This window comes from Amycolatopsis vastitatis (assembly GCF_002234595.1).
Taxonomy (GTDB): Bacteria; Actinomycetota; Actinomycetes; order Mycobacteriales; family Pseudonocardiaceae; genus Amycolatopsis; species Amycolatopsis vastitatis.
This window is the reverse complement of the sequence record NZ_NMUL01000038.1, coordinates 1-57,477: the sequence shown is the minus strand read 5'-3', so window position 1 is coordinate 57,477 and position 57,477 is coordinate 1. Positions and strand designations below refer to the sequence as shown.

At 71.0% G+C, this 57,477-nt stretch carries 52 protein-coding genes, 1 tRNA gene and 5 pseudogenes (1 of these 58 only partly in view); 41 read left to right on the top strand and 17 right to left on the bottom strand.

From position 1 onward, the window contains the following. The 13 genes from era to CF165_RS31580 all read left to right on the top strand — a co-directional run. Window positions 1-835 carry the 3' portion of a GTPase Era gene (gene era / locus CF165_RS31640; protein ID WP_093951246.1) on the top strand. 62 nt of this gene lie to the left of the window's left edge, so 835 of the gene's 897 nt are visible here — the last part of the coding sequence; the start codon falls outside the window, past its left edge; the stop codon is at window positions 833-835. A gap of 178 nt (window positions 836-1,013) precedes the next feature. Beyond that, complete coding sequence (locus CF165_RS31635; RefSeq protein ID WP_093951245.1) at window positions 1,014-1,379, top strand: CD225/dispanin family protein; 366 nt, start codon at window positions 1,014-1,016, stop codon at window positions 1,377-1,379. A gap of 26 nt (window positions 1,380-1,405) precedes the next feature. Continuing rightward, entirely contained in the window at window positions 1,406-1,750 is a 345-nt protein-coding gene (locus CF165_RS31630) for a CD225/dispanin family protein (protein WP_093951244.1), read from the top strand. Then, window positions 1,747-2,202, top strand: coding sequence for a DUF2752 domain-containing protein (locus tag CF165_RS31625; protein ID WP_093951243.1), 456 nt, complete (start codon window positions 1,747-1,749; stop codon window positions 2,200-2,202). The genes CF165_RS31630 and CF165_RS31625 overlap by 4 nt, the downstream gene beginning before the upstream one ends. Window positions 2,203-2,372: 170 nt before the next feature. Beyond that, window positions 2,373-3,467 carry an RDD family protein gene (locus tag CF165_RS31620; protein ID WP_093951242.1) on the top strand — a complete coding sequence of 365 codons (1,095 nt, stop codon included), beginning with the start codon at window positions 2,373-2,375 and terminating at the stop codon, window positions 3,465-3,467. Between the two features lie 65 nt (window positions 3,468-3,532). After that, on the top strand, window positions 3,533-3,994 hold the full coding sequence (locus CF165_RS31615; protein WP_093951241.1) for a CD225/dispanin family protein: 462 nt from the start codon (window positions 3,533-3,535) through the stop codon (window positions 3,992-3,994). Window positions 3,995-4,043: 49 nt separating this feature from the next. Then, on the top strand, window positions 4,044-4,850 hold the full coding sequence (gene recO / locus CF165_RS31610; protein ID WP_093951240.1) for a DNA repair protein RecO: 807 nt from the start codon (window positions 4,044-4,046) through the stop codon (window positions 4,848-4,850). 59 nt (window positions 4,851-4,909) lie between these two features. Beyond that, window positions 4,910-5,725, top strand: coding sequence for an isoprenyl transferase (locus CF165_RS31605; protein WP_093951239.1), 816 nt, complete (start codon window positions 4,910-4,912; stop codon window positions 5,723-5,725). Next, window positions 5,722-6,144, top strand: coding sequence for a YbjN domain-containing protein (locus CF165_RS31600; RefSeq protein WP_093951238.1), 423 nt, complete (start codon window positions 5,722-5,724; stop codon window positions 6,142-6,144). Before CF165_RS31605 ends, CF165_RS31600 begins: the two co-directional genes overlap by 4 nt. A gap of 200 nt (window positions 6,145-6,344) precedes the next feature. Continuing rightward, entirely contained in the window at window positions 6,345-7,361 is a 1,017-nt protein-coding gene (locus CF165_RS31595; protein ID WP_167441616.1) for a permease, read from the top strand. Next, window positions 7,358-8,104 (top strand): TIGR03943 family putative permease subunit, encoded by a 747-nt coding sequence (locus CF165_RS31590; RefSeq protein ID WP_093951236.1) that lies wholly within the window; start codon window positions 7,358-7,360, stop codon window positions 8,102-8,104. Before CF165_RS31595 ends, CF165_RS31590 begins: the two co-directional genes overlap by 4 nt. 148 nt (window positions 8,105-8,252) lie before the next feature. Further along, on the top strand, window positions 8,253-9,083 hold the full coding sequence (locus CF165_RS31585; RefSeq protein WP_093951235.1) for an alpha/beta fold hydrolase: 831 nt from the start codon (window positions 8,253-8,255) through the stop codon (window positions 9,081-9,083). Between the two features lie 9 nt (window positions 9,084-9,092). Beyond that, a complete protein-coding gene (locus tag CF165_RS31580; RefSeq protein WP_240521886.1) occupies window positions 9,093-9,935 on the top strand; it encodes a helix-turn-helix domain-containing protein in 843 nt (280 codons plus the stop codon). A gap of 16 nt (window positions 9,936-9,951) precedes the next feature. Here CF165_RS31580 and CF165_RS31575 read toward each other — a convergent pair whose 3' ends face one another. Both CF165_RS31575 and CF165_RS31570 read right to left on the bottom strand, forming a co-directional pair. Continuing rightward, on the bottom strand, window positions 9,952-10,332 hold the full coding sequence (locus CF165_RS31575; RefSeq protein WP_020645751.1) for a Fur family transcriptional regulator: 381 nt from the start codon (window positions 10,330-10,332) through the stop codon (window positions 9,952-9,954). Between the two features lie 80 nt (window positions 10,333-10,412). Further along, the gene (locus CF165_RS31570; protein WP_093951233.1) at window positions 10,413-10,781 is read right to left on the bottom strand and encodes an ArsR/SmtB family transcription factor; all 369 of its coding nucleotides are present in this window, start codon (window positions 10,779-10,781) and stop codon (window positions 10,413-10,415) included. A 263-nt stretch (window positions 10,782-11,044) separates the two neighbouring features. Between CF165_RS31570 and CF165_RS31565 the strand changes: the two genes are divergently transcribed. From CF165_RS31565 to CF165_RS31510, 12 genes are all read left to right on the top strand, one after another. After that, complete coding sequence (locus CF165_RS31565; RefSeq protein WP_093951232.1) at window positions 11,045-12,130, top strand: hypothetical protein; 1,086 nt, start codon at window positions 11,045-11,047, stop codon at window positions 12,128-12,130. Continuing rightward, on the top strand, window positions 12,131-12,772 hold the full coding sequence (locus CF165_RS31560; RefSeq protein WP_093951231.1) for a class F sortase: 642 nt from the start codon (window positions 12,131-12,133) through the stop codon (window positions 12,770-12,772). Between the two features lie 79 nt (window positions 12,773-12,851). After that, a complete protein-coding gene (locus tag CF165_RS31555; protein ID WP_093951230.1) occupies window positions 12,852-13,505 on the top strand; it encodes a class F sortase in 654 nt (217 codons plus the stop codon). Between the two features lie 87 nt (window positions 13,506-13,592). Continuing rightward, the gene (locus CF165_RS31550; protein ID WP_093951229.1) at window positions 13,593-14,981 is read left to right on the top strand and encodes a glycine--tRNA ligase; all 1,389 of its coding nucleotides are present in this window, start codon (window positions 13,593-13,595) and stop codon (window positions 14,979-14,981) included. Window positions 14,982-15,075: 94 nt separating this feature from the next. Then, window positions 15,076-16,008 carry an ABC transporter ATP-binding protein gene (locus CF165_RS31545; protein ID WP_205661021.1) on the top strand — a complete coding sequence of 311 codons (933 nt, stop codon included), beginning with the start codon at window positions 15,076-15,078 and terminating at the stop codon, window positions 16,006-16,008. Beyond that, on the top strand, window positions 16,005-16,745 hold the full coding sequence (locus tag CF165_RS31540) for an ABC transporter permease (RefSeq protein ID WP_093951227.1): 741 nt from the start codon (window positions 16,005-16,007) through the stop codon (window positions 16,743-16,745). The genes CF165_RS31545 and CF165_RS31540 overlap by 4 nt, the downstream gene beginning before the upstream one ends. Window positions 16,746-16,766: 21 nt before the next feature. Further along, window positions 16,767-17,975 carry a sensor histidine kinase gene (locus CF165_RS31535; RefSeq protein WP_093951226.1) on the top strand — a complete coding sequence of 403 codons (1,209 nt, stop codon included), beginning with the start codon at window positions 16,767-16,769 and terminating at the stop codon, window positions 17,973-17,975. Beyond that, the gene (locus CF165_RS31530) at window positions 17,972-18,577 is read left to right on the top strand and encodes a response regulator transcription factor (RefSeq protein WP_093951225.1); all 606 of its coding nucleotides are present in this window, start codon (window positions 17,972-17,974) and stop codon (window positions 18,575-18,577) included. The genes CF165_RS31535 and CF165_RS31530 overlap by 4 nt, the downstream gene beginning before the upstream one ends. A gap of 24 nt (window positions 18,578-18,601) precedes the next feature. Next, complete coding sequence (locus CF165_RS31525; RefSeq protein WP_093951460.1) at window positions 18,602-19,255, top strand: YdcF family protein; 654 nt, start codon at window positions 18,602-18,604, stop codon at window positions 19,253-19,255. A 31-nt stretch (window positions 19,256-19,286) separates the two neighbouring features. Then, a complete protein-coding gene (locus tag CF165_RS31520) occupies window positions 19,287-20,561 on the top strand; it encodes a deoxyguanosinetriphosphate triphosphohydrolase (RefSeq protein WP_093951224.1) in 1,275 nt (424 codons plus the stop codon). Window positions 20,562-20,809: 248 nt separating this feature from the next. Next, window positions 20,810-21,901 carry a serpin family protein gene (locus CF165_RS31515; RefSeq protein ID WP_093951223.1) on the top strand — a complete coding sequence of 364 codons (1,092 nt, stop codon included), beginning with the start codon at window positions 20,810-20,812 and terminating at the stop codon, window positions 21,899-21,901. After that, entirely contained in the window at window positions 21,898-23,709 is a 1,812-nt protein-coding gene (locus CF165_RS31510) for a glycosyl transferase (protein ID WP_439098530.1), read from the top strand. The genes CF165_RS31515 and CF165_RS31510 overlap by 4 nt, the downstream gene beginning before the upstream one ends. A 4-nt stretch (window positions 23,710-23,713) precedes the next feature. On the opposite strand, the gene CF165_RS31505 is transcribed toward CF165_RS31510, so the two are convergent. Continuing rightward, on the bottom strand, window positions 23,714-24,394 hold the full coding sequence (locus CF165_RS31505) for an alpha/beta fold hydrolase (protein WP_093951222.1): 681 nt from the start codon (window positions 24,392-24,394) through the stop codon (window positions 23,714-23,716). Window positions 24,395-24,443: 49 nt separating this feature from the next. Here CF165_RS31505 and CF165_RS31500 point away from each other — a divergent pair, with 49 nt between their 5' ends. After that, on the top strand, window positions 24,444-24,974 hold the full coding sequence (locus tag CF165_RS31500; RefSeq protein WP_093951221.1) for a DinB family protein: 531 nt from the start codon (window positions 24,444-24,446) through the stop codon (window positions 24,972-24,974). Between the two features lie 26 nt (window positions 24,975-25,000). Here CF165_RS31500 and CF165_RS31495 read toward each other — a convergent pair whose 3' ends face one another. Beyond that, window positions 25,001-25,351, bottom strand: coding sequence for a VOC family protein (locus CF165_RS31495; protein ID WP_205661020.1), 351 nt, complete (start codon window positions 25,349-25,351; stop codon window positions 25,001-25,003). A gap of 41 nt (window positions 25,352-25,392) precedes the next feature. Continuing rightward, window positions 25,393-25,842: a MarR family winged helix-turn-helix transcriptional regulator gene (locus CF165_RS31490; protein WP_093951220.1), complete on the bottom strand. Its 450-nt coding sequence runs from the start codon at window positions 25,840-25,842 to the stop codon at window positions 25,393-25,395. A gap of 24 nt (window positions 25,843-25,866) precedes the next feature. On the opposite strand from CF165_RS31490, the gene CF165_RS31485 reads away from it, so the two are divergent. From CF165_RS31485 to CF165_RS31475, 3 genes are all read left to right on the top strand, one after another. Next, the gene (locus CF165_RS31485) at window positions 25,867-27,225 is read left to right on the top strand and encodes an MFS transporter (protein ID WP_093951219.1); all 1,359 of its coding nucleotides are present in this window, start codon (window positions 25,867-25,869) and stop codon (window positions 27,223-27,225) included. A gap of 23 nt (window positions 27,226-27,248) precedes the next feature. After that, the gene (locus CF165_RS31480; RefSeq protein ID WP_093951218.1) at window positions 27,249-27,815 is read left to right on the top strand and encodes a carboxymuconolactone decarboxylase family protein; all 567 of its coding nucleotides are present in this window, start codon (window positions 27,249-27,251) and stop codon (window positions 27,813-27,815) included. Window positions 27,816-27,878: 63 nt separating this feature from the next. Continuing rightward, window positions 27,879-28,649 (top strand): hypothetical protein, encoded by a 771-nt coding sequence (locus CF165_RS31475; protein WP_093951217.1) that lies wholly within the window; start codon window positions 27,879-27,881, stop codon window positions 28,647-28,649. Here the strand turns inward: CF165_RS31475 and CF165_RS31470 are convergent. Then, window positions 28,621-29,574 carry a sigma-70 family RNA polymerase sigma factor gene (locus CF165_RS31470; RefSeq protein WP_093951216.1) on the bottom strand — a complete coding sequence of 318 codons (954 nt, stop codon included), beginning with the start codon at window positions 29,572-29,574 and terminating at the stop codon, window positions 28,621-28,623. The two genes, CF165_RS31475 and CF165_RS31470, sit on opposite strands and share 29 nt — an antisense overlap. Before the next feature lie 42 nt (window positions 29,575-29,616). Between CF165_RS31470 and dnaG the strand changes: the two genes are divergently transcribed. The 3 genes from dnaG to CF165_RS31455 are packed head-to-tail and all read left to right on the top strand — an operon-like array spanning window position 29,617 to window position 32,856. Continuing rightward, the gene (gene dnaG / locus CF165_RS31465) at window positions 29,617-31,524 is read left to right on the top strand and encodes a DNA primase (RefSeq protein ID WP_439098529.1); all 1,908 of its coding nucleotides are present in this window, start codon (window positions 29,617-29,619) and stop codon (window positions 31,522-31,524) included. Between the two features lies 1 nt (window position 31,525). Then, the gene (locus CF165_RS31460) at window positions 31,526-32,047 is read left to right on the top strand and encodes a hypothetical protein (protein WP_167441615.1); all 522 of its coding nucleotides are present in this window, start codon (window positions 31,526-31,528) and stop codon (window positions 32,045-32,047) included. Between the two features lie 47 nt (window positions 32,048-32,094). After that, window positions 32,095-32,856: a trans-aconitate 2-methyltransferase gene (locus CF165_RS31455; RefSeq protein ID WP_093951214.1), complete on the top strand. Its 762-nt coding sequence runs from the start codon at window positions 32,095-32,097 to the stop codon at window positions 32,854-32,856. Here the strand turns inward: CF165_RS31455 and CF165_RS51815 are convergent. Beyond that, entirely contained in the window at window positions 32,853-33,026 is a 174-nt protein-coding gene (locus CF165_RS51815; protein ID WP_167441614.1) for a hypothetical protein, read from the bottom strand. The genes CF165_RS31455 and CF165_RS51815 overlap by 4 nt on opposite strands. Before the next feature lie 166 nt (window positions 33,027-33,192). Here CF165_RS51815 and CF165_RS31450 point away from each other — a divergent pair. Beyond that, window positions 33,193-33,265, top strand: a tRNA-Asn gene (locus CF165_RS31450). A 155-nt stretch (window positions 33,266-33,420) separates the two neighbouring features. Here the strand turns inward: CF165_RS31450 and CF165_RS31445 are convergent. Beyond that, on the bottom strand, window positions 33,421-33,717 hold the full coding sequence (locus CF165_RS31445; RefSeq protein WP_338023489.1) for a dTMP kinase: 297 nt from the start codon (window positions 33,715-33,717) through the stop codon (window positions 33,421-33,423). A gap of 509 nt (window positions 33,718-34,226) precedes the next feature. Beyond that, window positions 34,227-37,115 (bottom strand): AfsR/SARP family transcriptional regulator, encoded by a 2,889-nt coding sequence (locus tag CF165_RS31435; RefSeq protein ID WP_158226859.1) that lies wholly within the window; start codon window positions 37,113-37,115, stop codon window positions 34,227-34,229. A gap of 230 nt (window positions 37,116-37,345) precedes the next feature. On the opposite strand from CF165_RS31435, the gene CF165_RS31430 reads away from it, so the two are divergent. The 4 genes and pseudogenes from CF165_RS31430 to CF165_RS31415 form a co-directional block, all read left to right on the top strand. Continuing rightward, on the top strand, window positions 37,346-46,552 hold the full coding sequence (locus CF165_RS31430; protein ID WP_158226858.1) for an RHS repeat-associated core domain-containing protein: 9,207 nt from the start codon (window positions 37,346-37,348) through the stop codon (window positions 46,550-46,552). Window positions 46,553-46,586: 34 nt separating this feature from the next. Further along, window positions 46,587-48,839: a DUF8189 domain-containing protein gene (locus CF165_RS51340; RefSeq protein ID WP_158226857.1), complete on the top strand. Its 2,253-nt coding sequence runs from the start codon at window positions 46,587-46,589 to the stop codon at window positions 48,837-48,839. 3 nt (window positions 48,840-48,842) lie between these two features. Continuing rightward, window positions 48,843-49,154: an AfsR/SARP family transcriptional regulator gene (locus tag CF165_RS31420; protein WP_093951211.1), complete on the top strand. Its 312-nt coding sequence runs from the start codon at window positions 48,843-48,845 to the stop codon at window positions 49,152-49,154. 244 nt (window positions 49,155-49,398) lie between these two features. Continuing rightward, a pseudogene (locus CF165_RS31415) lies at window positions 49,399-49,554 on the top strand (transposase); the annotation flags it as partial. Between the two features lie 363 nt (window positions 49,555-49,917). Here the strand turns inward: CF165_RS31415 and CF165_RS31410 are convergent. From CF165_RS31410 to CF165_RS31395, 4 genes and pseudogenes are all read right to left on the bottom strand, one after another. Next, window positions 49,918-51,477 carry a PP2C family protein-serine/threonine phosphatase gene (locus tag CF165_RS31410; protein WP_093951210.1) on the bottom strand — a complete coding sequence of 520 codons (1,560 nt, stop codon included), beginning with the start codon at window positions 51,475-51,477 and terminating at the stop codon, window positions 49,918-49,920. A 52-nt stretch (window positions 51,478-51,529) separates the two neighbouring features. After that, on the bottom strand, window positions 51,530-52,297 hold the full coding sequence (locus CF165_RS31405; protein WP_093951209.1) for a GAF and ANTAR domain-containing protein: 768 nt from the start codon (window positions 52,295-52,297) through the stop codon (window positions 51,530-51,532). A 209-nt stretch (window positions 52,298-52,506) separates the two neighbouring features. After that, a pseudogene (locus CF165_RS31400) lies at window positions 52,507-53,335 on the bottom strand (IS5 family transposase). 88 nt (window positions 53,336-53,423) lie between these two features. Further along, window positions 53,424-53,929 (bottom strand): annotated as a pseudogene (locus CF165_RS31395) (transposase family protein); the annotation flags it as partial. A gap of 18 nt (window positions 53,930-53,947) precedes the next feature. Between CF165_RS31395 and CF165_RS31390 the strand changes: the two are divergent. Both CF165_RS31390 and CF165_RS51335 read left to right on the top strand, forming a co-directional pair. Further along, window positions 53,948-54,172: pseudogene (locus CF165_RS31390) on the top strand (integrase core domain-containing protein); the annotation flags it as partial. 53 nt (window positions 54,173-54,225) lie between these two features. After that, a complete protein-coding gene (locus CF165_RS51335) occupies window positions 54,226-54,396 on the top strand; it encodes a hypothetical protein (protein WP_158226856.1) in 171 nt (56 codons plus the stop codon). 114 nt (window positions 54,397-54,510) lie between these two features. Here the strand turns inward: CF165_RS51335 and CF165_RS31385 are convergent, their stop codons facing one another. After that, window positions 54,511-55,185 (bottom strand): uracil-DNA glycosylase, encoded by a 675-nt coding sequence (locus tag CF165_RS31385; protein ID WP_276209746.1) that lies wholly within the window; start codon window positions 55,183-55,185, stop codon window positions 54,511-54,513. 237 nt (window positions 55,186-55,422) lie between these two features. On the opposite strand from CF165_RS31385, the gene CF165_RS31380 reads away from it, so the two are divergent. Then, entirely contained in the window at window positions 55,423-55,665 is a 243-nt protein-coding gene (locus CF165_RS31380; RefSeq protein ID WP_093951207.1) for a hypothetical protein, read from the top strand. Window positions 55,666-55,668: 3 nt separating this feature from the next. On the opposite strand, the gene CF165_RS31375 is transcribed toward CF165_RS31380, so the two are convergent. From CF165_RS31375 to CF165_RS31365, 3 genes and pseudogenes are all read right to left on the bottom strand, one after another. Further along, entirely contained in the window at window positions 55,669-56,400 is a 732-nt protein-coding gene (locus tag CF165_RS31375; protein WP_093951206.1) for an alpha/beta fold hydrolase, read from the bottom strand. 4 nt (window positions 56,401-56,404) lie between these two features. Continuing rightward, a complete protein-coding gene (locus tag CF165_RS31370) occupies window positions 56,405-56,854 on the bottom strand; it encodes an OsmC family protein (RefSeq protein ID WP_093951205.1) in 450 nt (149 codons plus the stop codon). 13 nt (window positions 56,855-56,867) lie between these two features. Further along, window positions 56,868-57,116: pseudogene (locus CF165_RS31365) on the bottom strand (SDR family oxidoreductase); the annotation flags it as partial. Window positions 57,117-57,342: 226 nt separating this feature from the next. Here CF165_RS31365 and CF165_RS31360 point away from each other — a divergent pair. Then, a partial coding sequence (locus CF165_RS31360) for a manganese catalase family protein (RefSeq protein WP_205660843.1) occupies window positions 57,343-57,477 on the top strand: 135 nt, incomplete at its 3' end.

The window sequence follows — 57,477 nt, the reverse complement described above, 5'->3', positions numbered from 1 at the left end:
GCTCACCAACGCCCTCGTCGGCACCAAGGTCGCGATCACCTCCAGCAAGCCGCAGACCACCCGGCACGCCATCCGCGGCATCGTGCACCGCGAGGACGCCCAGCTCGTCCTCATCGACACGCCCGGCCTGCACCGCCCCCGCACCCTGCTCGGCGAGCGGCTCAACGACATCGTCCACACGACGTGGTCCGAAGTGGACGTCGTCGGCTTCTGCGTGCCGGCGAACGAGAAGATCGGCCCCGGCGACAAGTTCATCGCCGCCGAACTCGCGAAGATCGCCAAGCGAACCCCGGTGATCGGCATCGTCACCAAGACCGACCTCGTCCAGCCCCAGCAGGTCGCCGAGCAGCTGCTCGCCCTGCAGGAGGTGATGGAGTTCGCCGAGCTCGTCCCAGTGTCCGCAGTGGACGGATTCCAGGTCGGCACCCTGGCCGACCTGCTGGTCCAGCGGCTGCCCGAGGGCCCGCAGCTCTACCCCGGCGGCGAGCTCACCGACGAACCCGAGCAGACCCTGGTCGCCGAGCTGATCCGCGAGGCCGCGCTGGAAGGCGTCCGCGACGAGCTGCCGCACTCGATCGCCGTCACCGTCGAGGAGATGCTGCCCCGCGAAGGCCGCGACGACCTGATCGACGTGCACGCGTTCCTCTACGTCGAACGCCCCAGCCAGAAGGGGATCATCCTGGGGCACAAGGGCGAACGGCTGCGCGAGGTCGGCGCGACCGCCCGCAAGCACATCGAGCGGCTGCTCGGCTCGAAGGTCTACCTCGACCTGCACATCAAGGTGGCCAAGGACTGGCAGCGCGACCCCCGCCAGCTCCGCCGGCTCGGCTTCTGACCTGCGAGTTCCCCCGGCGGAAGAATTCCTGATCTCATTTCGGTCGCGGCGGGAGGAAACGCCGGACGCGCGGCCCTCCGGCCCCCTACAGTCGCGGCTTCGACCACACCGCGGCCGGTCGGGGCGGCAGCGGACCCGGTGGTCGTCCAAGGAGCACGACGAAGGGGAACAACCGACCATGACCGACAGCCAGGGCATGCCCAACTACCCCGGCGACCAGCCGAACCAGCCCGGTGGGCAGCCGAACTACCCCGGCGGTCAGCCGGGTGGCTACCAGCCGGGGCCGCCGCCGAGCAACAACCTCGTCTGGGCCATCCTCACCACCCTCTTCTGCTGCCTCCCGTTCGGCGTCGTGTCGATCGTGCAGGCCGCGAAGGTGAACGGGCTTTGGGCGCAGGGCCAGCACGCCGCGGCGCAGGAGACCGCCAACTCCGCGAAGAAGTGGGCGATCATCTCCGCCTGTGTCGGCGTCGCGTGGATCGTCCTGGTGGCCATCCTCTCGTTCGCCGGCGTCTTCACGTTCGGCACCACGCCGCGTTACTGACGTAGCCGAGCAGCAGGAGGACCCCGGTGACCGACCAGTACCCGCCGCCGTACCCGCCCCCGGGCGGGCCGCCTCCCGGCTATGGCTACGGCTACCCGCCCCCGAACTACGGGCCGCCGCCGGACAACAACATGGTGTGGGCGATCCTGACCACCGTGTTGTGCTGCCTGCCCCTGGGTGTCGTCTCGATCGTGAAGTCCAGCCAGGTCAGTTCACTCTGGTTCCAGGGCTACCACGCCGAGGCGCACAAGGCCGCCGCCGACGCCCGCAAGTGGGCGATGTGGTCGGCCATCGCGACGGGGATCCTCCTGCTGCTCTACGTCGTTTTCTTCGTCGTTCTCGTCGGGACGGCGGCGTGGTTGCCGAGATGACCACCGCGACCGTCTACACGGGAATCCCCGCCCGCGGCGCGAAGGCCAGGCTGCGGGCGCTCGCGCCGCCGCTGGCCGTCGTCGCCGGGCTGGGCGTCTGCTGCGCGGTCGTCTGGGCCGGCGACCCGACCACCCCCGGCGGGTTCCTGCCGGTGTGCCCGACCAAGGCACTCTTCGGCATCGACTGCCCGGGCTGTGGCGGCATGCGGATGGCCTACAGCCTGATGCACGGCGACATCCCGGCGGCCCTGCACTACAACGCCGTGTCCTTTGTGGTCGTGCTCCTGTTCGTGTGGAGCATGGTCGCGTGGACCACCGGACGGCTGCGCGGGCGCGCGGTGATCAGCTGGCTGCACTGGCGCTGGACGCCCCTGGTTTTTTCCGTGGTGTTCGTCGTCTGGTTCGTCATCCGCAACCTGCCGTTCGCGCCGTTCACGGCCCTGCACGTCTGATTCGGACGGTCGGGAACCGGCGCGCCGGTTCCCGCGTCGGAGCCACGCGTGCGATTCACCCGGACAGCTGATGCCTGGGCAGCGCGGCCGTACCCGAACGGAGTACGCTCCCGCGGACCGCGCCGTACGCACGGGTGTGCGGCGGAGTTGACCAGCGAGGGGGAGACCCAATGACCGATCCCTACGGCCAGCAGTCCTTCGGGCAGCAGCCCGGCGGCCAGCAGCCGTTCGGACAGCCGCAGCCGGGCCAGGCGCCGTACGGCCAGCCCGGGCCCTACGGGCAGCAGGCACCGTTCGGGCAGCCCGCGCAGTTCGGCCAGCAGGGCAGTCCCTTCGGTCCGCCGCGGAACTACGCGAACTGGGGGCAGCGCGCCGGTGCCTACCTGATCGACATCTCCCCGGTGCTGGTCCTCGACCTCCTGGCGCTCGTGCTGACGGCCAGCGGCGCGCGGACCGTCGGCGGCCTCCTGTACGGCCTCGGCGCGCTCGCGGGCCTGGGCTGGTCCATCTACAACCGGTGGATCCAGCAGGGCAACACCGGCCAGTCCCTCGGCAAGCGCGTCCTCGGGATCAAGCTGGTCTCCGAGCAGACCGGGCAGCCGGTCGGCGTGGGCACGGCCTTCCTCCGCGACCTCGCCCACATCGCCGACGCCCTGCCCTGCTACCTCGGCTTCCTGTGGCCGCTGTGGGACGACAAGACCCAGACGTTCGCGGACAAGATCGTGAGTTCCGTGGTGGTGCAGGCCGACGCGTCGGCCGCTCCCGGCCAGGCCCCGTTCGGCCAGCCGGGCGCACAGCCGTTCGCCGGTGGTTACCCGCCGCCGGGCCAGCAGCCCGGCCAGCCCGGTCAGTTCGGCCAGCCGCAGTCCGGCGGCTTCGGCCAGCCCGCCCCGGGCGGGTTCGGTCAGCCGCCGTCCTCGGGTGGCTTCCCGCAGCAGCCGTCCTCCGGCGGGTTCCCCCAGCAGCCGCCGTCCGGTGGGTTCGGGCAGCCCCCGCAGCAGGGCGCGTTCGGCCAGCCGCCGCAGCCCGGTGGCTTCGGGCAGCAGCCGCCCACCCCGCCGCCGGGTGGCCCGGCCTTCGACGAGCAGGCGGAGCGCACCCAGATGCTCCGCCCGGACGCCGGCGGCGGATCCGCCTTCGACGAGCAGGCCGAGCGCACCCAGATGCTGCGTCCGGAAGGCCAGGGCGGGGCCGGGGAAACCCAGAAGCTCCAGCCGGGCCAGTACGGGCAGCAGCCGCCGACCGACCAGCCGCCGCAGCACTGACAGTCGGTCCCGCACACCGCCGGGGTTGCCCGGGGGAAGTTCACTCATAGTTGGGGTAGAAGTTCATGACCAATCCCTACGGCCAGCAGCAGCCCTACGGTCAGCAGCCGCCGCAGCCCGGTTACGGCCCGCCGTCCGGCGGCATGCCCGCGCCCTACGGCCAGCCCGCGCCGTACGGCCAGCCGCCCACCGGCGGTTTCGGCGCGCCCGGCTACGGTGCCCCCGGCTACGGCGGTCCCGGCCGCGACATCAACGCCATCAAGGAGTACAAGGGCTGGGCGATCGGCTGCATCTTCCTCATGTGGATCCTCGCGATCTTCGCGATCATGAAGTCCAACGAGGTCAAGACGTACAAGATGCAGGGCAACTACGCGATGGCGGAGCAGGCCTCCAACACCACGCGCACGCTCTGCCTGATCGCCACCATCATCGGGGCGCTGGGCTGGATCTTCGCGATCATCATGATCATCGTCTCGATCACGGCGGTCGCGTCCATCCCCTCGTACTGCTCCACCTACTCCTGCTGAACCCGGGTCGGTCCACCCCGGCATCGCCCGACAGTGGGACGATGTCGGGGTGGTGAACCTCTACCGCGACACCGGGGTGGTGTTGCGCACGCACAAGCTGGGTGAGGCCGACCGGATCGTCACCCTGCTCACGCGGCGGCACGGCAAGGTCCGCGCCGTGGCGAAGGGCGTGCGGCGCATCTCGTCGCGCTTCGGGGCCCGGCTGGAGCCGTTCGGCCACGTCGACGTGCAGTTCTACACCGGGCGCACGCTCGACGTCATCACCCAGGTCGAGACCGTGGACGCGTTCCAGCTGCCACTGGTCGCCGACTACCAGAGCTACACCGCGGCCAGCGCGATCGCCGAAACCGCGGACCGGCTCTCGGCCGAAGAGGGCGAGCCGGTGCTCAAGCTGTACCTCCTCGTCGTCGGCGCGTTGCGCGCGCTCGCCGCGGGGGAGCGCGACTCCTCCCTGGTGCTCGACGCCTTCTTCCTCCGCGCGATGTCCTACGCCGGCTGGGCGCCCGCGCTCACCGAGTGCGCCCGCTGCGGCCTGCCGGGCCCGCACACCGCGTTCAGCGTCGCCGCCGGCGGTTCGATGTGCCAGGACTGCCGCGTCCCCGGCTGCGTGCACCCCGCCCCGGAGGTCCTGGACCTGCTCACCGCCCTCCTGCACGGCGAATGGCCGCTGGCCGAGTCGACCCTGCCCGGCACCCGCCGGGACGCGAGCGGCCTGGTCGCGGCGCACCTGCAGTGGCATCTGGAACGCCAGCTCCGGTCCCTTCCCCTGGTCGAGCGACGCCCCCGGCAGGCGGCGGTGATATCTGCGGCTTCGCCCCGAGCCGGGGGCTCCGCCACCCGAACCCCCGAAAGATAGGTGGTGTCCGGGCAGTAGGGTCGGACCCGATCGGTTTCACCCATCCAGGGAGGCTCCCAGTGCTGCGCAGGGGACGCGAGAACAAGGCGTCGCGATCCGAGCTGCGGGCCCCGGATCCGCACCCCTCCGGCGCCAAGCCGCCGGAGATCCCGCGCGAGCTGGTGCCCAAGCACGTCGCGCTGGTCATGGACGGCAACGGCCGCTGGGCCAACCAGCGCGGCCTGCCGCGGATCGAGGGGCACAAGCGCGGCGAAGCGGTGATGATCGACGTCGCGAGCGGCGCGGTGGAGCTGGGCGTCAAGTGGCTCTCGGTGTACGCGTTCTCGACCGAGAACTGGAAGCGCAGCCCCGAAGAGGTGCGGTTCCTGATGGGCTTCAACCGCGACACCATCCGCCGCCAGGTCGACTACCTCGGCTCGATCGGCGTGCGGATCCGCTGGGCCGGGCGGCGGCCGAAGCTGTGGACCTCGGTCATCAAGGAGCTGCAGGCGGCCGAGGAGAAGACCAAGCACAACACGGCGCTGAACATGACGATGTGCGTCAACTACGGCGGCCGCGCGGAGCTCGGCGACGCCATGCGCCGGATCGCCCAGGACGTCGCCGACGGGAAGCTGAACCCGGACAAGGTGAACGAGAAGACGATCGGGAAGTACCTGTACCAGCCGGACATGCCGGACGTGGACCTCTTCCTGCGGCCCTCGGGCGAGCAGCGGACGTCGAACTTCCTGCTGTGGCAGTCGGCCTACGCCGAAATGGTCTACCAGGACACGCTGTTCCCGGACTTCGACCGGACGCACCTGTGGCGCGCCTGCCTGGAGTTCGCGAAGCGCGACAGGCGCTTCGGCGGCGCTGTCGATCAGGCGGCTTCTTCGTGAGCGCAACCGAAGCGGCCGAGACCGCGGAGCTGCTGACACAGGCGAAGGACGCTCTCGAGCGTTACCTCGAGGTCCGCGTCGACGACGACGGGGCGCTGACGTTCTCCCACGGCGGCGTGCCGTGCGTGATCCAGGCGACCCGGCTCGGCGAGGGTCTCACGGTGCTGACGCTGACCTGCGTGGTCGGCTGGGACCTGGCGGACGCGCCCGAACTGTCGATCGCGGTCGCCGAGCGGGCGGGGCAGGGACTGTTCGGGACGCTCGGGGTCGGCCACTCGGACAACGGCGTCGACGTCACGCTGCGGTACGCGTTCCCGGCCGCGGGGCTGGACCCGGCCGCGCTCGGAACGCTGCTGATGCTGGTGGTGTCGACGGCTTCGCAGCTGCGGACCGAATTGCCGGGGATCCTGCCGGAGTAGCCGCCGGCCGTCGGAGGTCAGGAACGACTCGTTCATGACCTCCGACGACAGGAAAGAGTCGTTCATGTCATCGGGAAACCCGCCGGCGTGGCCGAATTTTCGGCGCGAACGGCGAACCAGGGGCCAAAACGGACCGTAATCCGCCGTTCGCGGCCCGTGCGGATGCCGTCCTGCCGGACGGCCCTGGCATCATCGCCGTCGTGGACACTCTTCCCGACACCGCGGCCGAGCCCGGCCGGCGCACCCGTCGCCGGTTCCGGATCAGCTCGGTCGAGGTGCTGTGCGCGATCCTGCTGATCGCGATCCTCGGCCAGGACCGGCTGCAGCAGCTGTTCGACGTGCCGGCGCTGCGCACCGGCTCGACCGTGTTCGTCGCGGTCTGCGTGCAGGCCCTGCCCTTCCTCGTGCTGGGCGTGCTGATCAGCGGGGCCATCGCCGCGTTCGTGCCCGCCCGCGTGCTGGAGAAGGTGCTGCCTCGCCGGGCCGGTGCGGCCGTCGGCGTCGCCGGGCTCGCCGGGGTCGCGCTGCCCGGCTGTGAGTGCGCCTCGGTTCCCGTGGCGCGGCGGCTGATGGGGCAGGGCGTGGCGCCCGCCGCGGCGCTGGCGTTCCTGCTCGCGGCTCCGGCGGTCAACCCGGTGGTGCTGGTGGCCACCGCGGTCGCCTTCCCCGGCAAGCCGGAACTCGTGCTGGCCCGGTTCGCCGGCTCACTCGCCACGGCGATGGTGATGGGCTGGCTGTGGGCCCGCTTCGGCAAGCTCGAATGGATCACCGCCCGCGCCCTGCGCCGGCTCCCCGAGGTGGCGGACGGGCAGCGGTGGCGGGTGTTCGCCGAGACCGCGCGGACCGACCTGGCCGAGGCGGGCGGTTTCCTGGTGCTGGGCGCGCTGATCTCGTCGGCGCTGAACGTGCTGGTGCCGTCGAAGTGGTTCGGCGTGCTGGGCGACCAGATCGTGCTGGGCGTCGTCGTGATGGCGGTGCTCGCGGTCGTGCTGGCGCTGTGCAGCGAGGCGGACGCGTTCGTGGCGGCGTCGCTGACCGCGTTGCCGCTGCTGCCGAAACTGGTGTTCCTGGTCGTCGGCCCGGCGGTCGACGTCAAGCTGTTCGCCCTGCAGGCGGGCACGTTCGGCCGGTCGTTCGCGGTGCGGTTCGCGCCCGCGACGTTCGTGGTGGCGGTGGCCTGCGCGGTCGTGGCCGGGGTGCTGGTGGGGGTCGCGTGAAACGGGAGACTCAGAACATCCTGCTGATCCTGCTCGGCGGGGCGCTGGTCAAGATCGCGGTCAACGGCGACTACCTGCGGTACGTCAAGCCGGCGCAGCAGCCGTGGATCATCACCGGCGGCCTGGTGATGGTGGTGCTGGGCGCCGTCGCGATCGTGCGTGACGTGCTCGCCGCGCGGGCCGCCACGGCCGCGGTCCCGCCGGACGACGGCCACGGCCACGAGGAGGACGGCCACGCGCACTCGGCCCGGCCGGCCTGGCTGCTGCTGGTGCCGGTGCTCGCGGTGTTCCTGATCGCCCCGCCCGCGCTGGGGGCGGACTCGGTGATCCGCACCGAGGCGCGGGTGCCGGCGAGCGCGGCCGCCGCCAACTCCGCGGCGTTCCCGGCGCTGCCGGCGGGGAACGTGGTGACGTTGCCGGTGAACGAGTTCGTCAGCCGCGCGGGCTGGGACAAGGCGGGCACGCTCAACGGCCGTACGGTCTCCCTGACCGGGTTCGTCGTGCACACCGGCGGCAGCACGCTGCTGGCCCGCCTGGTGATCAGCTGCTGCGCGGCGGACGCCTTCCCGGTGACGGTCCGCCTCCGCGGCGGCGAAGCCGACCACCTCGCGAGCGACGCCTGGATCCAGGTGACGGGCCAGGTCGTCCCGGGCACGGCGACGAGGGACAACAGCTACACGCCGGACTTCACCCCGGCCTCGCTGACGACCGTCCCGGCCCCGAAAGACCCCTACGAATACTGAGGATCGGGCCGGCTCGCGTACCTGGACGGCCGGCTCGCGTACCCGGAGGGTCGGATGCCGAGCCGACGGTCCAGGTACGCGAGCCGACCGTCCCGGCGCTGACATTCGTCCAAGACCGGCGGCAGGTGGCGCCCCTACTGTCCGGCGCATGGTCAGTCACGACTTCGCCCACGGGATGCACGTGGTCCGCGAAGGCCCACGCGAGGCACCGCCCCTCGTGCTCATCCACGGATCAGGCGCCTCGGGTGCCTCATGGGACCTGGTGGCGGGGGCCCTCGCCGCCTGCCACCACGTCATCCGGGTCGACCTGCCCGGGTGTGGCCAGTCCCCGCCCGCGCCCTCGTACGAGGTGCCCGCGCAGGCCGGCCGCGTGGCCGCGTTGCTCGACGACCTCGGGCTGCGGCAGGTCGCGGTGGCCGGGCACTCCAGCGGCGGCTACGTAGCCACCTCGCTCGCGGAACAGCGCCCCGGCCTGGTGCGGTCGCTCGCGCTGATCAGCACCGGCCCGAGTCCGGGGGCGCTCCTCCCGCAGCCGCTCGTCCTCCGGGCTCTGCTGGCCCCGCCGCTCGGCCCGCTTCTCTGGGCGAGGCGGTCGGACGCGATGATCCGCAAGGGGATCGTCGCGACGACCGCGCGTCCGGTGGACATTCCGGCCGGGATGATCGCGGACCTCGGGAACATCACCTACCGCACGTTCCGGAAAGTGTTGCGCGGCAACGCCGCGTACGTCGCCGAGCGGAGCGTGCCCGGCCGTCTCGCCGGTCTCGGGCACCCGGTCCTGGTGATCTTCGGCGCGGCCGACCCGCGGTGGGACCCGTCGTCGGCCCATCGGTACGAAGCGGTGCCGGACACGCGAGTCGAGCTGCTGCCCGGCGTCGGGCACCTGCCGATCCTCGAAGCACCCGAGACCACCGGCGAACTCCTGCTGCGCTTCACGGCGACGGCGGGGAACGCCCCGCCGGTGCGTCCCCCGGCCTAGGCTGCTGCTGTGCTTTCGGTCGGCGGATCACCCGCCTGGACGTGGGCGGACGTGGACATCGCCGTGCCGCGTCCGCCGGGCCTGCTGCCGGGGATCGCCATGGCCGGGTTCCGGCAGCGGGTCGCCGGGCCGGTCGAAATCGCCATGGTCGCGCACCCCTCCGTCACCCTGCTCGTCGACCTGAGCGAGGGCGGGGGCGTCGTCCGCGACGCCGGTGGGCGGCGCGAGCGCGGCAGTTTCGCGGCCGGGCTGCTCCCGGGCCGGGTCCGGACCGGCGGGCGCGGTGGCGAGTGCCTGCAGATCCGGTTGTCGCCGGTGGCCGCGGCCGCGGTGCTCGGCGCGTCGGCCGAGCTCACCGGCGGCGTGGTGGCCCTGGACGAGGTCTGGGGCCGCGACGCCGGGCAGCTCGAGGAACGGCTGCGCACCGCCTCTTCGTGGGACGAACGGTTCGCGGTCGCGGCGGACGTCCTCGGCCGGCGTGCCGGGGGCCGCCCGGTCGAGCCGGAGGTCGCCCACGCCTGGCGGCGGACGGTCACCGCCCGGGGGCGCGTCCGGGTCGAGGGCCTGGCGGAGGAGGTCGGGTGGAGCCGCAAGCGCCTGTGGTCCCGGTTCCGGGTCCAGCTCGGGGTGACGCCCAAGAAGGCCGCGCGGCTGGTCCGCTTCGACCACGCGGCGCACCTGCTGGCCGCAGGTCACGCGGCCGCGAGCGTGGCGGCGCGAAGCGGTTACGCCGACCAGTCGCACCTGCACCGCGAGGTCATGGCGATGACGGGAGCCACGCCGGCGGCCGTGGCGGCCGCCCCCTGGCTCGCGATCGACGACGTGGCCTGGCCCGCAGCCCCGCGGACCTGATGCTCCGGCCGGGGCCTCAGTGCTCGGCGCAGGTGCCGGTGATCTCGACCGTGTGGGAGATCTCCGAAAAGCCGTGCTCGGCCGCGATCTTCTCCGCCCAGCGCTCCACCGCCGGTCCCTCGACCTCCACCGTGCGGCCGCACAGCCGGCACACCAGGTGATGGTGGTGGTGGGCCGAGCAACGGCGGTAGATCGCTTCGCCGGAGTCCGTGCGCAGCACATCGATCTCGCCGGCTTCCGACAGCGACTGCAGGGTGCGGTACACCGTCGTCAGCCCGATGCCGTCGCCGCGTTTGCGCAGCTCGTCGTGCAGTTCCTGGGCCGAGCGGAAGTCGTCGACGGTGCTCAGCAGCTCGACGACCGCGGCCCGCTGCTTGGTCGATCGGCGCCCGGGCACCGGCGCCTGGCTGCGTTGTGCGGCAGATTGTGCGGCAGGTTGTGCGGCAGGTTGTGCGGCAGGTTGTGGGGCTACGGCGTTCATCGCTTTCCTTCCTGCACGTGGGCGACGGCGTCGACGACGATGTGCGCCAGGTGGTCGTCGGCGAGCCGGTAGACGACTTCGCGGCCGCGGCGCTCGCCCTGGACCACCCCGGCGGTCTTGAGGACCCGCAGGTGCTGGCTGATCAGCGGCTGCGCGACGTCGAGGGCGTCCACCAGCTCGTGCACGCACCGGTCGGCCACGCGCAGCTGCAGCACGATCGCGATCCGGACCGGCGCCGCCAGGGCGCGCAGCAGGTCGCCCGCGTCGGTCAGGACCGACGGGGACGGGTGCGCCGGCGCCGCTTCGGCCGCCGGCGCGCACTCCGCGAGCCCCGGCTGGGCGCCACTCCCGGTGACCGTCGCCATTCCCGCCTCCACGCTGCTCGTCCGCCGTCCGCGACCATGAATTCCGTAGTCATTGCCGATAACGGTGCCGCCCATCCTAGTGTTCCCCCGTCCGGGAGCCCCGGCCCGGCGCCGAGCTGCGGGGTACGGCTGGTCGTATTACCCCGTTCGGGTGAGTTCGTGGGATATTGGCTCTGCGGCTTCGCATGTCGTGGCCGACGGTGCAAGGTAGTCGCGGAGCGTTTCGTCGCTCGCGGCCGCCCGAAGAAAAGCAGTGGGGAGACATGACGCGTTTCGTGACTAAGGCAGCCGCCCTGACGGCCGTGCTGTTCCCGCTGGTCGGGGCCGGGTTGGCGGGTGCGCAAACCCAGGCGGTCGACGAGAAGACCGGGCCGGTCTCGTTCGCGAACATCGCGTCGGTGCGGATCGGCGACGAAGGCCAGCACGGCGGCGCCCTGATCACCGAAACGCAACGTTCACCGCTGCTGCCCGGCCAGTCGAAGCTCGGCGCGGACCGCGTCTCGGTCCCCAAGGACGACGGCGAGCGGGCCACCTTCGGCGGGCACTACCAGATCGACCTCGGCCGCTACAGCGTGTCACAGGATCCGTACCCGCCGGGCGTCGCGAGCCGGGACCACAACGTCGTCGCCGCGTTGCAGGCCACCACCGTGCCCACCGCCGTCGCGGAGACCAACTACGCGCTGCGTGACAACTGGCAGGGCGGGGCGAAACCGGCCGACAACACCGTGCTCGTGCTGGAAGGCGCCAAGACCGCGGTCGACTGCACCGGGCCCGCCAAGCTCTCCGGCACGTCGTCGGTGACGCGGCTGTGGGTGCGCCAGGGCGGCGCGCTCGGCATCGTCCCGATGCCCGGCGGCACCGCCGGCCTGCAGCTGAAGAACCTGCGGCTCGGCCCGCCCGGCGACATCACCGGCGCCGACAAGGAGACCACCCTTTCGGACCTCAAGCTGACCCGCGTCGCCGGCTTCGACCAGCTGATCCGCCAGGACGGCTGGCGCGGGGGCGACTTCACCGCCGTCGCCGGCTGGCGGGCCGAGATCACCACCCACGTCAAGGACGCCCAGGGCGCCGCGCTGCAGGACGTGCGGACCACGATCGTCCTCGGCGGGGTCAGCTGCTCGGTCCCGAAGGGGTTCGTCGCCAGGGCGGCCGGCCCGGCGGGCGGCACGACCGCCACGCAGGCCGCCGTGCCGACACAGGTGCCCGCCGGCTACCTCGGCGCGGCCGCGCCCGACACCGGCGGTGACGGCTCCCGCGTCCCGCTCGGCATCGGCCTGCTTTTCGGCGGCGTCTTCTTCGCCGCGGTCGCCCTCCTGCTCGGCAGGCGGCGCAAGACCGGGACGGACTAGGTGCTGCGCACCGCGCTGGCCGCCTTGGCGGCGGCGCTGGCCGTGGCCGCCTTCGCGGCCGGGATCGTCGTGCTGACCTGGCTGCCGCCGACCGCCACGCCGACGGCGGCGGCCCCGCCGCCCGGCGCGCTGCCGGGGGAGAACGCGGCCCCGGCCGTGCTGCCCGCCGACAGCGAGTCCGCCGCGCAGCAGCGGCCGGGCACGGTCCGGCTGCCCGGCGGCGCCACCGCCCGGCTGGTCCGCACCGAGCTGACCGACACCGGCGTGCTGCCGATCCCGCGCGGGCTCGGCGACGCCGCCTGGTGGGGCGCCAAGCTGGGGGCCGGGCAGGGCGCCGCCCTGCTGTCGGGGCACGTGAACTGGGAGGGCACGCGCGGGCCGTTCGACGAGCTGTGGCGGATGCGCGACGGCGACGAGGTCAGCGTCGTCGACGCGAGCGGCGGCCGCTGGGTCTACCGCGTGGACGACATCGTCACGGTGCCGAAGGAGACGCTGCCCGCCCAGGCCGCCCGGTGGTTCGGGCAGGACGGCCCGCACCGGCTGGTGCTGGTGACCTGCGGCGGCGACTACGTCGGCGGCACCGAGGGGTACGACGAGAACCGCCTGGTGACGGCCAGGCTGGTGACGCGCCCCGCCGGTTAGCGGGTTCGGTGCAACCTCCTTCGCCCGTCGCGGCATGTGTGCCTGTGAGGTGGCCACGAAAGCGAAGGAGCACAAGCCCATGCAGGAGCAGAGCCCGGCGGAACCGAAGAAGGGCCCCGGCCGCTGGTGGATCGTCGGCGTCGCCGGCGCGTTCGTGGTCGCGGCGATCGTCGCGACCCTGCTCGTGTTCACCGGAAAGGATGAACCCGCGGTCGCGAACGGCACCGGCGGGCCCGTGCCCGCCGCCAACCAGCCGGCCGCCCAGGACGCCAAGGCGGAGACCGGCAAGGCGCCCGCGCGGCTCGCGCTGCCCGGCGGCGGCACCGCGAAGCTGGTCCAGGAGGACCTCGACGCGAACGGCGCCCTGAAGATCCCCGAGGGCCTCGACGAAGCCGCCTGGTGGGGCGCGGAGCTGGGGGCCGACCACGGCGTCGCGCTGCTGTCGGGGCACGTGAACTGGAAGGGCAAGAAGGGGCCGTTCAACGAGCTGTGGCAGGTCAAGCAGGGGCAGGAGGTCAAGCTGACCGACGCCGCGGGCGGCGCGTGGGTCTACCGCGTCGACGCGACCGAGACCATCCACAAGTCGGAGCTGGCCGGGCGCTCGGAGCAGCTGTTCTCCCCGGACGGGCCGCACAAGCTGCTGCTGGTCACCTGCGGAGGCGAGTACGTCGGCGGCAGCGAGGGGTACGAGGACAACCGCGTCGTGACCGCGTCGCTGGTGTCGCGGCCGTAGGCTCACCTGCGCGAAATGCGGTGGGTCCCGGCGGATACCCTGGATGTTCCAAGTCCTGACCGTCCCCGCAAGTTCCCGGAGCGTGGAGTGCCCACGAACACCATCGATACCGTAGTCAGCCTGTGCAAGCGCCGTGGTTTCGTCTTCGCCAGCGGAGAGATCTACGGCGGTACCCGCTCGGCGTGGGACTACGGACCGCTCGGGGTCGAGCTCAAGGACAACATCAAGCGCCAGTGGTGGAAGACCGTGGTGCAGGGCCGCGACGACGTCGTCGGGCTCGACTCCTCCGTGATCCTGCCGCGCCAGGTGTGGGTCGCCTCCGGGCACGTCAACGTGTTCACCGACCCGCTGATCGAGTGCCTCTCGTGCCACAAGCGGTTCCGCGCCGACCAGCTCGCCGAGGAGTACGCGGCGCGCAGCGGCAAGGAGACGACCGAGGACGACCTGTCCGACGTGCCCTGCCCGAACTGCGGGACGCGCGGCAAGTACACCGAGCCGCGGGACTTCAACATGATGCTGAAGACCCACCTCGGCCCGGTGGAGTCCGAGGAGGGCCTGCACTACCTCCGCCCGGAGACCGCGCAGGGCATCTTCGTGAACTTCTCGAACGTCCAGACGACGTCGCGGATGAAGCCGCCGTTCGGCATCGGCCAGATCGGCAAGTCCTTCCGCAACGAGATCACGCCGGGCAACTTCATCTTCCGGACGCGCGAGTTCGAGCAGATGGAGATGGAGTTCTTCGTCGAGCCGGGCGAGGACGAGACCTGGCACCAGTACTGGATCGACGAGCGCACGAAGTGGTACACCGACCTCGGCATCAAGGCCGAAAACCTGCGCCACTTCGAGCACCCGAAGGAAAAGCTTTCGCACTACGCGAAGCGCACCGTCGACATCGAGTACCGGTTCGCGTTCAACGCGGGCCAGGAGTGGGGCGAGCTGGAGGGCATCGCCAACCGCACCGACTTCGACCTGACCACGCACTCGAACCACTCGGGTCAGGACCTGTCGTACTTCGACCCGACGTCGAAGCAGCGGTACCGCCCGTTCGTCATCGAGCCGGCGGCCGGTGTCGGCCGGTCGATGATGGCGTTCCTGATCGACGCCTACTACGAGGAAGAGGTGCCGAACGCCAAGGGCGGCACCGACAAGCGCGTGGTGCTGAAGCTCGACCCGCGGCTGGCGCCGTTCAAGGCCGCGGTGCTGCCGCTGTCGCGCAACGCCGACCTCACGCCGAAGGCGAAGGCCGTCGCGGACCTCCTGCGCAAGCACTGGAACGTCGACTTCGACGACGCCGGCTCGATCGGCAAGCGGTACCGCCGGCACGAGGAGATCGGCACGCCGTACTGCGTGACGGTCGACTTCGACAGCCTGGAGGACAACGCCGTGACGGTCCGCGACCGCGACACGATGGCCCAGGAGCGCGTCGCGATCGACAAGCTGGAGTCCTATCTGGCCGGCCGCCTGATCGGCTGCTGAGCCACCCGGGGCCCGGGTACCCCTGACACCTGTCACGGTCAGGTCGTGACGCACGGTCTGGGGACCCGGGCCTTCCGGGCGGCAGCCTGGGGGCATGCGAGAAACAGACACCCAGGCGGTGGCGGCGGGGGCCGCGGTCCACCTCACCGGCCTGCGGAAGCACTACGGTGACGTCCACGCGGTCGACGGCGTCGACCTGACGATCGCCCCGGGCGAGGTGGTCGCCCTGCTCGGCCCGAACGGGGCGGGCAAGTCCACCACCGTCGACATGATCCTCGGCCTGACCAGCCCGGACGCCGGTGAAGTGCGCGTGTTCGGGCGCAAGCCGATCGACGCCGTCCGCGCCGGGCTGATCGGCGCGATGCTGCAGGGCGGCGCCCTGATGGACGACCTGACCGTCGGTGAGACCGTCGGCATGGTCGCGGCCCTGCACCGCAAGCCGATGCCGGTGGCCGAGGCCCTGCGCGCCGCCGGGGTCGAGGAGCTGGCCGGCCGCCGCGCGAACAAGCTGTCGGGCGGGCAGAAGCAGCGCGTGCGCTTCGCCGTCGCCCTGGTCAGCAACCCCGACCTGCTGATCCTCGACGAACCGACCGCCGCGATGGACGTCGGAACCCGGCGCGAGTTCTGGCAGTCGATGTACTCGTTCACCGAGTCCGGCCGCACGGTCCTGTTCGCCACGCACTACCTCGAAGAGGCCGAGGAGTTCGCCGACCGCGTGGTGCTGATGCGCCGCGGCCGGATCGTCGCCGACGGCTCGGTGGCCGAGGTCCGCGCGCTGGCCGGTGGCCGCACGCTGCGCGCCGCCGTGCCGGGCGCCACCGACGCGGTGATCGCCGGGCTGCCCGGCGTCAAGGAGTTCGAGCTGCGCGGCGACCGTGTCGCGATCTCCAGCAGCGACTCCGACGCCACGCTGTGGGCGCTCAAGGCCGCGGTGCCGGGCGTGCGCGACGTCGAGATCAGCGCCGTCGGCCTCGAAGGCGCCTTCCTGTCCCTGACCGCCGACGAGACCGCGGAGCCCGTGCGATGAACGCCACCTACCTGCTCACCGAGATCCGCCGGAACTTCCGGGCGCCGCGCTTCCTGGTCTTCGTGGTCGCGTTCCCGGTCCTGATGTTCCTGTTGCAGGCCAACGTCTTCACCAAGACCAGCGACCCGGACCACGTGAAGATCGCCGCCATCGTCATGATCAACATGATGACGTTCGGGACGTTCGCCGCGGCCAACACCAGTGGCGCCCGGCTCGCCCTGGAGCGCGCGCTCGGCTGGCAGCGGCAGCTGCGGCTGACCCCGCTGACCGGCTTCGGCTACCTCGGCGGCAAGGCGCTGTCCGGGATGCTCGTCGGCCTGCCCGCGCTGATCCTGGTGCCGCTGCTGGCCGTGACCGTCGAGGGCGTGCGCCTGGACGCGGCGGGCTGGGCCCGGATCTTCGCCGGCATCTTCCTCGGCACGCTCCCGCTGGTCCTGCTCGGGCTGCTGATCGGGCAGTTCGGCACGCCGGACTCGATGCAGCCGATCACCATGCTCGTCACCCTCGGCATGGGCTTCCTCGGCGGCCTGTGGATCCCGCTGGAGACCATGCCGGGCTGGATGCACGACCTCGCGCAGATCATGCCGACGTACTGGGTGCTGCAGGTGGTGCGGCCCGCGGTGACCACCGACATGGTGGTGTCGCTGCCCCACGCCGTTGGCGTGCTCGCGGCGTGGACGGTCGTCCTGGGGGCGCTGGTGATCAGGCGTTACCGTAAGGACAGTGCCCGCGTCTGAGGGCCGGAAGGACGAGAAACCATGGCGAAGGGCGAGGGCGCGGACCACCGGTTCGGGCTGAACAACCGGGAAGCGTGGTGGGAGGACCCGCCCCGCGGCCAGCGGGGCGGCGGCCCGGACAAGGTGCGGTGGCCGATCTTCTCGATCGCGTTCACGTTGCCCTACCTCATCCCGGTGACGAAGCGGCTGCTGGCGGCGGACCAGGTGACACCCGGTCTGATCGGGCTCTGGGCGCTCGTCTACGGCTACGCGCTCTCGTACGCGCTCTTCCCGCTCGCGTTCGACCGCGCCCGGCCGGTCCGCTTCGCCTACGGGGTGGGGATGCTGACCCTCGGCCTCACCCTCGTCGGGGCCGCCAACGCCAACCCGTTCGTCCTGCTCTACGGCACCGCGGCGATGGTCTTCCTGGTGCCGCCCGCGTGGGTGGTCATCCTGGACGGGGCGGCGGTGGTGCTGGCGGCGGTGATCATGCTCCTGGCCGGCCGGTTCGGGAACGACTACGGCGACCTGATCACCGTCTCGTCGGTCACCCTCGCGATGTTCTTCATGTCCAGCCTCATCCGCGCGATCCGCCGGCTGGAGCAGGCCAACGCGGAGATCGCCACCCTCGCCGTGACGAACGAGCGCCAGCGCGTCGCCCGTGACCTCCACGACCTGCTCGGCCACAGCCTCACCACGATCACCGTCAAGGCCGGGCTGGCGCGGCGGGTCTTGGAAAGCTCCGGCGACATCCCGCGCGCGGTGGAGGAGATCCGGGAGGTCGAGAGCCTGACCCGCAGCGCGCTCTCCGACGTCCGCGCGACCGTGTCGGAGTACCGCGAGGTGTCGCTGTCCGCGGAACTGGTCGGGGCCCGGGCGGCGTTGCGGGCCGCGGAGATCGACGCCGACCTGCCGCACGCTGTCGACAACGTCCGGCCGGAATTCCAGAACACCTTCGGCTACGTGCTGCGGGAAGCCGTGACGAACGTGCTGCGGCATTCCGGGGCCAAGCAGGTGGAGGTGCGGCTGGGCGAGAACTGGCTGGAGATCGAGGACGACGGAAGCGCCACCGAAGTCGTGCCGGGCAACGGCCTGCGCGGGCTGCGTGAACGGCTGGACGCCGTCGGGGGGACCCTGCGGCCGTCGGCCCGCCCCGGGGGAGGATTGCTGGTGCGGGCGGAGATCCCGCTGCCGGAACCCCGCGCGGCCGCCACGGCCGTGCGGACCGAACCCGCGGGAGGACTCGCTTGATCCGGGTGTTGCTGGCCGACGACCAGGCCATGGTGCGCGGGGCACTGGCCACCGTGCTGGGCCTCGAGAACGACATCGAGGTGGTCGGGCAGGTCGGGTCCGGCGACGAGGTGGTGGCCGCCGCGCTCGCGGCCAAGCCCGACGTCGCCCTGCTGGACGTGCAGATGCCGGGCAAGGACGGGCTGGCGGCCGCGGCCGACCTGCGGGCCGCGCTCCCGTCGTGCCGGGTGATCATCTGCACCACGTTCGGCCGTCCCGGCTACCTGGCCCGGGCGATGGCGGCGGGCGCGGCCGGGTTCGTCGTCAAGGACGCCCCGCCGGAGCAGCTCGTCGAAGCCGTCCGCCGGGTCCACAGTGGACTGCGGGTGGTGGATCCGGCGCTGGCCGCGGAATCCCTGGCCACCGGCGCCAGCCCGCTCACCGGGCGGGAGCACGACGTGCTGCGGGAAGCCAGGGACGGCAGCACGGTCGCCGACGTCGCCCGCGCGCTGCACCTGTCCGAGGGCACCGTCCGCAACCACCTGTCCGCCGCGATCGGCAAGACCGGCGCCCGGACCCGGGCCGAAGCGGTGCGCGTCGCGGAGGAGCGTGGCTGGCTCTGAGCCGCTTCTGAAAGAATGGGCCGGGTGGGTACCGCTGAACGCATCAAACCGTCGCTCGGGAGCTGGGCACGCCGGATCGCCTTCGGTACGGTCCTCATGCTGCTGGCGCTCGTCGGCGGGACGGCGTTCCGGGTCTGGCAGGTCGCCCGCCAGAACGACCGGACGCCCGCGGACGTCATCGTGGTGCTGGGCGCGGCCCAGTACAACGGCAAGCCGTCGGACATCTACGCCGCCCGGCTGGTCAAGGCGAAGCAGCTCTACGACGCCGGCGTCGCGAAGACGGTCGTCACCGCCGGCGGCAAGAAGGCCGAGGACAACTTCACCGAGGCCAGGGCCGGCCAGCTCTGGCTGACCCGGCACGGCGTGCCGGCGTCGGCGACGATCGCCGTCGGCGAAGGCAGTGACACGCTGCGCAGCCTGCGCGCGGTCGCGGACCAGGTCCAGGCGCGCGGCTGGCACACCGCGGTGCTGGTGAGCGACCCGTGGCACTCCTTCCGGGCCCGGACCATGGCCGGCGACCTGGGGCTGGACGCCTGGACCGCGCCGACGCACAGCGGGCCGATCGTGCAGGAACGCGTGACGCAGTTCCGCTACATCGTCCGCGAGACCGGGGCGCTGCTGTACTACCGGCTGACCAAGACCCCGGCCGACGACCTGTTCGCCACCTTCCTGGGCTGAGTTTGTCGGTGGCCGCGTTTAGGCTGGCCGGGTGAGCTACACCGAGCACGACACCGCCCGCCTGCTGCCGGAGCCGGCCAAGGGCGCGGCGCTGCCCGGCGCGCGGGCGGACGGGCGCGGCGCGTTCTCCCGCGACCGGGCCCGGGTGCTGCACTCCGCCGCGCTGCGGCGGCTCGCCGGCAAGACCCAGGTGGTCGGGCCGGGGGAAGGCGCCGAGGTCACCGGCGTCCCGCGCACGCGGCTGACGCACTCGCTGGAAGTCGCCCAGATCAGCCGCGGGATCGCCGAGGAGCTGGGCGCCGACCCGGACCTGGCGGACACCGCGGGGCTGGCGCACGACATCGGGCATCCGCCGTTCGGGCACAACGGCGAGCGCGCGCTCGACGAGGTGGCCGCGGCGTGCGGCGGGTTCGAGGGCAACGCGCAGACGTTGCGCATCCTCACCCGGCTCGAACCGAAGCTGCTGGGCGCCGACGGCGGCCCGGCCGGGCTCAACCTGACTCGCGCCTGCCTGGACGCGACCACCAAGTACCCGTGGCCGCGCCGGCCCGGCCGGGTGAAGTACGGGGTGTACGCCGACGACGCCGCGGTGTTCGAGTGGTTCCGTTCCGGGGCGCCGGCGGAGCGGACGTGCCTGGAGGCCCAGATCATGGACTGGGCCGACGACGTCGCGTACTCGGTGCACGACGTCGAGGACGGCGTGCTGGCCGGCCGGATCAAGCTGCGCGTGCTGGCCCACCCGGACGAGCGCGCCGCCGTCGCCGAGGCCGCCGCCAAGCACTTCTCCGCCCAGTCGGTGTCCACTTTGGAGGATGCGGCCGAAGAACTGCTGGCGCTGCCGGTGGTGGCGGCGCTGGCTTCCGCGGAACCGGACGGTTCGCCCGGAGCGCAGGTCGCGTTGAAGCGGCTGACGAGCGAGCTGGTCGGCCGCTTCACGACCGCGGCGGTCACGGGCACGCGCGAGGAGTTCGGCGAGGGCCCGTTGGGGCGCTACCGGGCACGCCTGTGCGTCCCGGAGCAGGTGGCGGCGGAGGTCGCGCTGCTGAAGGCACTGGCCCTCCGGTACGTGATGAGCGACCGCCGCCGGCTGGCGATGCAGGAGGGCCAGCGCGAGCTGCTGGTCGAGCTGGTGCACGCGCTCGCGCGGCGCGCCCCGGAATCGCTCGACCCGCTGTTCGTCCCGGCCTGGAACGCGGCCCGCGACGACGCGGGCCTGCTGCGGGTGGTGATCGACCAGGTCGCTTCGCTCACCGACGCCCAAGCCCACGTCTGGTACTCCTGGCACGTAACCCGCCACCACCGCTGAACCGGCGTGATCAGCGAGTCGACACGCGTGATTGCGAAGCCGACACACGTGATCAGGAAGACGACACGCCCAGGGCCCGGCCTCTGCCGTGTCGACCCTTCAATCACGCGAGTCGACTCCTCAATCACGCGAGTTGACCTTTCCAGCACGGGTGATGCCTCTTTTCGCACGGGTTTCGGTCGTGGTGGCCGTGCGGGGGAGTCGCGTGGGCGGCCGAGGGGGTCGACCGGTCCGGTACTCTCGCCCGCATGGCCACGGACAGCCACCTCCGGTTCGCCCTCGCCGTCCACGCAGCCCTCGGTGCCGAGGGCGGGAACAGCTGTTTCTCGCCGTATTCGGTGGCCAGTGCGCTGACCCTGGCCGCGCGGGCCGCCCGGGGCCGGACCCGCGAGGAGCTGGTCGCGCTGCTCGGTGACCCGGACGAGCAGACCACCCTGCTCCGGGACGCCGCCCGGCCGGCGGAAGAGGTCCGCGGGGAACAGCCCGAGCTGGCCGTCGCCAACACGCTGTGGGCGGACGACCGGCTCCCGCTCGAGGACTCCTTCAAGGCGGAGCTGGCCGGGTGGCCGGGAGCGGCCATCGCGAGCGCGCCGTTCCACGACGAGCCCGAAGCGGCCCGCGCCCTGATCAACGACGACGTCGGCCGCACCACGCGCGGGCTGATCCCGCGGCTGCTGCCGCCCGGCTCGATCGACGAAGCCGTCGCTGCCGTGCTGGTCAACGCGCTCTACCTGAAAGCCGCGTGGAAGCTGCCGTTCCGGGAGGCCAACACCTCGGACGCGCCGTTCCACGCGCCGTCCGGCACCCGCGACGTGCCGACCATGTGGCTCAGCGAAAGCGTCGGCTACGCGCACGACGGCGGCTGGCAGGCGGTGCAGCTGGTCGCGGCCGGTGGCCTGCAGACGCTGGTGCTGCTGCCCGACGGCGACCTCGCCGAAGCCGAGGCGGCTCTCGACCAGGCGGCGCTGACGAGCCTGCTCGGCGGAATCCGCTCCAAGCCCGTGGAGCTCGCGCTCCCGAAAGTTTCGCTCGACGTGCCCAGCTCGCTGACCGGCGTGCTGCGCGGCCTCGGCGTGCGCACGATGTTCACCGACGACGCCGATCTGAGCGGGCTCTCGCCGGATCCGCGGCTGACCGTGTCCGAGGTGCTGCACCAGGCCGTGCTGCGCGTCGACGAACAAGGCTTCGAGGGAGCCGCGGCCACCGCGGTGACCATGCGCCTCACCTCGATGATCATCGACGAACCGGTCGCCGTCACCGTGGACCGGCCGTTCCTGCTGCTGGTCCGGCACGCCGGCACCGGAGCGCTCTACTTCCTCGCCAGGGTGGTCGAACCGTGAGCTTGAAGTCCGAAGCCGTTCCCGAACTCGTGCCACCCGCACCCGAACCCCCCGAAGGCCCGAAACGCTGGGCGTGGCAGGACTCCGCGATCGCCGGCGGTTACCTGCTCTTCACGATCCTGCTCTACAACGGGCTCTGGTTCGACCTCAAGCGCGGCTACCTCTGGAACGGCGCGTCCGACCAGAGCCAGTGGGAGTGGTACTCGACGGTCGTCGCGAAGTCCGTCCTGCACTTCCAGAACCCGTTCACCACGGACCTGCAGAACTACCCGCTCGGCGTGAACATGGCGGCCAACGCGGCGATGTTCGGCCTCAACATCCCCCTCGCCCCGATCACGCTGACCTTCGGCGCGACGCTGACCTGGGCGATCGTGCTCACCGCCGGCCTCGCCGGCACCGCGATCGGCTGGTACTGGGTGTTCTCGCGCCACCTGGTGCCCAACCGGACGGCGGCCGCCATCGGCGGCGCGTTCTGCGGGTTCGCCCCGCCGATGATCTCGCACGGCAACGCGCACCCGAACTTCGTCGTGCTGTTCGTGCTGCCGTTCATCGCGCTCAAGACCATCCAGATCTCCCGCGGCGAACGCCCGGTGCGCGACGGCGTCGTGCTCGGCCTGCTCGTCGCGTGGCAGATCCTGCTGGGCGAAGAGCCCCTGATGATCTTCGCGCTCACCTTCGTCGTGTTCGCGGTCGCCTACCTCATCCCGCACCGCGGCGAAATCCGCGGCATGCTGGCGCCGCTGGCCAAGGGGGTCGGCGTCGGCGCGGTCGTCGCGCTGCTGATCGCCGGGTTCCCGTTGTACTGGCAGTTCTTCGGCCCGCAGAGCTTCCACTCGCTCCTGCACGGCCCGGCGGGCAACGACACGGCGGCATTCACGCGCTTCGCGACGCAGTCGATCGCCGGCTCGCCGGAGGCGGCCGCGGACGTGTCGATGAACCGCACCGAGGAGAACGCGTTCTTCGGCTGGCCGCTGATCGTGCTCATGGTGGTTCTCACGATCTGGCTGTGGCGCGACGTCGTGTCGCGGGCGCTCGCGATCACGATGTACGTGATGGCCGTGCTTTCGCTCGGCGTCGAGATCACCGTGGCGCACGACGACACCGGCATCCCCGGCCTGTGGAAGTGGCTGGGCCAGCTGCCGCTGCTGGACTCGCTGCTCGAATCCCGGCTCGCGATGGGCTGCATCCCGGTGGTCGGCGCGCTCCTGGCGATCGCGACGCACCGCGTCTGGACGGCGGCGGCCGCCGAGCCGGAGCCACTGGACGGCAAGCCGCCGTTCCCGCTGCGGATGATCTGGATCGGCGCGGTGGTGGCGGTGCTGCTCCCGATCGCGCCGACGGAACTGGTGACGCACCAGCGCCCGCTCTCGCCGCCCTTCTTCGCCGACGGGATCTGGCACCAGTACGTCGCCCCCGGCGGTTCGCTCGTCCCGGTCCCGCTGCCGAGCACCGGGGAGGCCGAGCCGCTGCACTGGCAGGTCGACGCGGGCCTCGGCTACCCGATGCCGGAGGGCTACTTCGTCGGCCCGACCTCGCCGGACGACCGCCGCGGCCGGTACGGCGCGGTGCCGCGGCCGACGTCGGACCTGTTCGCGGAGGTGGAACGGACCGGCCAGGCGGCGGAGGTCACCGAGGCGGACCGCACCCAGGCGCTCGCGGACCTGCGGTACTGGAACGCGGACGTGCTGGTGGTCGGGCCGCGGCAGAACCAGGAAGCCCTGAAGTCCACTGTGGAGCTTTTGCTGCGGAAGCCGGCGGAGTTCGTCGGCGGGGTGTGGATCTGGGACGTCCGCCCGCTGACGGCGTGATCGCTCAGGCGGCCTCCAGGAGGATGCGGGCCAGCTCGGCCGGCTGCGAGAACATCGGCCAGTGCCCGGTGTCCAGCTCGACCAGCTCCCAGCTTTCGCCGGTGAGCAGCTCGGCGACGTCGGGGCTCGGTTCGTCGCCGTCGAGGAGGCACTTCAGGTAGGTCGCGGGGAGTTCGCCCAGCGGGCGGGCCAGCACCGCCGGTTCGGTCAGCGACGCCGCCGGGTGCGGGGTCGAGCCTCCGACGATCCGGGCGATCTGCTCCTCCGTGAGCCCTTGCCCCGCATAGTCTTCCGCCGTCAACGGCGGCCAGAAGCCGCTCGCCGTGAGGGCGGCGACCCGGTCTTCCGGCCAGCGCGAGGTGAACGCCTCGCCGTCGGCGGGCACGTTCGAGTCCACGAACACCGCCCGCTTCAGCCTGCCGCCGATCCGCTCGGCCGCCTGCCCGGCCGGGATGCCCGAGTAGCTGTGCCCCACCACCACGACCTCACGCAGGTCGCCGCGCTCGACGACGTCCACGATGTCCTGCACGTGCGTCTCCTGCCCGGCCGGCACGCCACGGCGTTCGGCGAGGCCGGAAAGTGTCACGGGGTGGGCGCCGTGGCCGGCCGCGCGCAACCGCGGGACCACCTCGTCCCACGCCCACCCGCCGAGCCAAGCGCCTGCCACCAGTACGAATTCAGCCATGATCGGAACCTAGCCGAGGACACCGACATTTTCGGTACAGTCGGCGGCCGTGACCTCTGTGGACGACCAGGGGCGGCCCGAACCGCCCCTCGACGGTGACGAGACCGCGACCCTGCTCGGCTTCCTCGACTTCCACCGCGCGACCCTGGCCTGGAAGTGCGCCGGGCTGGACGCGGCGGGCCTGCGCGCGACGCACGCGCCGTCGGCGTTGACGCTCGGCGGGCTGCTCAAGCACCTGGCCTACGTGGAGGACTACTGGTTCTCCTACGTGCTGTCCGGCCACGAGCGCGCCGCGCCGTTCGACGCGGTCGACTGGACGGCGACGCCCGACTGGGACTGGGAATCCGCCGCGGACGACACGCCGGAGCAGCTCTTCGGGCTGTGGGAGGAGACCGTCGCCCGCTCGCGCGCGCTGGTCGGCCAGGCGCCGGATCTCTCGCGGCCGGCCCGCCGCGCCCGGCTGGACGGCACCCGGCCGAGCCTGCGCTGGATCCTCGTCCACATGGTCGAGGAGTACTCCCGGCACAACGGCCACGCCGACCTGCTCCGCGAGTCGATCGACGGCCGCACGGGGGAATAGCCCCGGCGCAGCCGCACAAACCCGCGTCAAGCGCGGCGGTGCGCGATCTGGAAGACGTTGCCGAACGGGTCGCGGACCATCGCGCGCCGGTCGCCGTAGGGCGTGTCCACCGGTTCCTCGAGGCTCGTCGCGCCGCAGTCGACGGCGCGGCGGTACGTCGCGTCCGCGTCGGGGACGTAGACGTAGAGGAACGCGGGGAAGAGCTCGCGCTCGCCTTCGGCCGACACCATGACGAGCGAGTCGCCGATGCGGAGCTCGGCGGGCCGCCCGGCTTCGGCCTCGCCGGCCGCGCCGAACACCGTGCGCAGGAACGCGACGGCGGCGACGAGGTCGCTCACCACCATCCGCGGGATCACCGTCGGGAAACCCGGGTTCATCCCCGCAGCCAAGCCGGTTCCGCCCGGGAGCACAAGTCGGGTCAGCCGAGGACCTCGTCCGCGAGCCGGCTCAGGTAGCCCGCGAACCGCTCGCGGTCCTCCTGGGGCCAGTGGCCCACCAGAGCGTCGAACGCCTGACGCTGGTGGGCCTGCGACGCCGCGAGGAACGCCTTCGCGGCGTCGGTGAGGGTCAGCACCGCGCGCCGGGCGTCGCGCGTCGACGTCGAGCGCACCACGAAGCCTTCTCGCGCCGCTTCGCCGACCATCCGGCTGGCGACCGAGCGGTCGATGCCCAGCTGGCGCGCCACGTCCGCGACCGTGACCTCGTCACCCGCCGCGCCGTCGATCGCCTGGATGACGAAGAGGTTGGGCACCGTCCACGACGGCGGGGCGCCGGCGGCGAACCGCTCGACGACGTCCGGTGCCCACTGGCGCGCCCAGTGCCGGACCAGGCGGAACAGCGCGGGCCCACCGGCGCTTGATGTGTGCATAAGACACGTTATAACGTGTGCTTTATGCACGCATCTCGGAACCTCGCGTTCGCCGGTCTCCTGCTCGGCATGGCCATGGCCCAGCTCGACGGCCTGATCGTCACCGCGGCCCTGCCCTCGATCGGCGCCGACCTGCACGCCCGGACCGGGCTGGTCGCGGTGACCGCGGCCGGCCTGCTGACCCTCACCGTCGCGACGCCGCTGCACGGCCGCCTCGGCGACCTGTACGGCCGCCGAGTGTCCTTCGCCGGGTCGGTCCTCGTGTTCGCCGCGGCCTCGGCGTGGTGCGCCGCCGCGCCCGGCGTCGGCTCGCTGATCGCCGCCCGCGCCCTGCAGGGACTGGGCGGGAGCGGCCTGGTCGTCACGGCGATGAGCGCACTCGGCGAGCTGTTCGACCGCGACGAGCTGCTGCGCCGCCAGGGGTGGCAGACGGCGGTGTTCGCGGCGGCCACCCTCGGCGGGCCCCCGCTGGGCGGAGTGCTGGCCGCGGGCCCCGGCTGGCGGTGGATCTTCCTCGTCAACCTGCCCCTGTGCGTGCCCGCGCTGCTGCTCGGCCTGCGCGGGCTGCCCGCGAAACCGCGCCGGGACCGGGAACTCTTCGACGTGCCGGGCAGCGTGCTGCTCGCCGTCGCGGGCACCGCGGTCGTCGCGCTCGGTACCGTCGACGCCCTCGCCCGTAGTCCACTGTGGACGCCGGTCCTGGCCGGAGTGGCCGCGGCGGCGGGGTTCCTGTTCGTCCGGCGGCAGCGCCGGACGCCGAGCCCGCTGATCTCGCCGAAAGTTTTCGCCGACGCCGTCCTGGCGCGCGCGGTCGTCGTCAACGGCCTGGCGGGCGCCGCGCTCTACGGCACGTTCACCTACGTCGCGCTGGTCGCCGCCCTGCGTACGGACGCGGCCGGAACCGGGCTGCTGCTCGTAGCGATGACCGCTGGGCAGCTCGCGCTGTCCGCGTCCTTCGCCGCGCTGGCCCGCCGACACCCTGAGATGACGGCGTGGGGGCGCCTCGGCTGCCTGCTCGGCACGGCCGGGCTCGCCGCGGTCGCCGTCGCGGCGGCGCTGGGCGGCCGGCCCTGGCTCCTCGCCCCGGGGCTGGGCGCGATCGGGGCCGCGTTCGCGGTCTGCACGTCCGCCTACACCGTCCTGGGCCAGACGCGGGCGGACCGCGCCCTGATGGGCGTCACCCTGGGGTCGCTCGCCTTCGCCCGGCAGGCGGGCGGGCTGGCGGGAGCCGCGGTGTTCGGCTGGCTCGCGCTGGCGGCGACCGGCGGCTTGGGGGCCGCCGGCCTCACCGTCGTGTTCGGCGCCGCGGCCGCGGTCATGCTCGTGGCCTGGCTCGCCGCGCCCCGTGTCACGTCTTCGGAAGCCGTCTCGTCCAGCCCGTAGGACCGAGACGAAGGAGAACGCAGATGCCTCGCATCCCCGCCAAGAAGACGTCCGAAGCCGGGCTGTTCCTCAAGCTGGCCTACCGGATCGCCGGCCGCCGGTACGGCGCGGTGCCCGAGCCGATGGCGATCGCCGCGCACCACGCCGGCCTGCTGCGGGCGAGCACCGTGCACGAGCTGATGGTGGAACGCGCGTCGAAGAAGCTGCCGCCGAACGTCCGGGAGCTCGCCGTCTACCGGGTCGCGACGCGGATCGGCTGCTCCTGGTGCGTCGACTTCGGCACCATGCTGCAGAAACACGACGGCCTGGACATCGAGCGGCTGAAGAAGATCGACGACTACGCGACCTCGCCCGCGTTCACCCGCCAGGAGCGGCTCGCGATCGCCTACGCCGACGCGATGTCCGCCGACCGGGTCACGGTGACCGACGAGCAGGTCGCCGAGCTCGAGCGCGAGTTCGGCCGCGACGGCGTCGTCGAGCTGACCTACCAGATCGCGCTGGAGAACTCCCGCGCCCGGATGAACAGCGCGCTCGGCATCGTCGACCAGGGCTTCACCTCCGGCGACGCCTGCCGCGTCCCGCTCCCGTAGGACCCCGCGAACCCGACCCCGGTGGGACGCGCCACCGGGGGTCGTCGCGGGACCGTTCCGGGTATGCACCTCGCCGCCAGTGAACGGATCAAGCTCTTCAGCATCGCCACGCCCTGGGTGTGCGGCGCCTTCGCGCTGCTCGCGCTCGCCGTCCCGGCCGCGCTCACCGCCCTCACGGCCACCGAGTCACGACTGCCGCCGACGGTCGCGAGCACCCAGTTCGGCTCCCCGTTCGGCTTGGTCGCCGTGCTGGTGCTCGCGGGGCTCGCGGTGACGAACGAGTACCGCTCCGGCACGATCCACGGCACTTTCCAGGCCGTGCCGGGCCGGACGCCCGCGCTGGTCGCGAAGGCCGCGGTCGTCGCCGGGTACGCCTTCCTGCTCGGCGAAGCCGCGGCGTTCGCGGCCTGGCTGGTGGCGCGGGTCCTCGCGCCGGACGCCGACCTGGCGCTCGACAGCCTCGCCGACTGGACGATCGTCGCGGGGACCGGTGTCCTGTTCGCACTGGCCGCCGTCGCCGCGGTGGGAGTGGGCCTGCTCGTGCGCCACACCGCGGGGACAGTCGCCTTGCTCGTGCTATACCCGCTGGCGTTCGAGAACGCCGTGCAGCTGATCCCGGACGCGGGCCCGGCGATCCACCGCTGGCTGCCCCTGAACGTCGTCGCCAAGTTCCTCAGCGGCACCGGCGAGGCGAACGCGGGCCGCGACGGCGGCAACGCGAACGTGCTGTCCGACTCGTCGTTGAGCCCGGCTTGGGCGCTGGCTTACTTCGCGACCTTCGCCGTGCTGGCCCTGGCCGCCGGGATCACGGCTGCCCGGGTCCGGGACGCGTGATCCGCGTCAGCTTGTCGGGGTTGACGACGTCGTAGATCGCCACGATCTTGCCGTCGCGGATGGTGACCGACTGCACGTGCTCGTCGAGGGCGAGGAAGCCGTCGCGGCCCGGCATCGGCGGGAGGTACATCCCCAGGTCGCCGTTGACCAGCACCGGGACGCCGCGTTCGGCCATCCCCGGCGCGTACTTGCGCGTGAGGCCGACGAAGAACCGGGCGATCTTGTCCGGGCCGACGATGAGCTGGCGCGCGGTGCGGCCCTTGCCGTTCGAGTCGCCGATGAGCACGACGTCCGGGGCCAGCAGCTCGGTCATCGCCCGGACGTCGCCCTGCTGCAGCGCGACGACGAACTTCTCGAGGATCTTCGCCTGGTCGTCCAGCGGCACGCGCGGTGCCGGGTCGGCGTCGGCGAGCGCCTTGCGCCCCCGCGACGCGTGCTGGCGGGCGGCCTCGACCGAGACGCCGAGCGCGTCGGCGATCTCGGCGAAGGGCACCGAGAAGGCGTCGTGCAGCACGAACGCCACCCGCTGTTCCGGGGTCAGCTTGTCGAGCACGACGAGCGCGGCCATCCGCAGCCCGTCGTCGCGCACCGCGACATCCAGGGGGTCCTCGCTGACCGGCCGCCCGAACGGCGTGACGACCGGCTCGGGCAGCCAGTTGCCGACGTAGCGCTCGCGCTGCGCGGCGGCCGACTTCAGCCGGTCGAGGCAGATCCGGCCGACGACCGTGGTGAGCCAGCCCCGCAGGTCGCGGATCGCCGCGCGGCCGGCGTCGTCCAGCCCGGCCAGCCGCAGCCAGGACTCCTGGACGGCGTCCTCGGCGTCGGCGCGCGTGCCGGTCAGCCGGTAGGCGACGCCGATCAGGTGACTGCGGTGCGCGGCGAACTCCGCGGCGAGCGTGTCCTGGGCGGTGGGCGTGGAGGCCATGCGCCCAGTGTGCCGGATGAGGTGCAATCTATTGTGGTAACCGTGGCAGGACGGATTCGGGAGAGCGACATCGCGGAGGTGCGCGAGCGGAACCGGATCGACGAGGTCGTCGGGGAGTACGTGGCACTGCGCCGCGCCGGTGGGGGCAGCCTGAAGGGCCTCTGCCCGTTCCACAACGAGAAGACCCCGTCGTTCAACGTCCGCCCGGCGCACGGCACCTTCCACTGCTTCGGCTGTGGCGAGGGCGGCGACGTGATCAAGTTCGTCCAGAAGATCGATCTGATCACCTTCGTGGAAGCCGTCGAGCGGCTGGCCGACCGGGTCGGCATCCGGCTCACCTACGAGGGCGGCGGCGCGACGATCCAGCGCGACCGCGGCAGCCGCAGCCGGCTGATCGAGGCCCACCGCGCCGCCCAGGAGTTCTACGCCGAGCAGTTGGTCACCGACGAGGCGCGCCCGGCGCGGGACTTCCTGTCCGAGCGCGGGTTCGACGCCGCCGCGGCGAAGACGTTCGGCTGCGGGTACGCACCCGGCGGCTGGGACAAGCTGACGAAGCACCTGCTCAACCGCGGCTTCGAGGTCAAGGAGCTGCTGACGGCGGGGCTGTCCAAGGAGGGCCAGCGCGGCCCGATGGACCGGTTCCACCGGCGCCTGGTCTGGCCGATCCGCGACGTCGGCAACGAGGTCGTCGGCTTCGGCGCGCGGCGGCTGTTCGACGACGACCGGATCTCGGCGAAGTACCTCAACACCGCCGAGTCGCCGATCTACAAGAAGTCCCAGGTCATGTTCGGTCTCGACCTGGCCAAGCGCGAGATCGCGAAGCGGCACCAGGTGGTCGTGGTCGAGGGCTACACCGACGTGATGGCGATGCACGCGGCGGGCGTGCCGACGGCGGTCGCGTCGTCGGGCACGGCGTTCGGCGAAGACCACATGAAGGTGCTTCGCCGGCTGATGATGGACGACGACGCGTTCCGCGGCGAAGTCATCTTCACCTTCGACGGCGACGAAGCGGGCCAGAAGGCCGCCTTGAAGGCGTTCGAGGGCGACCAGACGTTCGCGGGGCAGACCTACATCGCGGTCGCGCCGGACGGCATGGACCCGTGCGAGCTGCGCCTGGCCAAGGGCGACAGCGCGGTGAAGGACCTGGTCGCGCGGCGGACCCCGCTGTTCGAGTTCGTCATCCGGAGCACGCTCAAGAACTACGACCTCGACTCGGTCGACGGCCAGGTCGCGGCGCTGCAGAAGACCGTGCCGATGGTGGCGTCGATCAAGGACCGCGCGGCCCGCGACGGCTACGCGTCGAAACTCGCCTGGTGGGTGGGCTGGCAGGACGTCGCGCAGGTCGTCAACCGCGTCCGCGGCAGCGCGGGCGCGACCGACCGGCGGGGCGGCGCGCCGCTCAAGCAGCCGGCCCGTGTCGGCGCCCCCGCGACGGCGGCCCCGGAGGCCGACGTCGCCCGCCCGGCGCCCAAGGACCCGCGGTTCGCCGTCCAGCGCGAGGCGCTGAAGGCCGCGCTGCAGCAGCCCGCGATCGCCGGGCCGGAGTACGACGCGCTGCCGCTGGAGGCGTTCACGCACCCGGTGTACGTCGCGGTGCACGAAGCCGTGCTCAAGGCGGGCGGCGCGGGTTCGGGACTGACCGGCTCGGCGCTGCTGGACGCGGCCGCCCCGCACTGTCCGGAAGGGACGGTCCGGCGGGTGCTCTCGGAGCTGGCCGTGGAACCGTTGCAGGCCAAGGACGAGGTCGACTCCCGGTACATCTCGTCGATCCTCGCCCGGCTGCAGGAGAACCTCGTCGGGCGGCAGATCGCGGAGATCAAGGGGAAGCTGCAGCGGCTGTCGCCGGTCGAAGCGCCGGACGACTACCGCGCGCTGTTCGGTGACCTCGTCGCGCTGGAGCAGTACAAGAAGTCGCTGGGCGAGCAGGCGGCCGCAGGCGCGTGGGGCTGAGATGAGTTTTCTGCGCCGGTTGCTCGGCGACCGCACGCCCGAAGACTTCTCCGGTGCGCTTTCGCCCGGGGAAGACGTCGTCGACAGCGCCCCGGTCGAAGGTGGCGGGTACCTGGTCGTGACGCAGCTGGGGTTGTGGATCCCTTCCGATGAGGGAGCTCGGCGCGTCGGCTGGCACCTCATCGGCAAGGCGGCCTGGGCGGACGGCGTGTTCACGCTGACGGAGTCGGCGGAGGTGGGTACCGCGGGTTCGGCCGTCGTGCTGGCCGACCTGCCGCCGGTCCGCTTCCGGCTGGCCGCGCCGGGCAAGGTGCCGCGCGAGGCCTACCAGCGCGTCGAGGGCTCGATCCGGTCGCGGCACCGCCAGGAGATCGGGTCGGGGGGAGCCTGGTTCGTCCAGCGCAAGGTGCCCGGCCGCGACGGCAGCGTCCTGCAGGTCCGGCCGGACCCGGGCACCGACGTCGCCCTGGTCGAGGCCATCGCCGAGCAGGTATCCGCGAAGCTGGCCAACCCCGCCGAGTAGCAGTACGCTCGTACTCAGTACAGGCGTACTGTTATTCGGAGGCGGCCATGTGGGATCCCGCGAAGTACCTCGACTACGCCGACCTGCGGGCCCGGCCGTTCCACGACCTGGTCGCGCGCGTCGGGGCCGCCGAGCCCCGGCGCGTGGTGGACCTCGGCTGCGGCCCGGGCAACCTGACCGTTTCGCTCCGGGAACGCTGGCCCTCGGCGGTCTTGGAGTGCGGCGACAGTTCACCCGAAATGGTGGCGGCCGCACGCTCCCGCGGTCTCGACGCCACGCTGCTCGACGTCCGCGACTGGACGCCGGCCCCGGACACCGACGTGGTGGTCTCGAACGCGGTCCTGCAGTGGGTCCCGGACCACGGCTCGCTCCTTCGCCGCTGGGCTTCTTCGCTGCCCTCGGGTGCTTATCTGGCGGTGCAGGTGCCGGGCAATTTCAACGCGCCTTCGCACGTGCTGACGCGCGAACTGGCGGCGTCCCCGGCCTGGTCGTCCCGGCTGGCCGAGGTGATACTGCGCGAAGACGACGCGGTGTCGAGCCCGCTCGAGTACGCGAACCTCCTGGCCGACGCGGGCTGCGGCGTCGACGCCTGGGAGACGACGTACGTGCAGCCGTTGCACGGCCCCCGGCCGGTGCTGGAGTGGATCACCGGAACGGCGTTGCGCCCGGTCCGAGCGGCCCTTTCCGACGCCGAGTGGGAGCGGTTCCGCGCCGAGCTGGCCCCCCGCCTCGACGCGGCCTACCCGGCCCGCCCCGACGGGATCACGTGGTTCGAGTTCCGCCGGGTGTTCTTCGTGGCCCAGGTCTAACGCCGCCGAACCTTCTCACTGATCTTGGCGCGCGCCACCCCGGCGGCACCCTGGACCATGGGGTGGTCGACGACCCGGCGGTAGGTGCGCACGAGCTGCTCGTACCGCCCCCGGCCTGCCTTGGCGCCCAGCACGTACCCCAGGCCTGCCCCCAGCAGGAACTTCTTCATCCGCGTCCACGCCTTCCGTCGTTAGGTCGTCCGACTGTCCATTGTCCAGGAAACCGGCGCCGATGGGGGCGCACTGGGCTAAGTGGGGGGTGGTGCGAAGGTCTTTGGGGGCATGGGTTAAAGTTCTTCTCGTCGGTCGGAGACCGGCACCGGAAGTGAGCAACATTCCCCTGTAGCTCAACTGGCAGAGCATTCGGCTGTTAACCGGAGGGTTCTTGGTTCGAGTCCAAGCGGGGGAGCAAAGCCCAGGTCGCAGACCTGGGCTTTTTTGCTACCCCTGAGTAGGGGCGATTTAGTGTCTATCTTGACGGTCGTCCAAACGGCGGCCTGACCGGCTGTCTCCGCTGTCCAGTGACGCGTTGGCCGGCTCCGATGTCGTCGAGTCCCTGGAGGACTAGTGACGATACGACGTAGCGGTCGCAGAGCACGACCTTGCCCTGGGCCAGGGCGGGGAGGATTCGGTGGCGAGTTGGTGGTGCCGGTCGGCGGCGCAGAGGCAGGCGAAAGCCATATCGCGGTAGGTGCCGTGCCGGGCCAGCTCGCCCAGGGGAGTGCGGGATGGCTGGGTGGTGGCATGCACGGGAACGCCGTCGGCGTCGAGCAGACCGGCGACCAACTCGGTGATCGTGGTCTTGCCGACGCCGCCAGGCCCCTCGAAGGTGACCAGGGTGCCGGGGAGCCGCGTGGTCATGCGACGTCCAGCGGCAGAAGCCGGTGCCCGTCGGCGGTGACGGGGCACAGCTCGGGTTCGCGCCGACCTGGAACCGGTCGTGGAAGCGGTAGGCGTCGAGGCGGGCGGCGAAGACGAGGTACGGGCAGACGGTGACCTCGCCCGGGGTGAAGACGTAGATGATCGTTCCGGCCTCGCAGCCGGCGAGGGGTTTGCGGTCGGTGTTGGGGAAGCGGATGTGGGCGACGTCGAGGTCGGGGCCGTCGAACGGGGCGATCAGCACGGTCGCCACGGTCACGTCGAACGAGGCACGGTTACCGCGGAATAGGCCGTGCGAGTCGGCGGCGAATCCATCGAGCGAGACGTTGACGTGCACGCCGGCCGAGTATCGGGAATCCACCCGGATGGCCGTAGAGCCGGTCGGTCGGAAGGTCGTTGCCGTCTATCGAATGACGGACGCCGTTCGGGCGCGTGTGCAGGTTGCTCGACGTCGGCAACGCCGTGGTGACGAGCTGTCGCACGTGCCGGGGTCAGCTTCGACCGATCTGGAGCTGCTGGAGCTGGGCCGCGACCGCGACGGCGGGCTCGTGTTTGCCGAATGTCTGCCACAGTTGAAGTGCCCGGCTCAAGTGCGTCCGCGCTGCCACCGGGTCCGCGTACCCGATGTCCAGTTCGCCGAGCAGTTGCCAGCAGCTGGCTTCGCCCAGCCGATCCCCGTCGCGCTCGAACACCTTGGCCGCGCGGGTCAGTACCTCGGCCGTTCGCGCGCTGTCCCGGCGCCCCGCGTGCACCCGGCCCATGCGCAACAAGGTGTACGCAACGCATCGTTCGTCGTGTAGGTCGTCGAATATGTCATGGGCCGTCTGCAGGCATTCCAGTGCTTCGTCGGAATCCTCATGCAGCAGGCTCATCTCCCGGAGCACAACGGCTTCCCGGTGAACATCGCCCAGCTTGCGCGACAGCGCCAGCGCTTCGTCGAACCAGGCCCGGGCATCGGCGGTCCGGCCCTGTGCCAGGTGAATTCCCGCGACGCCGTTGCGCAACTGGGCCTCGATGTGCTGGTCGCCGGTGGCGATCACCAGATCCAGTGCCCTGATCGCCTGGTCGAGGGCATGCTCGTAACGGCCGTGCACGCGCTCGATCGTGGCGAGGGCCGCCGTGGCGAGTGCTTCGCCGCGCCGGTCGCCGGCTTGCTGGTAGAGCGCGAGTGACCGGTGCAGGTTGGGGGTCGCGCTGTCGAACTGGTCGCGGTAGATCTGTACCTGCGCGAGATCCTTCAACAGCACCGCTTCGCCGCGTCCGTTCCCGGCTTCCCGCACGGCGCCCAGCGCGATTTCGTGGCCGCGCAGCCACTCCTGATACAGGCTCCTGAGGTCGTAGTACGGCACCATGGCGACTGCCAGTTCCCAGGCTGCCTCGTGCAGGCCCCAGTCGGCGGCCAGCGCGACCGCGTCGAGCACGGTGGCACGCTCGGCGTCGAACCAGCCCAGGGGGTCGGTAGCGGCCCGCCGCCGGACGTCCGTGGGCCCGGGGCGCCGTGGTGCCGTGCCGGGAGTCGGCCGGAACAGGCTGGGTGGCAGGTGCCCGGCCGCGTGTTCGGCGAGGTCCAGCCATGTCGCGAGCAGGTGCGCTACGGCCGCCTGTCGCGTCGGCAGGGGATACGTGGCCGCCGTTTCCGCGGCGTAGTCGCGCAAAAGGCCCGGCAACCGGTAGCGGGGCTGGCCGGTCTCGTCGGTGCCGGAGATTTGGACCAGATTGGCATCCAGCAGGAGGTCCATGACGTCGTCGGCATGGGCCCGGTCCAGCAGCGGGCCGAGCACCCAGGACGGTACCGGTCCGCAGAACAAGCCCAGCAAGGCGAAGCCCCGCACCGCGTCTGCGGGCAGGGACCGCAGGCTCAGCTCGAAGCTGGCCCGCACGCCGAGTTCACCGACGCGCAACTCGTCGAGCCGCTGCGATTCGTCGTCCAGCCGTTCGGCCAGCACGCGCAACGGCCACTTCGGCCGTCCGGCCAGCTTGGCGCCGGAGATGCGGATCGCCAGCGGCAGGTTGCCGCAGGCCCGCAGGATCGCGTCCGCCTGCTCGGGTTCGGCTGCCACCCGGGATTCGCCCACGATGGAGGTGAAGAGCTCGCGGGCCGTCGCGGGTTCGAACACATCCAGTTCGACGTGCCAGGTGCCGGACAGGTCGCTGATCGGCCGACGGGTGGTGATGATCACGGCGCAGCTCCCGGTCGAGGGCAGTAAAGGCCGTACCTGACCGGCGCTGTCCGCATCGTCGAGCACGATCAGCATGCGTCTTCGGGCCAGCATCGATCGGTACAGCGCTGCTCGCGCTCGCAGGTCGTCCGGAATCCACTCGCCACGGACGCCCACCGCGCCGAGCATTTCGGCCAGCAGGACAGCGGGATCCTGGGGCCGCGGTGACGTTCCCGCGAGGTCCAGATAGAGCTGGCCGTCGGGAAAGCGTGAGGCCAGGGCGTGCGCGGCGTGCACCGCCAGGCTCGACTTGCCGACGCCCGGCGCGCCGGTCAGCACCACGACCGATGGCGGCCCGTCCGCCGAGCCGGAGGACACCGTGCCGGAGACTCGCGCCAGTTCTTCGGCGCGGCCGGCGAAGTCGGGGATGTCGGGCGGCAGTTGCCGCACCGGATCCACCCGGGAGACAGCCTCCGTCAGCGCCGGGTCGGCACGCACGATCTGCTCGTACCGGTGCCGGATGGACTGGCCGGGATCGACGCCGAGCTCTTCGGCCAGGAGCGTGCGCAACTCGAGGTACCCGGCCAGTGCGTCGGCCTGCCTGCCCTGCCGGTAGAGGGCAAGCATCTGAAGCTCACGCAATCGTTCCCGCAGCGGGTGGCGCGGGACGAAATCGGCCAGCCGCGACACCACCTCGGCGTGCTCGCCGAGCGCGAGCTGTGCCTCGGCCCAGTCCTCCAGCGCACCCGCCCGCGCCTCGGTCAGCCGGTCCGCTTCGGCCTGGACCATCGGAGTGGCGGGGACGTCCTCGAACGGTGAGCCTCGCCAGAGCGCGAGCGCCGCGTCCAGGTGCCGCGTCGCCGTGCCGGCGTCGCCCGCGCGCAGCGCCGCCCGGCCCTGTTCGGCCAGGGCGGTGAACCGGCCGGCGTCGATATCCTCGAAACCGGCGCACAATCGGTAACCTGGTGAGTGGGTAACCAACAGCTGATCGCGATCGGCGTTCAATAACCGCCGGAGTCGGGCCACGTAGCCGTAGATCTGATTGTCCACCGTTTTCGGTGGACGCTCACCCCACAGTTCGACGGCGATCCTGTCGGCCGAGACCACACGGTCCGGCTTGGCCAGCAGCACGGCCAGCAAGGTGCGCCACTTCGCCGCGCCGACGCGCCGCCACTCGCCGTCGTCGAGGAACTCGAGCGGGCCGAGAACCCGAAACCGCATGTCCCTCCTTGTCGGCATCACGCAACTTCAGCCGAATCTAAGCAACACGACGTACATGCCGAATACAGGTTGCCTACACATCCGGTTGTCACTGTCTGTCCCCGCAGGCGCATCGCGCCTGGTCAAGCTCGAAAAGCGGGGTGTGCGACCCTGCCGGCCAGGGAGGCATGGCGCGGATGGCGCGACGGAAATCACGTCGATTGCGGTTCCTGTGGCTGGGGTGGGGGGCGGTGTCGGCCCCGGCCAAGCTCGTCGCGCTGGGCCTCGTCGCCGTCCTGGTGGGAGGCGTCGCGGCCGACGGCCTCCTCGGGCTGCCCGCCGGCGGCGGGCTGGGGTACGCGCACGGGCCCGCGCAGCGCTGGGGATCGGCATCGTCGGCCGATGCGCGGACCGCCGGCAATGCGTCACGCAACCACACCCTGCCGGACACGCTGCGCAGCCGCTACCCCGCGGTGAAGTGGCAGCAGAACGCGGGATCCGTCGGGACGCCGCCCGCTCCCGCGACGACGGGCTTCGACCCGGCGACCAGCCGTGAGCTCCCCGAAGCGCGGACCGCCAACGACCGCACCTATGCCAACACCGACGGCACCGAGACCACCGAGTTCTCCACCGTGCCGGTGAACTACCGCACGCCGCAGGGCTGGGCGCCGATCGACACCACGCTCACCGCGGACGGCGGCTCAGGCTGGCGAAACACCGCCGACTCCGCCGGGCTGCGCTTCGCGCCGACGTCGGCCGGCCAGTTCGCCACCATGACGACGGACGCCGGACAGGTGTCCTTCGGCCTCGACGGCGCTTCGGCGGTCAACGGCACGGTGAGTGGCAGCGCGATCACCTATCCCGGGGTCCGGCCGCACGTGGACCTCAAGCTCGAGGCGAAGCCGGGCGGAGTCAAGGAAACCCTGGTCCTCGACTCGTCCGCGGCCCCGACGTCGTACGTCTTCCCGTTGCGGCTCGACGGCTTGACCCCGCACCTGGACCACGGCCAGGTACTGCTGGCCGACGCTTCCGGAGCCACGAAGGCGGTCATCCCGGCGGGGGACATGCTGGACGCGGGCGCGGCACGGTCGGCCGGAGTCACCTACCGGCTCGTGACCTCCGGCGGCGGGCCGGCGCTCGAGGTCACGCTGGATGCCGGATGGCTCCGCGATCCGGCGCGGCACTACCCCGTCCAGGTCGACCCGACCGTGCAGCTGCCGGTGAACGGGGGAGCGGCCGACGACGCCATGTACGTCCAGGAAGGCGTCGGCTCGGCGAAGGGCGACCAGGACCTGCTCGTCGGCACCGTGAACGGGCACAATTCCGCGTCCTACATCAAGTTCTCGAGCCTGGTCGGCAAGCTCCAGTACCACACGATCTTCGGCGCGCAGCTCTGGCTGACCGAGTACAACTCGGACTCCTGCAAGCCGCGCGAGCTCACCGTGAACCCGGTGACCGGCTCGTGGTCCGGCGGTTCCGGCTACAGCTACCCGGGCCCGGCCGTGGGCGGTTCGCTGGCGAGCAAGTCGTTCGCGCACGGTTACATCGCGTTCGGCCACTCGTCGTCGGATTGCCCGACCGCGGGCGAGACGATCAACCTCGGCACCGCCGGGCGCGATCTGGTGCAGCGCTGGGTCGACGGCACCCAGGCCAACTACGGTCTTTCGCTGCGTGGCTCGACGGACTCGTTGTCCGGCAAGTGGTTCACCGGCACCGCAACGGCCAACCCGCCGAAGCTGTACGTGACGCACAGCCCGTACAACGCGACGTACTCGATCCCGAACCCGGTGCCGAACCCGGCCGTGCTGCAGAACCAGGACGGCAAGATCAAGGTCGCGGTCACCAACAAGAGCGCGGCCGCGTGGGCGCCCGGCGACTACTACCTGGCCTACCGCGCCTACAACACCGCGACCGGCGCCTCGGTGACGCAGCAGCGCTCGGCCAACCTGACCTCGACGGTGGCCAGGGGCGGACGCGTGACGCTGGACGCAACCATCAAGGCCCTGCCACCGGGCAAGTACTTCCTCGACTTCACCATGGTCAAGACCGGCGGCCCGGTGTTCACCGACCACCAGGTGCCACCAGGCCGGCTCGTCTTGCAGGTCTTCGACATCCCACCGGTCGTCCAGGAGCTGTATCCGCCCAACGGGTACCAGGCGCAGACCCTGACCCCGCAGCTGTGGGCGCGGGCACTGGACATCGACGCGCCACCGGGTTCGTCGCTGCAGTTCAAGTTCCAGGTCTGCCTGCGCGACGACGCTGGAAACCCGGTCAGCTGCACGGATTCCGGCTACCAGGCCAAGCAGGCGTGGACCGTCCCCGCCGGGACACTGAGCTGGACCAAGGCGTACATGTGGCGTGCCTACGTCAAGGACGCCAACAACGAGGTGAACTCGCCGTACTCGACGATCCTGACGTCGGTACCGCAGCCGGACATCACCTCGCATCTGGCCGGCGACCAGAAGCAGGCCTTCGACCCGGTGGTGGGCAACTACAGCACCGCGGCGGTCGACGCCACGATCGTCACGGTCGGGCCGCAGCTGAGCCTGTCGCGTACCTACAACAGCCTCGACCCGCGCCGTGATGGCTTGTTCGGCGCCGGCTGGTCGACGACCTACGACATGAAGCTGGTGCCGGACAACGACGGCTCCGGCAACGTCGTGGTGACCTATCCGGACGGTCAGCAGGTCCGGTTCGGCAAGAACGCCGACGGCAGCTACGCCGCGCCCGCCGGTCGTACCGCGTCGCTGACCGTGGACTCGACGTCCTGGAAGCTCCTGGACAAGTCCGGCACGACGTACCAGTTCTCGCTGGCCGGCCGCCTGAGCCGGATGACCGACAACGCGGGGCACGCCGTCGTCCTGACCTACGACACCAACACCGGCAAGCTGTCCAAGGCGCAGGTATCCAACAGCGTGACCAACACCGCGGGGCGCGCGCTGAACTTCTTCTGGACCGGCAACCACGTCTCCTCGATCCAGACCGACGCGGTCAACGGTGCTCCGCTGAGCTGGGCCTACACCTACACCGGCGACGTGCTGAAGACGGTGTGCGGGCCGGGAAACACCTGTACCAACTACGACTACACGGCCGGTTCGCATTACCGCAGTGCCGTGCTGGACTCGCATCCGGAGTCGTACTGGCGGCTCGGCGAACCCGACGGCACCTCGGCGGCCAGCGAGATCTCGGTCAACCTCGGCAAGGACGTCGGCACGTACGCCAACGTCACGCTCGGTACGGCCGGTCCGCTCGCCGGTTCGACGGACACCGCAGCGTCCTTCAACGGCACGACGTCCTCGGTGAACCTGCCGAAGGGCACGCTGAAGAAGAGCCGTGACGCGGCGGTCGAGCTGTGGTTCAAGAACTCGCTGACCGGTTCCGGCGGCCCGCTGCTCGGCTACCAGGACAAGGCGCTGGGCACCGCGTCCACCACCGGCGTGCCGGTGCTGTACGTCGGCACGGACGGCAAGCTGCGTGGGCAGTTCGCCACCGGCAGCATCAACCCGATCACGTCGGCGACCGCGGTCAACGACGGCAAGTGGCATCAGGTCGTGCTGTCCTCGATGGGCACCACGCAGACCCTGTATCTGGACGGCGCGAAGGTCGCCGACCTGACCGGCAAGCAGATCGACGCCTCGCTGCTGACCTTCAACCAGGTCGGTGCCGCCTACGCCACCACGCCGGCGTCGTGGCCGTCATGGGGCACCGCGGCACAGCGGTCCTACACCGGCGCCATCGACGACGTGTCCCTCTACAGTGGACCGTTGGGCGCGGCGATCGTCTCCGCGCACTACAAGGCGGGCACCACCGCCGCCGACCAGCTGGCCAAGGTGACGCTGCCGAGCGGCAAGGTCGTCGCGTCGGTGACCTACGACGTCGTGCGCGACCGGGTCAAGGAATACACCGACCACAACGGTGGCAGGTGGAAGCTCGGCACGCCGACGGTTTACGGCGGGGACGCCGATCTGCGCCGCAGCGTGGAGGTGCTGGACCCGGCGAACCGGCCCAGCCTGTACGAGTACGACGCGATCGGCGGCTGGCTGCTGCGTCAGGGCAAGCCCCTTGGCATCGAGGCCCGCGGCGAGGACACGCCGGGCGAGCCGGCCGAGACGCCGCCGCCACCGGTCGAGAGCTGCACGCAGCCCGATCCGAACGATCCGGCGTTCTGCACCACCATTCCCGGCGACTCCGGCGGCCCGGTGTTCGTCCGCTACGACGCCGACGGCGTGAGCATCCGGACGTACGGCTACGACACGAACGGAAACCTGGCCACGGTCACCGACGAGAACGGTGACGCGACGACGATGACCTACGACGCTCGCGGGGACGTCGTCTCGACCACCACGTGCCGCGCGGTGAACGACTGCCAGACCTCGCGCACGACGTACCCGGCGACGATCACCAACCAGTACGACCCGAAGTCGTACCTGCCGACCGAGTCCCGCGACGCCCGTTCGGCGAGCGCGACGGACAACACCTACCGGACCACGTACGCGTATCACACGACCGGCCAGCTGACGACGCAGACGAGTCCGGACGGTAGCCAGATCACGAACGCCTACACCTCGGGCGCCGAAGCGGCGTTCGGCGGCGGCAACGTGCCCGCCGGGCTCCCGGCGACCACGACGGACGCGCGCGGCAAGGTGACGCGGTACGCCTACTACGCCAACGGCGACCTGGCCCAGGTGACCGCGCCGTCCGGGCTGGTCATGCAGTACACGTACGACGCCATCGGCCGTACGACCACGAAGAAGGAGATTTCCGACAGCTTCCCGGGCGGGGTCGGCACGACCTACACCTATGACGGCTGGTCGCGCCCGGCGACGGTGACCGAGGCGGCGACGACCGACGCGGTGACCGGCGTCAAGCACCAGCGGCAGACCACGACCACCTACGACGCGGACGGCGACCCGACCCGCGTCCAGGTCGCGGACATCGGTGGTGGCGGCGACCCCGCCCGGGTCACCACGACCGACTACGACGAACACGACCGGCCGATCCGGGTCACCGACCCCGACGGCAACGAAACCAGCTCCGGCTACGACCAGTTCGGCAACCTCACCTCGGTGACCGACCCGAACGGCAACCACTACGACTACGCCTACACCGCGCGCAACAGCGTCGCCGAGGTGCGGCTGCGGAACTGGCACAGCGATCCGGCGGGCGCACCGCCCACCGGCACCGGCGACTACCTGGTGCTGCAGGCCTACAGCTACGACTTCGCGGGGCGGCTGGCCAGTTCGACCGACGCGATGGGCAGGCGGACGGAGTACCAGCGCTACGGCGACGGTCTGCTGCATCGCGCGGTGCTGAAGAACTTCCACAATGCCGATGGGTCCACAAAGGACTACGTGCTCGAGGACGACAGCTACGACGCCGCGGGCCACCTCACCAAGCAGGTGACCGGCAACGGCACGACGGTCACGCAGCACACGCCGGACCGCAACGGCCGTCCACTGTCCACGGTGGTCGATCCGGGTGGGCTCGCGCGCACGACCGGCTTCACCTACGACCCGGCCGGGAACGTCACCCATGTCGCGGTTTCCGGCAATGCGTCGAACGTGCCGTGGATCGTCTCGGCCACGCCCGCGACGACCGACTACACCTACGACGACGCCGGCAATCGCCTGACCATGACCACGACGGACGGCACCACGTCGCGCACCACGACGTATGCCTACGACCAGCGTGGCCTGCCGACCGCGGTGACCGATCCGCGCGGCAACGCGGCCGGTGCGGACAAGGCGGCGTTCACCTCGCGCCTGAGCTACGACGAGCTGGGCCGCTTGATCGGCGGGACCGGCCCGGTCCGTCAGGTCGAGTCCGGCGGAAATCCGGCAAGCCCGGTCGCGCCGACGGCGAAGGTCGGTTACAACACCTTCGGCGAGAAGGTCGGGCTGACCGACGAGCTGAACAACACCACCCACATGGCCTACGACAACGCGGGCCGGATGACCAGCCAGACCGCGCCGAGCTACCTGCCGCCGGGCGCGAGCCAGGCGCTCACGCCGACCACGCGGTACGAGTACGACGCGAACGGCAACGTCACCACGGTGACCGATCCGCGCGGCAACGTCATCCGCAGCACCTATGATCAGCTCGACCGCACGGTTTCGGTCGACGCGCCGAGCGCGACCAACGACGACCGTGCCGTGACGTCGTACACCTACTCACGCACCGGCGCTGTACTGTCCACGGTGGACCCGACCGGTGCGCGGAGCGAGTCCACGTACGACGATCTGGACCGCCAGGCGACCGGAACGCAGGTCGAACGCCGTCCGGTGTCGGCGGCGTACACCACGCTGATCCGCTACGACGACGCCGGGAACGTGGTCGGCCAGACCTCGCCGACCGGGGCCACGACGGTCAACGGCTACGACGCCGTCGGCGAGCTGACCACGACGACCGACCCGTCCGGCATCCCGGCCCAGTACGGGTACGACTTCGCGGGTCGCCAGGTCCGGGCGACCGACGGCCTCGGCCGCACTTCGCAGACCGGCTACGACCTGCTGGGCCAGGTGATCGCCTCGGCCGACCTCAAGCCGGACGGCACCACGCTGCGGACCGCGCGCTACGGCTACGACCTGGCGGGCAACCGCGCTTCGGTCACCGATGCCTTGCAGGCCACCAGGACGTTCGCCTACGACGCGGCGAACCAGCTCGTCAGCCAGCTCGAGCCGGTCGACGCCAAGACGAGCATCACCTCGTCGTTCGGCTACGACGCCGCGGGCAACATGACCCGCTTCACCGATGGGCGCGGAAACGCCACCATCACGACGTACAACAGCCTCGGCCTGGTCGAGTCCACGATCGAGCCGGCCACCGCGGCCCAGCCGAACGCCATCGACCGGACCTGGACCACCAGCTTCGACGAGAACGGCAACGCGGTCCGCGACGTGGCACCGGGGGGCGTCGTCCAGCAGGTGATCTACGACGCGGCCAACCGGCCCACCGACGGCACCGCAACCGGCGCCGAGACGCCGACGACACCTCGCCACCTCGGCTACGACCTGGCCGGGCGCGCGGTCAGCACCAACGCGGGCGCGGGCATGAACTCCTACGTCTACAACGACCGCGGAAACCTGCTCAGCTCGACCGGTCCTTCCGGTACGGCGGCCTTCACCTACGACGGAGACGGCAACCAGACCAGCCGGGCCGACGCGGCGGGTACGACGAACTACGGCTACGTCAAGGCGCGGCTCGATTCGGTCACCGACGGGCTGACCGGGGTCAAGGAGCAGCTGGGCTACGACGGCGCGGGGAACGTCAAGACCGTCGGTTACGGCGCCGGGCGCGTGCGGACCTTCGGGTACGACGACTTCGGCCGGGTCGCCACCGACGTCCTGACCAACTCGGCGTCGAAGCAGGTCGCGAGCACGACGTACCACTACGACCTGAACAACCAGCTGTCCGACAAGACGACCGCGGGCACCGCGGGCGCGGGCACGGTCAGCTACAAGTACGACCAGTCCGGGCGGCTCACCAGCGACACCACCGGTGGCGTGACGACCGGGTACGAGTGGGATGCCGCCGGAAACCGGAGCAAGGCCGGGCCGGCCACGGCCACCTACGACGAGCGCAACCGGCTGCTGACCGCGGGCGGCACCAGCTACACCTACACCGCGCGCGGCACGCTGGCTTCGCAGACCGGTTCCGGTGGCACCGCGCAATTCGGCTACGACGGCTTCGACCGGCTCACGTCCGCCCCCGGGCAGACCTACAGCTACGACGGGTTCGACCGGGTCGACAGCCGCAACGGCACCGCGTTCACCTATGCCGGACAAGACGACGACCCGGTGTCCGACGGCAGCGAGACCTATGCACGCGGCTCCGGCGGCGAGCTGCTCGCGGTCCGCTCCGGCGGCAGCAACCGGCTGACCCTGAGCGACCGGCACGACGACGTGGTCGGCGCGTTCGACCCGGCCGACACGGCGCTGAACGGGCTGTCCGGATCGACGGCGTACGGCCCGTTCGGCCAGGTCACCGCGCACACCGGGACCACCGGCAACCTCGGCTACCAGGGCGATTGGACCGACCCCGGCACCGGCCGCGTCGACATGGGTGCGCGGTGGTACGACCCGGGCACGGGCTCGTTCGGCTCGCGCGACAGCGTGTCGTTGTCCCCGACCCCTTCCAGCAACGGAAACCGTTACCTGTACGGCAATGCCGACCCGGTGAACAGCACCGACCCCACCGGCCACTGGGGCATCAAGTGGGACCTGGTCGAGCAGGAACTCAAGATGCTCTACAACGTCGTGAAGCCGACCAGGATGGCGGACGACTCGTGGGAAGCCACCACGGGCATGAGCTACGAGGAGTACATCCGCAGCTCCCACCACGACTCGGTGCACGACATGTTCTGCGACACGCACTCCTGGACCACGCAGTGCGGTGGCAGCGGCCGGTGGCCCTACTCCTCGGGCGGCGGCGGCTCGCACGGCGGTGGTGGGGGTAACGGCGGCGGTGGCGGTGGTGGCGGCGGGTCCTATGTGGACTGGGCGAAGAAGGCTGCCGAAGAAGCCGCCGAGGCCGCCTACCGGCGGGCCCTGCGCATCACCGAGGAAGCGCGTGACGCCGCGGAACACGCGGCCAAGACCGTGACGATCGCGGTGGGCGCGGCGGCGACCACGGCGGTGACGAACCTGCCGACGCTGGTTTCGTCCGCGCCGACGGCGGCCGCGGCGGTGGTGTCCACAGTGGAGAACGTGGTCACCGACACCAAGGCCCAGGCCAACAACATCTACCAGACGGCGGTCGACGCGGCCGGGGCGGTCGTCACCGTGGTGTCGGTGGCGTCGCAGGTCAACACCGAACCCGAGAACAAGACGCAGAACAAGAGCAGGCAGGCCCGGGACTGCCGCCAGCAGTTCCCGGAACCGTTCTACTTCGAGCGGGACTCGTCCAACGGCGACCGTGCCGTCGGTGTCATCGCCTGCGTCACCGCGGCGGATCTCGGCGAAGGCACCGGCACCAGTTCGAAAATCAGGCCGCCCGGCTACCAGTGGGCAGGCACGTTCGTCAAGGCGATCGGCGGCGGGAGTCCCCGTTCGTGGGTCAACAACTGCCATTCGCTCGCTTCAGTGCTGGGCGGTAGTGGCACGGACCTGAGGAACCTGTCGACCTGCAGCCGCAGCACGAACGCCAACGTGGCCGACACGGCCAACGACCGGGACCATTCGCCGAACATGCGCTGGTTCGAGGACAAGACCGAGAAAGAGCTGAAGACGGGCAAGGTCGATTACGTCCTCTACACGGTCATCCAGCACTACCACGGACCCCGCACGGTGCCCTACGAGTACGACATGAATGCCGAGGGCGCCGACGTCGAGACCGGAAACACGTTCTCCCTGCACAAGCCCATCGAGAACAAGGTATGGAGCCCGAAATACCACAAATGGATGAACATGGGCGAGGGGATCAAGGACGGGAGACCGGTGCCCGTCGGAAGCACGCCGTAGCCACGAAATGGTAATCGCACAAGGAGAAAATGCAGTGCTCAGAAAGATGACAGTGGCACTGGCGGCGCTGGTCGCGCTCACCGCCGTGACCACGGCGCCGCACGCCCCCGCGGCGCACGCGGACGCGGCCGGGCACGGTGGCGACTACGTGCCGCTGCCGTCGACGCCGGTGGTGCTCGACACCCGCAGCGGCACCGGCGGGATCAGCACCCAGGTCGGCGCCGCCGCCACGGTGGACTTCCCCGTGCTGGGTGTCGGCGCCGTGCCCACCACGGGTGTCGGCGCGGTGCTGGTCCGGGTGTCGCTGATCAAGCCGACCGTGGCCACCTGGGCCGAGCTGTGGCCGGACGGTGCCACCCGCCCGACCCTGACCATGGTCTCCGCGGCCGCCGGCGAGCAGATCTCGAACACGGCGGTGGTGAAGGTCGGCAGCAGCGGCAAGCTGTCGCTGTACAACTCGGCAGGCAAGACCGACGCCGTCGTCGAAGTGCAGGGCTACTACAAAGCGGAGCAGGGGACGACGGGTGGCGGGTTCTTCCCGGTGACGCACACCCGGGTGATCGACACCCGCAACGGGACGGGCACGTCGACCGGCAAGATCGCGGCGGGTGCCACGCGCACGGTGACCATCACCGGCAGCCTGGTGCCGGCGGGAGCGGCGGCGGCATCGGTGAACCTGACCGTGCCGGGCGCGACGGCCGCGGGCTGGCTGGCGGTGTCGCCTGCCGGCGGCACCGCGCGGCCGGTGTTCAACTACGAGACCGGCTCCACCCAGTCGGGTGCCGTGCTGAGCCTGCCGGCGAACGGGCAGGTCACCTTCACCAACAAGGGCAGTGCCGCCGTCGACCTGATCGTCGCCGTGGACGGCTACTACTCGTCGAGTTCGACGCAGGGCGCCGGCTACCGGCAGGTGGCCGGCCGGGTGCTTGACACGCGTTCCGCCGGCGCTGGGCTGCCGATCGCCGCGAACGGCACGCTCGACATCCAGGTGGGCGGCACCAAGGGGCTGCCGACCCGTGGCATCGAAGGTGCGGCGCTGAACCTGATCGTGGTGAGCCCGCAAAAGGCCGGGTATCTCAAGGCGTGGCCGCTCGGTACGACCGAACCATCGGTGTTGTCCGTCATGGACTTCGAGGCAGGGAACTGGCGTGACAACATGGTGGTGCTCAAGCCGGGCACGGACGGCAAGATCCGCGTCCGCAACACCAGCGCGGGCACCGTCCACCTGATCGCCGACCTGCAGGGCTGGTACGCCGACCCGCTGCCGGGCGTGCCGGTCGCACAGAACACGCGGGTGACGGCGATGCAGGCGGCTCCGGTCGCGGGCGCCACCGTCGGCACCCTCGAATACTCCTATGTGGACAATGCCGGACGGGTCGTCTACGGCCACCAGTCCGATGTGGACAACTTCGGTTCGGTCCAGTGGACGGTGATCTCCGGGAACGAGGCGTTCTCCGGGCAGCCGACGCTCACCCAGCTGTCCGACGGCCGGGTCCAGGTGGCGGCGCAGTACTCCGACAGCGACATCTGGACGGACAGCCAGACCACCGCGGGCGGGCCTGCGTGGAACGCGTGGTCCGACTTCGGTGGCTCCATGGCTTCGGCGCCGGTGACGTCGAAGCTCGCCGACGGGACCGTCGTGGAATTCGCCGTGGATGTCGACGGCAAGCTCTGGGCGTACGCGCAGTCCGGCTCCGTGCCGTTCTGGCGCAGCCTTGGTGACCAGAACCTGACCGCGACGCTGTCGGTCGTCCAGGTCCGCGACGGGGTGCGGGTGTTCGGCCTGAACGGCGCCGGCGCGCTGAAGACGATCGAGTACTACAACGACGGCAGCGTGTCGGCGTGGACCGATCTCGGCGGCTCCGGGCTGTCCGGGCAGCCCGCGGTCGTCGTGCGCCCCGGCTACCTGCTGCAGGTGTTCGTCCGCGGCGCCGACGGCACGATCGTGTCGAAGCTGCAGAACGGCGACGGTTCCTGGCCCGCGGATTACACCGCGATCGGGAACTTCGTCTCGGCCGGTGCGCCCTCGGCGATCCTGGACCCGGCGCTGGGCCGCGTGGCGGTCGTCGTCCGTGGCACGGACAACGAGATCTACCACGTCTGGGAGACCGCGACCGGGAGCAACACCTGGGGCGACTGGACGAAGACGATCGCGGCGACCGATCCGGCCGCGACAGATCCGGCCACGACACCGTATGTGAACTCCAACGGGCAGTCCTGGCTGATCGCATTCCGGAACACCAACGGGGCGGTGCGGTTCTACGACCGGCAGCTCCCGACTTCGTAACGCATGAAGTATCAGGTTCTCGGGCCGGTCGCCGCCATCCTGGGCGACCGGCCCGTTCCCCTTGGCGGGCCGAAGCCGCGGGCCGTACTGGCCGCGTTGCTGTCGCAGGCCAACCAGTTCGTCTCCGAGCAGCGGTTGTACTCGCTGGTCTGGGGCGACCGGCCCCCTGCCACGGTCCGCGGCCGGCTGCAGATCTGCGTCTCCGGCCTGCGCAAGCTGCTGGGGCGACGGTGCGGTGCGCCCTTGGCGGTCCTCTTTACTCGGCACAGGCAAACTCCTATCGTCAGGGGTTCGCGACTGCGCCGAGTGCGGTAACCGCCGACCGGCAACACAGTTCCATCAGGTAGGCAAACCCAAACGAGGGAACATTTATGTTCCATAAACGGCGTCGTCTGACACCGAATCGGAGCATGAGCGAACCGGAGGGTTCTTGGTTCGAGTCCAAGCGGGGGAGCAAAGCCCAGGTCACAGACCTGGGCTTTTTGCTACCCATGAGTAGGGGCGATTTAGAGCGTGTCTCATTTGGATCTTGACCGAGGTTCGGGCACGATCATGACTCGTGATGGACGAGTTGTCGCGGCGGCTGGTTCCCGACGAGTTGTGGGCGCTGGTCGAGTCGCTCATCCCACCGGGCAAGGCGCGTCCGCAAGGCGGTGGAATGTCACGAGTGGACGATCGAGCAGTGTTCACCGCGATCGTGTTCGTGCTGACCAGCTTCGCTTCGAAGCTGAGCTGGCGAGAAACCGGCGAAGCGCTAGTCGAAGTCGCCACGACCGAAGCAGTGTGGGCCGGAGGGCTTGAGCTGACCGCTTTGACGGGCACCGCCCTTGTCGAGCTCGTGAAGGCTGGCGCGAGGTGGCTGCTGTCCCGATCCTGTCGAATGCCCTCCTTGTTGCGTGGCGGAAATAATCAACTTGCTTTGCCGGCCTGGATCTTTTTGCGATGAGCTAACTTGGAGGCGCTGTTCCTTCGGCCATTCGCGACTGGCTTGCCGCCGCAAGTGGCCCACCAGGTTCACCGTCGCGCAGCGTAGGAAGCACTCGAATGACCACGTAGAAGTCGGGGCGATTGGCTGTGTTCAGGGGGTCATGCGGGCCGGGCGTGTCCAGCGGGCGAGCAAGACGGTGGCGTCGTCCTGCAGGGTGCCGTTCTGGTGACGGAGGACGGCTTTCGTGAGCCGGCGGGCGGTTTCGGGTGGCGGGTTGCCGGCGGCGGCCTCACGGCGCAGGAAGTCACGCAGGCGCGGTTCGCCGAAGAATTCGCCAGTGTGGTCGCGGGCTTCGGTGACGCCGTCGGTGTAGAGGACCAGCCAGTCCTCCGGTTCCAGAGTCTCCTCGCCGACTTGCAGGTCGCCCAGGCCGAGGCCGAGCGGGAGGCAGCGGCCCGCAGCCAGGGGCTTGACGATCTTTCCGGCGCGCATGACAAGGGGGTGGGGGTGGCCGGCGTTGATGTAGCGCAAGCGTCCGGTGGTGAGGTCGAGTTCGACGAGCACGGCGGTCGCGAACGCGGAGTCGCCGAAGTGGCCGCTGATGGTTTCGTCGATCAGGCGGGCCTGTTCGAAAAGGCCGTGGCCGGCGCGGCGTGCGCTGCGGTAGGCGGACACTGCGGTGGCGGCGATCAGGCCGCTGCGCAGGTCGTGACCGACCGCGTCCAGCACCATCAGGCTCGCGGTGGTCTCGGACAGGGCGTAGTCGAACGCGTCGCCGCTGACGTCGTCTCGGGGTTCGACGACACCGGTGACGATGAAGCTGTCGACACCGGCGGTCAACGGTGGCAGCAGCGACCACACGAGGTCCGCGTTGACCGTTCGCCGGGTCCGCAACCGGACCCGGTCCAGGTCGTCCCCGTACTGCGACAGCAGGGTGACCATGTGTCCCAGCAGCATGGACAACCACCGGCACTGCACCCGCAGACCGGGGTCGTAGAGGTCGTCCGCGTCGTCGACTTCGACGTCGAGGACGCCGAGACGTTCCGCGCCGTCCATCAGCGGCACCCACAAGCGGGGCGGGCCGGATGTCTCTGACGGGAGAATCTGGATCTGCCGGAACGCACGTCCCGCGAGTGTGGTGTCGACATCCAGCGCAGTGCGCCCCGACGCCGGTTGGCCGGGCGGCGCCGCGCGGTGGGAAGTCTCGCCCTGGTCCTCCGACGAGGAGGGATGAGGGTACTTCGCGGAGAGTTCGCCCGACGGTGCATCCGGGAGGGGGCGGAGGCAGAGTTGGTCGTAATCGACGAGGTAGACGCCGATCCGCACACCGAGCGCGGCGGCGGCGGTTTTCACGGCGGCGGACAGCCGGTCGGGCGGAGCGAGTTCGGTGCCCTCCAAGAGTTGCACCAGGGCAGTGAACGGCGGCGTCCTGGGAGTGCTGTCCCGGATTTGGCGGCTGAAGCCGGCCCGGTGCGTCCAGGTCAGCTCGTCGAGGCGTTCGTTCACCGCGAGGGCGAGAGTGTCGCGTTCCAGCGGCGGCAGGTCGGCCAGCCCGTGCACATACGCGTCGATGTCGATGAATCCGGCTTCGCCGCCCACCCCGAAGTAGCGCAGCCACAGGTCCTCGACGGACAGTTCGGCACGCTTGAACGCCAGGGTCAGACTGCGTTGCTGCTCGGCTGCCCGGTCTGGACGATGGTCCTTCTTCACGGTAGTTCACCGTTGAGCACCGTCGGCGTCGTCAAGCTGGCGTGGGCGTTGGTCATCGCCGCCGTCGCACGGTGGACTGGGCCAGCCGCTCGGCGGTGTGGCGGACGGTGGTGTGCTCTTGTTCGGCCAGTTGAGCCAGCGTGAGAAACGCTGTGCGTTCGTCGACGTGGTCACGGGCCATGATGATGCCTTTGGCCAATTCGACGACTTCGCGGCCACGCAGGGCCTCCGCGACCTGGCCGCTGGCGCGCTCGGCGTCCTGCGCGGTGCGCATGTTGCTGATGAGCATGGCCGCCTGGGACGCGAACATGGTGAGGAGCTGTTCCTCCCGCTCTCCGTAGGATCGGGGCTGTGCGGCGTAGACCTTCAGCGCGCCGAGTGGCTCGGGGCCGGCCACCATCGGCGCGCTCAACGCCGACCGCAGCCCCAGCTCGGCGGCCGGCCGTGACCAGGACGGCCACCGCTCATCCACCGCGAGATCGTCGACCCTGACGACTACGCGATCGGACCATGCGGTCAGGCAGGGACCGTGGCCGAGCTGGTACTGCAGCGCGTCAGCCCACTCGACCACCTGGTCCGTGGCTGCTGCAGTGACGCGCTCACCGTGGCGATCCATCAGGCTGATTCCTGCACCCGTCGTCCCCGGCACCATCTCGACGGCCAGCGCGGTGATCAGCTTCAGAGCCGTGTCCACCTTGTCCGAGGAAAGCAGCAAACCGGACATGCGCGCGAAGACGGCCGCCACCTGGCCCGCGGTCAGCTCGTCGATCACCGGCCCGTTACCCGACGGCTTGCCGGCGCGCGGAACATCCCAGGTCATCTCCGGCGTACCTCCCTCGGCGCGGCCCGCTGATCCACTCAGGCGCGGCATACCCGCTTTGCCGTCGTTCAATCGATGCTCGGCCCCACCGCCGCCGTACCCGGGCCGGGTCGACCACGCGCTCAGCTGCGCTTGCAGGTCGCCCCCGCCGCCGGGACGCACGCCGTCGCTGCCTCTCCGGTGTGTTTCCGGCCGGCTTAGAGCGTGTCTCATGTGGTGAGTTTGCGGAGTTTCTTGTGGCAGGTGAGGGCTGCGCCGAGGAGGAGGAAGGCGAGGAAGTGTCCGGCTTTGCGTTCGTAGCGCAGGGTGAGGCGGCGGTATCCGGTCAGCCAGGCCATGGTGCGTTCGATGACCCAGCGGTGCTGGCCGAGTTTCTGGCTTGATTCGATGCCTTTGCGGGCGATGCGGACCGCGATGCCTCGGTCGCGGACCCAGCGTCGCAGCTCGGGCTGGTCGTAGGCTTTGTCGGCGTGCAGCTGGCGGGCTTGCGCCGACGGGGCCCGCGCCGGGATTTGATCGCCGGGATCGCCATCACCAGGGGCTTGAGGGCGTGACTGTCGTGGGTGTTCGCCGCCGAGACGGCCACGGCGAGCGGCAGACCGGCGCGGTCGGACAGGGCGTGGATCTTCGAGCCGGGCTTGCCCCGGTCGACTGGGCTGGGGCCGGTCAGAGATCCCCTTTTTTGGCCCGCACGCAGGCACTATCCACGATCGCGCGGCTCCAGTCGAGCAGGCCCTGGCTGCCGAGTTCGTCCAGCACCGCATGGTGCAGCCGGCGCCAGAGCCCGTCTTGGGTCCACTGGCTGAAGCGGCGGTGCGCGGTCTGGAACGGCACCCCGAACGACGGCGGCAGATCCCGCCACGCACAACCACTGGTCAGCACATACACGATCGCGGTGAACACCGCACGAGCATCCAGCGCAGCCGTGCCACCGCCTTGCGGCCGGGGCCGGAACGCCGGGATCAACGGCTCCGCCAGCTCCCACAGCTCATCCGGCACCAACCGCAACGACAACCGATCAACCACAGCCAAGATCATCGCTCATAAGCGATCGATCGCCACGTAAGACACGCTCTAAGGGCTGTCTCGTCACTGGTGTTGTGGTTGGTGGGGCTGGTGGTTGCGGTCAGGCGGCGAGGAGGATGTTGTGCAGGTGCGCGATTCCGGACACCGTGTCGGCCAGCGTGCTCCCCGCTCGGCGGTAGTCGCGGAGAATCTTGAAGTTCTTCATCCGGGCCAGGACGTGCTCGACGCGGGCGCGGATCGTGCGGTGAGTGGTGTTGAGTTCTTCCTGCCAGTCCGGCAGCTCGCTGCCGTCGCGGGGTTTGCGGTACGGCATGACAACCCCGGGATTGCCTTGGTAGCCATCACCGGCCGACCGGCGAGTTGTTCGGCGATGCCGGAGTCGTGGTAGACGGTGCAGTCGTTGCGGCTGCCCGGCCGCGGGTCACCGGTGGCGATCACCAGCCGGGTCTCGGCATCGATCGCGACCTGCACGTTGGTCGAGTACCGGTAGTTCTTCGACGGGGTCGCCAGCCGATGATCCCGCGTGGGCACCAGCGTGCCGTCCACGATCGCCACCGCATCCACCCGGCGTTTGCGGACCGGCGCCAGCGCCAGCAGCGGCCCGATGGGTCGCTCAGGGTCGATGGGCGGGTCGGCGCGTGCGGGGACAACGCCGCGATGGAATCGTTCTTCTCGTTGCTGCAAAAGAATGTTCTCGACACCCGACGGTGGCCCACCCGGGAGGAACTGCGGTTGGCGATCGTGTCCTGGATCGAGACGAAGTACCACCGCAAACGCCGCCAACGCGCCCTGGGCAAGCTCACCCCAGTCGAGTTTGAGACCATCTGCACCACCGCAACAGCGGCCTGAAAACAGTCAGCCCCCGGTGTCAACCGAAGTCTGGGCAGACCCCGCATCCACCGGTGCCGTGGCTGTGCGCCGCCTGCCGCCAGCAGCAGGTGCTGTTCGTGCTGCTGGCACCCCGCCCGCACGCGGACACCGACGCCCTGATCATCGACGACGTCGGCCGGCCGGGCATGACGGCGCAGCAGCGCGGCTGCCTGGCCGGCGCCATTCCCCTCGCGGCTCCGTGACCGTCAGGCGGTGCACAGCCGGGCGACCGAACGGCGGCCGGAGCCTTCCGACGCGGTACGCCACGCCGCCGCGCGCCGAGCGGTCCCGGCCGCGATGTACACCGATCCGGCGCCTCAGGCCAGGCCGCCGAGCCGACGGGCCTGCGCGAACACCTCGTCGAGCATCGGCTCGGTGAGCAGGCCGGTGTGCACGTTGCGCGGACTGGGGTGGTAGCTGCCGAGCAGCACCAGCCCGTTGCCGAGCCGGTGTTCGCCACCGTGGGCGAACTTCGGTTTCCGCCGTACTCCCGCCCAGTGCAGCGCGGCCTGCCAGGCGAACCCGCCGAGGCAGACGATCACCCGCAGGTCCTCGAGCGCGGCCACCTCGGCCGAGAGATACGGCAGGCAATTGTCGCGCTCGGCCGGGCTCGGGCGGTTGGCCGGCGGAGCGCAGCGCACGGCCGAAGCCAGCCACGTCCGGTGCAGCCGCAGCCCGTCCCCGGCGTGCTCGGAAACCGGCCGGTCGGCGAGCCCCGCCCGGTGCAACGCCCGCATCAGCAGGCTCGCCGTGGGATTTCCCGTGAACGCCCGTCCGGTGCGATTGCCGCCGTGCGCGGCCGTCGCCAATCCGAGCACGAAGATCCGGGCGCGGGGATCCCCGAAACCCGGGACGGGCCTGGCCCAGTACGCCTCGCCGGCATAGCGCTCCGGCGGCCGGGCCGCGGCTTCGGTCCGCCAGGCGACCAGCCGGGGACAGCGAACGCAAGCCTCGATCCGGGCGCCCACACGATCCAGTTCGGTCAGGGACACGGCCTCATTCCAGCACGGCTCCGGAAGCCGTGCTCGCTGCACTGCCGGGTGATCGCCGTGCGCCGGAAGTCACGCCGTCGTCTCGCGTAAGGACACCCGAGGTGGGTAACCGCGGCGGCGGTGACGAGACACGGAAGAAGCAGAATGACGGAACGGCCATCGATCGAACCTGCCGTGGTTGTTCGCCGGCAACCTCGCCGCCTGCCTGCACCTCGACCGACGAACCCGGAGGACGCCATGCTGAAGGTGACCATCGACGACCTGCGCCGCCTGCTCGAATCTTCGCTGCCGGACCCGGTGCTCGTCTTGACCGGCGGCCGCATGGAGGTCGAACCGGCCGGCGCCGAGACCGCCGGCGCGAGCGACGTCATCACCCGCGCCGATCTGCGGGCGCGGCTGGACGGGGAGCAAGCCATCGACCACGAGCTCGAACTGATCGCGGCGACGCTCACCACGGCCGTCGTCCAGCGTGGTGGCTGAGCGTCACCTGGAAGGACCGAATTCCGTGATCAGCCGGGACGTCAAGCCGCCGGAGGTCGCGGGGAACGTGTGCGCGCCGGGCACCGTGACCAAGCTTCCGTGCACCGCTGCGTCGGCCAGCGACCGCGCCCACCCGCGCGGGCTCAGGGTGTCGTGCCGACCCCGCAGCACCTGGACGGGACACCGCACGAACGGCACGACCCGCTCAGGTTCGTCCCGCTGAGCTGACCGGATGAACCGCAGCAACCGCCGAGGCCCCGCCCGGAGGTAGTACGGCACGGTGCCCGGCAACGCCGCGGGTGACTCGTGGACCAGGTCCCGGAGCAGAGCGACCGACAGCCGGCCGAGGCGGCGCAGCGGAGGCGGGAACGTCGGTCCGGCGAGCACCAACGCACCGACCAGCTCCGGCCGCCGCGCCGCGACAGTCATCGCTACCTGCGCGGCGGTCGAATGCCCGAAGAGGGTGGCCGGCCGGTCCAGCACGTTGCTCAGCCACTCGGTGGCGACGTCGACCAGCGCGCCCAGTTCCGGCTCACACGCCATCGGCCCCGCGCCGAACCCGGGCACGTCGAGCAGGAACGACGGCGCCGACGCCGCGCACCCGTGCAGCGTGTCCACCAGGTATCCCGGCGCGCCGAGGCCGGGCAGGAGCACGACCGGGTTCCGGTCCGTCCGGCCGGCGCCGGCGGCGAGCGCCCGCACCAGCCCGTGCCGGAGGCGATGGGTCAGCAGCACGACGTCAGTTCTGTCCAGGGTCGGCGGGGCCGCGGTGGTTCTGCAGCGCCAGACCGCGCTCGCGGTCCAACGTCACCGCGACCTTGTCGCCGACGAGCGGGCACAGCCGCAACGCCTCGCGCGTGACGGCGTCGTAAAGCGAGTCGGTGCTCGCCCCGGGCAAGTACACCTCGACCGCCGCGCGCAGCTCGTAGCCACCGTCGCCGCGCGCCGCCAAGGTGACCCTGACGGTGACGACGCTTTCACCCGTCTCCACCCCCAGCGATGTCGCGGCGATCGTCAGCGACTGGTGCAGGCAGGTGGCCAGCGCTGCGGCGTAGAGGCGCTCCGGGTTCAGCGGGTCCGCCGTTCCGTCGCCCGGCTCGCCGACCGCGTAGGCGAGGTCGCCACGTCCGTCGATCCGGACACTGCCGCGGCTCGACGTCGCCTCTGTCGAATAGAGATCTTCAGCCATCACGTGCCTCCGCTCAGAGGATCGGCGTGCCGCCGGTCACCGCGACGCGCGCTCCGGACACGTAACTGCCGTCGTCGGACGCGAGCAGCACGTACACCGGCGCCAGCTCGGCTGGCTGGCCGGCTCGGCCGAGGGGCACCTGCTCGCCGAACGACTTGACCTCTTCCTCGGGCATCGTCGACGGGATCAGCGGCGTCCAGATCGGACCCGGCGCCACGCTGTTCGCGCGGATGCCCTTTGGGCCCAGCAGCTGCGCCAGTGCCGGGGCGGGGCGTCATCGCGGCGGTCGTCCCTGGCGGGTTCTGCTGCTGGGCGGGCTGGGACACGGCTGGCTCCTCATCGGCAGGTCCGAGAACTGTCCCCTGGTACCCCCGCATTCCTTCTTCACACGATGAGCGGCCGTTTTCATCCCGCACGGTTAACCGTCCGCTTGCCGGGAACGTCTCCTCGACGACCGTCCTACGCCACCTGTATCACGGAGGGATGACGTGTTCCGTCACACGAAGCTGTTGCAGTTCGAAGCCAAGCCCGAGAAGCCCGACCCCGTCTACGCTCGCAAGCTCCAGGAACTCATCGGCGGCGCCTTCGGCGAAATGACCGTCACGATGCAGTACCTCTTCCAA

Coding starts and splice junctions, on each gene's coding strand:
- CF165_RS31635 (WP_093951245.1), top strand. CDS start 1,014: ATGACCGACAGCCAGGGCATGCCCAACTACCCCGGCGACCAGCCGAAC.
- CF165_RS31625 (WP_093951243.1), top strand. CDS start 1,747: ATGACCACCGCGACCGTCTACACGGGAATCCCCGCCCGCGGCGCGAAG.
- CF165_RS31620 (WP_093951242.1), top strand. CDS start 2,373: ATGACCGATCCCTACGGCCAGCAGTCCTTCGGGCAGCAGCCCGGCGGC.
- CF165_RS31615 (WP_093951241.1), top strand. CDS start 3,533: ATGACCAATCCCTACGGCCAGCAGCAGCCCTACGGTCAGCAGCCGCCG.
- CF165_RS31585 (WP_093951235.1), top strand. CDS start 8,253: ATGGTCAGTCACGACTTCGCCCACGGGATGCACGTGGTCCGCGAAGGC.
- CF165_RS31570 (WP_093951233.1), bottom strand. CDS start 10,781: ATGGCGACGGTCACCGGGAGTGGCGCCCAGCCGGGGCTCGCGGAGTGC.
- CF165_RS31565 (WP_093951232.1), top strand. CDS start 11,045: ATGACGCGTTTCGTGACTAAGGCAGCCGCCCTGACGGCCGTGCTGTTC.
- CF165_RS31555 (WP_093951230.1), top strand. CDS start 12,852: ATGCAGGAGCAGAGCCCGGCGGAACCGAAGAAGGGCCCCGGCCGCTGG.
- CF165_RS31545 (WP_205661021.1), top strand. CDS start 15,076: ATGCGAGAAACAGACACCCAGGCGGTGGCGGCGGGGGCCGCGGTCCAC.
- CF165_RS31540 (WP_093951227.1), top strand. CDS start 16,005: ATGAACGCCACCTACCTGCTCACCGAGATCCGCCGGAACTTCCGGGCG.
- CF165_RS31535 (WP_093951226.1), top strand. CDS start 16,767: ATGGCGAAGGGCGAGGGCGCGGACCACCGGTTCGGGCTGAACAACCGG.
- CF165_RS31515 (WP_093951223.1), top strand. CDS start 20,810: ATGGCCACGGACAGCCACCTCCGGTTCGCCCTCGCCGTCCACGCAGCC.
- CF165_RS31505 (WP_093951222.1), bottom strand. CDS start 24,394: ATGGCTGAATTCGTACTGGTGGCAGGCGCTTGGCTCGGCGGGTGGGCG.
- CF165_RS31495 (WP_205661020.1), bottom strand. CDS start 25,351: ATGAACCCGGGTTTCCCGACGGTGATCCCGCGGATGGTGGTGAGCGAC.
- CF165_RS31490 (WP_093951220.1), bottom strand. CDS start 25,842: ATGCACACATCAAGCGCCGGTGGGCCCGCGCTGTTCCGCCTGGTCCGG.
- CF165_RS31485 (WP_093951219.1), top strand. CDS start 25,867: ATGCACGCATCTCGGAACCTCGCGTTCGCCGGTCTCCTGCTCGGCATG.
- CF165_RS31480 (WP_093951218.1), top strand. CDS start 27,249: ATGCCTCGCATCCCCGCCAAGAAGACGTCCGAAGCCGGGCTGTTCCTC.
- CF165_RS31475 (WP_093951217.1), top strand. CDS start 27,879: ATGCACCTCGCCGCCAGTGAACGGATCAAGCTCTTCAGCATCGCCACG.
- CF165_RS31470 (WP_093951216.1), bottom strand. CDS start 29,574: ATGGCCTCCACGCCCACCGCCCAGGACACGCTCGCCGCGGAGTTCGCC.
- CF165_RS31460 (WP_167441615.1), top strand. CDS start 31,526: ATGAGTTTTCTGCGCCGGTTGCTCGGCGACCGCACGCCCGAAGACTTC.
- CF165_RS31455 (WP_093951214.1), top strand. CDS start 32,095: ATGTGGGATCCCGCGAAGTACCTCGACTACGCCGACCTGCGGGCCCGG.
- CF165_RS51815 (WP_167441614.1), bottom strand. CDS start 33,026: ATGAAGAAGTTCCTGCTGGGGGCAGGCCTGGGGTACGTGCTGGGCGCC.
- CF165_RS31445 (WP_338023489.1), bottom strand. CDS start 33,717: ATGACCACGCGGCTCCCCGGCACCCTGGTCACCTTCGAGGGGCCTGGC.
- CF165_RS31435 (WP_158226859.1), bottom strand. CDS start 37,115: ATGCGGTTTCGGGTTCTCGGCCCGCTCGAGTTCCTCGACGACGGCGAG.
- CF165_RS31420 (WP_093951211.1), top strand. CDS start 48,843: ATGAAGTATCAGGTTCTCGGGCCGGTCGCCGCCATCCTGGGCGACCGG.
- CF165_RS31405 (WP_093951209.1), bottom strand. CDS start 52,297: ATGACCTGGGATGTTCCGCGCGCCGGCAAGCCGTCGGGTAACGGGCCG.
- CF165_RS31380 (WP_093951207.1), top strand. CDS start 55,423: ATGCTGAAGGTGACCATCGACGACCTGCGCCGCCTGCTCGAATCTTCG.
- CF165_RS31370 (WP_093951205.1), bottom strand. CDS start 56,854: ATGGCTGAAGATCTCTATTCGACAGAGGCGACGTCGAGCCGCGGCAGT.